Source organism: Nonomuraea corallina (assembly GCF_027620315.1).
Classification (GTDB): domain Bacteria; phylum Actinomycetota; class Actinomycetes; order Streptosporangiales; family Streptosporangiaceae; genus Nonomuraea; species Nonomuraea corallina.
Genome location: NZ_JAPNNL010000018.1, coordinates 1 through 55,365 on the forward strand (window position 1 = coordinate 1; position 55,365 = coordinate 55,365).

General features: G+C 71.8%; 50 protein-coding genes (1 of these 50 only partly in view). 36 read left to right on the plus strand and 14 right to left on the minus strand.

Translation table 11 applies throughout. The annotated features are described in order from the left end of the window. Positions 1-130 precede the first annotated feature (130 nt). The 8 genes from OUY22_RS07205 (at position 131) to OUY22_RS07240 (ending at position 6,743) form a co-directional block, all read left to right on the plus strand. Positions 131-1,216, plus strand: coding sequence for an FUSC family protein (locus OUY22_RS07205; protein ID WP_270154005.1), 1,086 nt, complete (start codon positions 131-133; stop codon positions 1,214-1,216). A gap of 68 nt (positions 1,217-1,284) precedes the next feature. After that, complete coding sequence (locus OUY22_RS07210) at positions 1,285-1,458, plus strand: hypothetical protein (RefSeq protein WP_270154006.1); 174 nt, start codon at positions 1,285-1,287, stop codon at positions 1,456-1,458. Between the two features lie 149 nt (positions 1,459-1,607). Further along, positions 1,608-2,141 carry an SseB family protein gene (locus tag OUY22_RS07215; protein ID WP_270154007.1) on the plus strand — a complete coding sequence of 178 codons (534 nt, stop codon included), beginning with the start codon at positions 1,608-1,610 and terminating at the stop codon, positions 2,139-2,141. Between the two features lie 128 nt (positions 2,142-2,269). Beyond that, positions 2,270-3,010 (plus strand): prepilin peptidase, encoded by a 741-nt coding sequence (locus OUY22_RS07220; RefSeq protein WP_270154008.1) that lies wholly within the window; start codon positions 2,270-2,272, stop codon positions 3,008-3,010. A 119-nt stretch (positions 3,011-3,129) separates the two neighbouring features. Then, complete coding sequence (gene aroC, locus OUY22_RS07225; protein WP_270154009.1) at positions 3,130-4,311, plus strand: chorismate synthase; 1,182 nt, start codon at positions 3,130-3,132, stop codon at positions 4,309-4,311. After that, positions 4,308-4,808, plus strand: coding sequence for a shikimate kinase (locus OUY22_RS07230; RefSeq protein ID WP_270154010.1), 501 nt, complete (start codon positions 4,308-4,310; stop codon positions 4,806-4,808). The genes aroC and OUY22_RS07230 overlap by 4 nt, the downstream gene beginning before the upstream one ends. Further along, positions 4,805-5,881 (plus strand): 3-dehydroquinate synthase, encoded by a 1,077-nt coding sequence (gene aroB, locus OUY22_RS07235; RefSeq protein WP_270154011.1) that lies wholly within the window; start codon positions 4,805-4,807, stop codon positions 5,879-5,881. The genes OUY22_RS07230 and aroB overlap by 4 nt, the downstream gene beginning before the upstream one ends. 103 nt (positions 5,882-5,984) lie before the next feature. Next, the gene (locus OUY22_RS07240) at positions 5,985-6,743 is read left to right on the plus strand and encodes an SGNH/GDSL hydrolase family protein (protein ID WP_270154012.1); all 759 of its coding nucleotides are present in this window, start codon (positions 5,985-5,987) and stop codon (positions 6,741-6,743) included. A gap of 16 nt (positions 6,744-6,759) precedes the next feature. On the opposite strand, the gene OUY22_RS07245 is transcribed toward OUY22_RS07240, so the two are convergent. Next, positions 6,760-8,745, minus strand: a complete 1,986-nt coding sequence (locus OUY22_RS07245; RefSeq protein ID WP_270154013.1) for an ATP-dependent DNA helicase — start codon at positions 8,743-8,745, stop codon at positions 6,760-6,762. Positions 8,746-9,034: 289 nt separating this feature from the next. Here OUY22_RS07245 and OUY22_RS07250 point away from each other — a divergent pair, with 289 nt between their 5' ends. After that, a complete protein-coding gene (locus tag OUY22_RS07250) occupies positions 9,035-10,213 on the plus strand; it encodes a chromosomal replication initiator protein DnaA (RefSeq protein WP_270154014.1) in 1,179 nt (392 codons plus the stop codon). Between the two features lie 10 nt (positions 10,214-10,223). On the opposite strand, the gene OUY22_RS07255 is transcribed toward OUY22_RS07250, so the two are convergent. Beyond that, complete coding sequence (locus tag OUY22_RS07255) at positions 10,224-10,481, minus strand: ubiquitin carboxyl-terminal hydrolase 14 (protein WP_270154015.1); 258 nt, start codon at positions 10,479-10,481, stop codon at positions 10,224-10,226. A gap of 119 nt (positions 10,482-10,600) precedes the next feature. Between OUY22_RS07255 and OUY22_RS07260 the strand changes: the two genes are divergently transcribed. Genes OUY22_RS07260 through OUY22_RS07305 form a run of 10 tightly spaced genes read left to right on the plus strand, consistent with a single transcriptional unit; the run spans position 10,601 to position 18,834 of the window. Beyond that, positions 10,601-11,362 carry an ABC transporter ATP-binding protein gene (locus OUY22_RS07260; protein WP_270154016.1) on the plus strand — a complete coding sequence of 254 codons (762 nt, stop codon included), beginning with the start codon at positions 10,601-10,603 and terminating at the stop codon, positions 11,360-11,362. Then, complete coding sequence (locus tag OUY22_RS07265) at positions 11,359-12,123, plus strand: ABC transporter ATP-binding protein (protein WP_270154017.1); 765 nt, start codon at positions 11,359-11,361, stop codon at positions 12,121-12,123. The genes OUY22_RS07260 and OUY22_RS07265 overlap by 4 nt, the downstream gene beginning before the upstream one ends. Beyond that, complete coding sequence (locus tag OUY22_RS07270; protein ID WP_270154018.1) at positions 12,120-13,979, plus strand: AMP-dependent synthetase/ligase; 1,860 nt, start codon at positions 12,120-12,122, stop codon at positions 13,977-13,979. Before OUY22_RS07265 ends, OUY22_RS07270 begins: the two co-directional genes overlap by 4 nt. Next, complete coding sequence (locus tag OUY22_RS07275; RefSeq protein WP_270154019.1) at positions 13,976-14,863, plus strand: branched-chain amino acid ABC transporter permease; 888 nt, start codon at positions 13,976-13,978, stop codon at positions 14,861-14,863. The genes OUY22_RS07270 and OUY22_RS07275 overlap by 4 nt, the downstream gene beginning before the upstream one ends. Then, positions 14,860-16,026 carry a branched-chain amino acid ABC transporter permease gene (locus OUY22_RS07280; protein ID WP_270154020.1) on the plus strand — a complete coding sequence of 389 codons (1,167 nt, stop codon included), beginning with the start codon at positions 14,860-14,862 and terminating at the stop codon, positions 16,024-16,026. Before OUY22_RS07275 ends, OUY22_RS07280 begins: the two co-directional genes overlap by 4 nt. 12 nt (positions 16,027-16,038) lie before the next feature. Further along, on the plus strand, positions 16,039-17,325 hold the full coding sequence (locus OUY22_RS07285) for an ABC transporter substrate-binding protein (protein WP_270154021.1): 1,287 nt from the start codon (positions 16,039-16,041) through the stop codon (positions 17,323-17,325). 35 nt (positions 17,326-17,360) lie between these two features. Then, on the plus strand, positions 17,361-17,756 hold the full coding sequence (locus OUY22_RS07290) for a hypothetical protein (RefSeq protein ID WP_270154022.1): 396 nt from the start codon (positions 17,361-17,363) through the stop codon (positions 17,754-17,756). Between the two features lie 44 nt (positions 17,757-17,800). Beyond that, positions 17,801-18,127 carry a YidH family protein gene (locus tag OUY22_RS07295; protein WP_270154023.1) on the plus strand — a complete coding sequence of 109 codons (327 nt, stop codon included), beginning with the start codon at positions 17,801-17,803 and terminating at the stop codon, positions 18,125-18,127. Between the two features lie 2 nt (positions 18,128-18,129). After that, complete coding sequence (locus tag OUY22_RS07300) at positions 18,130-18,465, plus strand: DUF202 domain-containing protein (protein ID WP_270154024.1); 336 nt, start codon at positions 18,130-18,132, stop codon at positions 18,463-18,465. A 60-nt stretch (positions 18,466-18,525) separates the two neighbouring features. Beyond that, positions 18,526-18,834 (plus strand): hypothetical protein, encoded by a 309-nt coding sequence (locus OUY22_RS07305; protein ID WP_270154025.1) that lies wholly within the window; start codon positions 18,526-18,528, stop codon positions 18,832-18,834. Positions 18,835-18,873: 39 nt separating this feature from the next. Here the strand turns inward: OUY22_RS07305 and OUY22_RS07310 are convergent, their stop codons facing one another. Both OUY22_RS07310 and OUY22_RS07315 read right to left on the minus strand, forming a co-directional pair. Next, on the minus strand, positions 18,874-20,697 hold the full coding sequence (locus OUY22_RS07310; RefSeq protein ID WP_270154026.1) for an ABC transporter ATP-binding protein: 1,824 nt from the start codon (positions 20,695-20,697) through the stop codon (positions 18,874-18,876). Then, complete coding sequence (locus OUY22_RS07315) at positions 20,694-22,475, minus strand: ABC transporter ATP-binding protein (protein ID WP_270154027.1); 1,782 nt, start codon at positions 22,473-22,475, stop codon at positions 20,694-20,696. The genes OUY22_RS07310 and OUY22_RS07315 overlap by 4 nt, the downstream gene beginning before the upstream one ends. A 57-nt stretch (positions 22,476-22,532) precedes the next feature. On the opposite strand from OUY22_RS07315, the gene OUY22_RS07320 reads away from it, so the two are divergent. The 3 genes from OUY22_RS07320 to OUY22_RS07330 all read left to right on the plus strand — a co-directional run bounded on the left by OUY22_RS07320 (position 22,533) and on the right by OUY22_RS07330 (position 25,608). After that, on the plus strand, positions 22,533-23,027 hold the full coding sequence (locus OUY22_RS07320; protein WP_270154028.1) for a nucleoside deaminase: 495 nt from the start codon (positions 22,533-22,535) through the stop codon (positions 23,025-23,027). A gap of 164 nt (positions 23,028-23,191) precedes the next feature. After that, the gene (locus OUY22_RS07325) at positions 23,192-24,358 is read left to right on the plus strand and encodes an FxsB family cyclophane-forming radical SAM/SPASM peptide maturase (RefSeq protein WP_270154061.1); all 1,167 of its coding nucleotides are present in this window, start codon (positions 23,192-23,194) and stop codon (positions 24,356-24,358) included. Continuing rightward, complete coding sequence (locus tag OUY22_RS07330; RefSeq protein ID WP_270154029.1) at positions 24,355-25,608, plus strand: HEXXH motif domain-containing protein; 1,254 nt, start codon at positions 24,355-24,357, stop codon at positions 25,606-25,608. The genes OUY22_RS07325 and OUY22_RS07330 overlap by 4 nt, the downstream gene beginning before the upstream one ends. A gap of 7 nt (positions 25,609-25,615) precedes the next feature. On the opposite strand, the gene fxsT is transcribed toward OUY22_RS07330, so the two are convergent. Further along, a complete protein-coding gene (gene fxsT, locus OUY22_RS07335) occupies positions 25,616-28,144 on the minus strand; it encodes an FxSxx-COOH system tetratricopeptide repeat protein (protein ID WP_270154030.1) in 2,529 nt (842 codons plus the stop codon). Positions 28,145-28,288: 144 nt separating this feature from the next. Here fxsT and OUY22_RS07340 point away from each other — a divergent pair, with 144 nt between their 5' ends. The 3 genes from OUY22_RS07340 (at position 28,289) to OUY22_RS07350 (ending at position 33,297) form a co-directional block, all read left to right on the plus strand. Continuing rightward, complete coding sequence (locus OUY22_RS07340; RefSeq protein ID WP_270154031.1) at positions 28,289-28,438, plus strand: hypothetical protein; 150 nt, start codon at positions 28,289-28,291, stop codon at positions 28,436-28,438. Positions 28,439-29,112: 674 nt separating this feature from the next. Beyond that, on the plus strand, positions 29,113-30,501 hold the full coding sequence (locus tag OUY22_RS07345) for an MFS transporter (protein WP_270154062.1): 1,389 nt from the start codon (positions 29,113-29,115) through the stop codon (positions 30,499-30,501). A 9-nt stretch (positions 30,502-30,510) separates the two neighbouring features. Then, entirely contained in the window at positions 30,511-33,297 is a 2,787-nt protein-coding gene (locus OUY22_RS07350) for a P-loop NTPase fold protein (RefSeq protein ID WP_270154032.1), read from the plus strand. Positions 33,298-33,301: 4 nt separating this feature from the next. On the opposite strand, the gene OUY22_RS07355 is transcribed toward OUY22_RS07350, so the two are convergent. Then, positions 33,302-33,508, minus strand: a complete 207-nt coding sequence (locus OUY22_RS07355; RefSeq protein WP_270154033.1) for a hypothetical protein — start codon at positions 33,506-33,508, stop codon at positions 33,302-33,304. 92 nt (positions 33,509-33,600) lie between these two features. On the opposite strand from OUY22_RS07355, the gene OUY22_RS07360 reads away from it, so the two are divergent. Next, entirely contained in the window at positions 33,601-34,248 is a 648-nt protein-coding gene (locus OUY22_RS07360) for a TetR/AcrR family transcriptional regulator C-terminal domain-containing protein (protein ID WP_270154034.1), read from the plus strand. A 24-nt stretch (positions 34,249-34,272) separates the two neighbouring features. Here the strand turns inward: OUY22_RS07360 and OUY22_RS07365 are convergent, their stop codons facing one another. Then, positions 34,273-34,713 carry an aggregation-promoting factor C-terminal-like domain-containing protein gene (locus OUY22_RS07365; RefSeq protein WP_270154035.1) on the minus strand — a complete coding sequence of 147 codons (441 nt, stop codon included), beginning with the start codon at positions 34,711-34,713 and terminating at the stop codon, positions 34,273-34,275. A gap of 379 nt (positions 34,714-35,092) precedes the next feature. Next, entirely contained in the window at positions 35,093-35,506 is a 414-nt protein-coding gene (locus OUY22_RS07370) for an aggregation-promoting factor C-terminal-like domain-containing protein (protein WP_333486628.1), read from the minus strand. Positions 35,507-35,694: 188 nt separating this feature from the next. On the opposite strand from OUY22_RS07370, the gene OUY22_RS07375 reads away from it, so the two are divergent. Both OUY22_RS07375 and OUY22_RS07380 read left to right on the plus strand, forming a co-directional pair. Next, positions 35,695-36,180, plus strand: coding sequence for a glutathione peroxidase (locus OUY22_RS07375; RefSeq protein ID WP_270154037.1), 486 nt, complete (start codon positions 35,695-35,697; stop codon positions 36,178-36,180). A 112-nt stretch (positions 36,181-36,292) separates the two neighbouring features. Next, a complete protein-coding gene (locus tag OUY22_RS07380; protein ID WP_270154038.1) occupies positions 36,293-38,212 on the plus strand; it encodes a S41 family peptidase in 1,920 nt (639 codons plus the stop codon). 37 nt (positions 38,213-38,249) lie between these two features. Here OUY22_RS07380 and OUY22_RS07385 read toward each other — a convergent pair whose 3' ends face one another. Next, the gene (locus tag OUY22_RS07385; RefSeq protein ID WP_270154039.1) at positions 38,250-39,305 is read right to left on the minus strand and encodes a LacI family DNA-binding transcriptional regulator; all 1,056 of its coding nucleotides are present in this window, start codon (positions 39,303-39,305) and stop codon (positions 38,250-38,252) included. A gap of 177 nt (positions 39,306-39,482) precedes the next feature. On the opposite strand from OUY22_RS07385, the gene OUY22_RS07390 reads away from it, so the two are divergent. Beyond that, positions 39,483-40,703 (plus strand): ABC transporter ATP-binding protein, encoded by a 1,221-nt coding sequence (locus OUY22_RS07390; protein ID WP_270154040.1) that lies wholly within the window; start codon positions 39,483-39,485, stop codon positions 40,701-40,703. A 141-nt stretch (positions 40,704-40,844) separates the two neighbouring features. Here the strand turns inward: OUY22_RS07390 and OUY22_RS07395 are convergent, their stop codons facing one another. Further along, the gene (locus OUY22_RS07395; RefSeq protein WP_270154041.1) at positions 40,845-41,597 is read right to left on the minus strand and encodes an SDR family NAD(P)-dependent oxidoreductase; all 753 of its coding nucleotides are present in this window, start codon (positions 41,595-41,597) and stop codon (positions 40,845-40,847) included. A gap of 143 nt (positions 41,598-41,740) precedes the next feature. Between OUY22_RS07395 and OUY22_RS07400 the strand changes: the two genes are divergently transcribed. Then, entirely contained in the window at positions 41,741-42,889 is a 1,149-nt protein-coding gene (locus tag OUY22_RS07400) for a PQQ-dependent sugar dehydrogenase (RefSeq protein WP_270154042.1), read from the plus strand. On the opposite strand, the gene OUY22_RS07405 is transcribed toward OUY22_RS07400, so the two are convergent. Continuing rightward, entirely contained in the window at positions 42,849-43,193 is a 345-nt protein-coding gene (locus OUY22_RS07405; protein ID WP_270154043.1) for a carboxymuconolactone decarboxylase family protein, read from the minus strand. The two genes, OUY22_RS07400 and OUY22_RS07405, sit on opposite strands and share 41 nt — an antisense overlap. Before the next feature lie 241 nt (positions 43,194-43,434). Here OUY22_RS07405 and OUY22_RS07410 point away from each other — a divergent pair, with 241 nt between their 5' ends. The 3 genes from OUY22_RS07410 to glnII all read left to right on the plus strand — a co-directional run bounded on the left by OUY22_RS07410 (position 43,435) and on the right by glnII (position 47,228). Next, positions 43,435-45,600, plus strand: a complete 2,166-nt coding sequence (locus OUY22_RS07410) for an AAA family ATPase (RefSeq protein ID WP_270154044.1) — start codon at positions 43,435-43,437, stop codon at positions 45,598-45,600. A gap of 45 nt (positions 45,601-45,645) precedes the next feature. Continuing rightward, positions 45,646-46,116, plus strand: a complete 471-nt coding sequence (locus tag OUY22_RS07415) for a hypothetical protein (RefSeq protein WP_270154045.1) — start codon at positions 45,646-45,648, stop codon at positions 46,114-46,116. Between the two features lie 92 nt (positions 46,117-46,208). Beyond that, a complete protein-coding gene (gene glnII / locus OUY22_RS07420) occupies positions 46,209-47,228 on the plus strand; it encodes a glutamine synthetase (RefSeq protein WP_270154046.1) in 1,020 nt (339 codons plus the stop codon). Positions 47,229-47,288: 60 nt separating this feature from the next. Here glnII and OUY22_RS07425 read toward each other — a convergent pair whose 3' ends face one another. Beyond that, entirely contained in the window at positions 47,289-48,611 is a 1,323-nt protein-coding gene (locus OUY22_RS07425; RefSeq protein ID WP_270154047.1) for a CehA/McbA family metallohydrolase, read from the minus strand. Positions 48,612-48,720: 109 nt separating this feature from the next. After that, complete coding sequence (locus OUY22_RS07430) at positions 48,721-50,256, minus strand: aldehyde dehydrogenase family protein (RefSeq protein WP_270154048.1); 1,536 nt, start codon at positions 50,254-50,256, stop codon at positions 48,721-48,723. Between the two features lie 116 nt (positions 50,257-50,372). On the opposite strand from OUY22_RS07430, the gene OUY22_RS07435 reads away from it, so the two are divergent. Next, positions 50,373-50,717, plus strand: a complete 345-nt coding sequence (locus OUY22_RS07435; protein ID WP_270154049.1) for a hypothetical protein — start codon at positions 50,373-50,375, stop codon at positions 50,715-50,717. Between the two features lie 21 nt (positions 50,718-50,738). Here the strand turns inward: OUY22_RS07435 and OUY22_RS07440 are convergent, their stop codons facing one another. Continuing rightward, complete coding sequence (locus tag OUY22_RS07440; protein ID WP_270154050.1) at positions 50,739-52,316, minus strand: ABC-F family ATP-binding cassette domain-containing protein; 1,578 nt, start codon at positions 52,314-52,316, stop codon at positions 50,739-50,741. A 354-nt stretch (positions 52,317-52,670) separates the two neighbouring features. Here OUY22_RS07440 and OUY22_RS07445 point away from each other — a divergent pair, with 354 nt between their 5' ends. Both OUY22_RS07445 and OUY22_RS07450 read left to right on the plus strand, forming a co-directional pair. Continuing rightward, the gene (locus OUY22_RS07445) at positions 52,671-54,284 is read left to right on the plus strand and encodes an FAD-dependent oxidoreductase (RefSeq protein ID WP_270154051.1); all 1,614 of its coding nucleotides are present in this window, start codon (positions 52,671-52,673) and stop codon (positions 54,282-54,284) included. 343 nt (positions 54,285-54,627) lie between these two features. Further along, positions 54,628-55,365, plus strand: partial view of a sulfatase-like hydrolase/transferase gene (locus tag OUY22_RS07450; RefSeq protein ID WP_270154052.1) — the 5' end (the start) only. Its footprint extends 879 nt past the window's final position; 738 of the gene's 1,617 nt are visible here — the first part of the coding sequence; the start codon lies at positions 54,628-54,630; its stop codon lies beyond the right edge, outside the window.

The following is a 55,365-nucleotide window of genomic DNA, read 5'->3' on the forward strand; positions in this document are numbered from 1 at the left end:
CGACTTCCTCGCCGACCGCTGACGGCGGCCACCAGGCCCGGCTCCCGGGTTTTCGCGTGAGCCGCACGCCTGTCGGCCGATATTGACCGCTATGGCCTGTGTGACCGGAATGTCGTTATGATCGGCGGCGATGAGAAGGGTGGCGGGGAAGCTCGGCGATCACATGCGGGAACGGCGGGGGACGTTCGGGCTGATGGCTCCCTCCATCGCGCAGAGCTCTGTCGGAGCGGGTGTGGCGTGGCTCGTGGCCACTCAGGTGCTCGGCCACGCCCGGCCGTTCTTCGCGCCCATCGCGGTGCTCGTCTGCGTCGGCATCGGACTCGGCCAGCGGCTGCGCCGGGTGGCCGAGCTGGTGGTCGGCGTCAGCCTCGGCGTCGGCGTGGGCGACCTCCTGGTCGCCTGGATCGGCTCGGGGCCGTGGCAGATCACACTGGTCGTGATGCTCGCCATGGTGACCGCGGTGCTGCTGGACAGCGGGGCGCTGTTCGTGTCGCAGGTCGCCTCCTCGGCCGTGCTGGTCGCGGCCGTGCTGCCGGGCGATGACATGGGCGGCCTGGACCGGATGCTGGACGCGCTCGTCGGCGGCGCCGTGGGCCTGGCCGCGGTCGCGCTGATGCCGGCCAGCCCGCTCACCCTCGCCGCCAAGCACGCCTCAGGGGTGCTCGACGCGCTGTCCACCGCGCTGGAACAGGCGGCCGAGGCGATCGAGAAGCGCGACGCCGACCTCGCCGCGGAGGCGCTGGAGGAGGCGCGCGGCACGCAGGCGGCGGTGGCGGAGTTCGAGCAGGCGCTGGAGACCAGCAAGGAGATCATCCTGATCTCGCCGATGCACTGGCACCGGCGGTCCATCCTGGCGCGCTACGAGACCGCGGCCGAACCGGTGGACCACGCGCTCAGGAACGTCAGGGTGCTGGCCCGCCGCACCCTGGCCGCGCTCGGCGAGCCGCAGCCGCCCCCGGCGTCGCTGGCCGAGTCGATGCGCGAGGTGTCGGAGGCGGCGCTGCTGCTCCAGCTGGAGCTGGGGGCGGGCCGTGAGCCCGTGCTGGCCCGCCAGGCCCTGCTGGCCGTGGCCACCCGGCAGCGGCCCGACGACGGCGTCGGCTTCTCCTCCGCGGTGATCGTGGCGCAGCTCCGGTCCATCGTCGTCGACCTGCTGCGCGCCACCGGGGCGGACCAGGAGCAGTCCGAGGGGGCGCTGCCCCCGGTGGACGGCTGACGCCCCGCGGTTTCGCCGGTCCCGGCGGGGTAGGGCGCAGGAACGGCCCCGACCAGGAAGGACGCGTGATGAGCACACCCGACGAGAACGCCCCGAAGACCGACACCGAGCCGCTGCTGGAGGCGGCGCAGGACGACCAGGAGCCGGTGGAGGAACCCGGCACGGAGCCCAGGACCCAGGCGGGGCAGGCGATGCGGCGCGCGATGCGGGAGTCGGGCAAGAACCTCGACGACCTGACCTGAGCCCTGTGCCGCCTTGATCAGCGGGTCGACACCATCGCCGCTGATCAAGGGGCCTTCATGCCCGGGTCGCGACCCGGCTGCCTCGATCGGGCGCGGCGACGGCCCCCGCTGAGGACGGAGCCGGCGGGACGCCCGGATAAAGTCGGAGCATGCTCACCATTCCCGACCCGCTCGACCCGGACGACGACGGCGGCGTCTCGCCCGAGGTGAGCGCCGCGCTGGCCGCCTACCAGGCCGGCACGGCGGGGCCCGAACGCGTGCTCAACGCGCTCGGCGGGAGCCGGCTGCTGGTGCCCGTCGTCGCCCTGCTCACCTCGTCCGAGATGGGCGCGCACGGCGTACGGCAGGAGAAGGAGAGCGAGATGGCGCTCCCCAAGCTGGTCGGCAAGGACGGGCGCGAGGCCGTGCTCGCCTTCACCGGCGCCGCGGCGCTGCGGCGGTGGCGGGCCGACGCCCGTCCCATCCAGGCCACCACGCTCCAGGTGTGCCGCGCCGCCGTGGGCGAGGGAGCCGGGGCCGTGGTGATCGACGTGGCCGGGCCGGTCCCGTTCGTGATCGAGGGCGAGGTGCTGCGCGCCCTGGCCGCCGTCGAGTCCGGCACCCTCGACGGGCTCACCGTGGCCAGGGTCGAGCCGGTCAGGAAGCGGAGCTGGTTCCGCAGGAAGGCCGCCCGCGGGCGGTAGCAGCCCGTCCCGGCCCACGGCCCGGTCGCGGCCCGACGTTCCCCGTCCCACCGGCGATCCGGGCGTCCGCCCCGGCCGTTCGCGAACTCCCCGGCGGACGCGCGCCCGTCCCCACTAGAGTGCGGCGCGTGCTCGTACACCCAGCGGCGCACGACCTCCACTCTGCGGCGCACGGTCCGGTGCCCGCCTCCGCGTCCGGGCCGGAGCCTGGGCCGGGGCTCTGGCTGGTCCTCGGGGTGGCGGCGCTCGTGCTGCTGGGGCTCGTGGCGGGGTGCTACGTGCGGACGCTGGCCGGCGCGTTCGAGGCTGATCCCGCCGATCCGCGCGCCGAAGGCCGTGCGGCGGTCCGGGCGGCGCTGCGCACCGTGCCCGTGCCGGCCTGGCCGCCCACCCACGAGCTGATCACCGCCGCCGTGCTGGCGCTCGTGGTGTGGCGGGCCGGCTGGCCGTACGCGTACGCGGCGGTCGCCGGGACCGCCCTGGCCGTCATCGACCGGCGCACCACCCGGCTGCCCGACGTGCTCACCCTGCCCTCGTACCCCATCCTGGCGGTCACCCTGCTGCCCACCGGCGAGTTGCCCAGGGCGCTGCTCGGCGGGCTGGCGCTGGCCGCCTGCTACGGGCTGCTCTGGCTGATCAGGCCGGCCGACCTGGGGCTCGGCGACGTCAAACTGGCCGGTCTGATCGGGATGGCGTGCGCGGCGGCCGGGTGGCAGCCGTGGGCCGTCGCCGCCGTCGGCGGGCAGCTGCTCGGCGCACTCTACGCGGTCCTGCTGCTGGTCAGCCGGCGCGGCGGCCGGCGCACCGAGTTCCCGTTCGGCCCGTTCATGCTGCTCGGCGCACTCGCCGCGCTCTGCCTGCCGCACTGAAGGCCGCCTCACTGAAGGCCGCCTCACTGAACGCCCCCTCGCTGAACGCTCCCTTCGGCGGCGTCTCGGCTGGTGAACGCGCGGACGGCGCACCCGGTCGCGCATGGAAGACTTGGACCATGTTGCGTTGGTTGACCGCTGGAGAGTCCCACGGCCCTGAGCTCGTCGCCATCCTGGAGGGCCTGCCCGCCGGCGTCGAGGTGACCACGGCCGCCATCGACGAGGCGCTGCGCCGCCGCCGTCTCGGCTACGGCCGCGGCGCCCGGATGAAGTTCGAGCAGGACGAGGTGACGATCGTCGGCGGCGTCCGCCACGGCCGCACCATCGGCAGCCCGGTCGCCGTCCGCATCGGCAACACCGAGTGGCCCAAGTGGGAGAAGGTCATGGCGGCCGACCCGGTCGACCCGGCCGAGCTGGAGGGCCTGGCCCGCAACGCCCCGCGCTCCCGGCCCCGCCCCGGCCACGCCGACCTGGCCGGCATGCAGAAGTACGGCTTCGACGACGCCCGCCCGGTGCTCGACCGGGCCAGCGCCCGCGAGACCGCCGCCCGCGTCGCGCTCGGCGAGGTCGCCAGGCGCTTCCTCAAGCAGGCGCTCGGCGTCGACATCCTCAGCCACGTCACCTCGATCGGCGGCGTCGAGAGCCCCGCGCAGACCCTTCCCGGCCCGGGCGAGCTGGCCCGCATCGACGCCGACCCGGTCCGCTGCGCCGACCCCGAAGGCAGCGCCGCCATCGTCGAGCGCATCGACCGGGCCCACAAGGAAGGCGACACCCTCGGTGGGGTCGTCGAGGTGCTCGCCTACCACCTGCCGCCCGGTCTCGGCAGCTACACCCACTGGGACCGCCGGCTCGACTCCCGCCTCGCGGCCGCCCTCATGGGCATCCAGGCGATCAAGGGCGTGGCGGTCGGCGACGGGTTCGAGACCGCCCGCAGGCCCGGCTCGCAGGCCCACGACGAGATCGCCTACACCGCCGAGGACGGCGTGCGGCGCCTCACCAACCGCGCGGGCGGTGTCGAGGGCGGCATGACCAACGGCGAGATCCTGCGCGTCAGCGCCGCCATGAAGCCCATCTCGACCGTCCCCAGGGCGCTGGCGACCATCGACGTCAAGACCGGCGAGGAGGCCAAGGCCCACCACGAGCGCTCCGACGTGTGCGCCGTGCCCGCGGCCGGCGTCGTCGCCGAGGCGATGGTCGCGCTGGTGCTGGCCGACGCGGCGGTGGAGAAGTTCGGCGGCGACTCCGTCGAGGAGGTCGCGCGCAACCTGTCCGGCTACCTCTCATCCATGGTGATCAAATGATCAAGGCCGTGCTGATCGGCCCGCCCGGGTCCGGCAAGACCACCGTCGGCCGCCTGCTCGCCGAGCGTCTCGGCGTCACCTTCCGTGACACCGACGCCGACGTGGAGGCCGCCGCGGGCAAGCCCGTCAGCGACATCTTCATCGAGGACGGCGAGGAACGCTTCCGCGAGCTGGAGCTGGCGGCCGTGCGCCGGGCGCTGGACGAGCACGACGGCGTGCTGTCCCTCGGCGGCGGCGCCGTGCTGCGCGAGGAGACCCAGGCCCTGCTCGACGGCCGCCCCGTCGTCTACCTCCAGGTCGGACTCGCCGACGCGGTCCAGCGGGTCGGCCTCGGCTCCGCCCGGCCGCTGCTGGTGCTCAACCCGCGCAGCCGGCTGAAGAAGCTCATGGAGGAGCGGCGGCCCATCTACGAGCGGCTGGCCGTGCTCACCGTGGCCACCGACAAGCGCGAGCCGGCCGAGCTCGCCGACGAGATCGTGGAAGGGCTGAGCCGATGAGCGAGGCGACGCGCATCACCGTGCGCGGCGAGAGCCCGTACGACGTCGTGGTCGGCACCGGCGTCCACGGCGAGCTGCCCGGCCTGCTCAGGCCCGGCGTCGCCACCGTCGCCGTGATCCACCCGCAGGGCCTGCCCGAGCTGGCCCGTCCCGTCACCGCCGCGCTGTCCGAGGCCGGTCTCGACGTGGTGGCGCTGCCCGTGCCCGACGGGGAGGCGTGCAAGACCGCCGACGTGGCCGCCGGGCTCTGGTCGGCGTTCGGCCGCCACGGCATGACCCGCTCCGACGCGGTGGTCGGCGTCGGCGGCGGGGCCACCACCGACCTGGCCGGGTTCGTCGCCGCCACCTGGCTGCGCGGCGTCCAGGTGGTGCTGGTGCCCACGACCCTGCTCGCCATGGTCGACGCGGCCGTCGGCGGCAAGAACGGCATCGACACCCCCGAGGGCAAGAACCTCGTTGGCACCTTCCTGCCCCCGGCCGGGGTGCTGTGCGAGCTGTCGGTGCTCGACGGCATGCCCCGCGCCGACTACGTGGCCGGCCTGGCCGAGATCATCAAGGGCGGGTTCATCGCCGACCCCGTCATCCTCGACCTCATCGAGGCCGACCCGCAGGCCGCCACCCGTCCCGGCGGGCCCCACACCCGCGAGCTGATCGAGCGCAAGATCCGCGTCAAGGCCGACGTGGTCGGCGCCGACCTGCGCGAGGCCGGGCTGCGCGAGATCCTCAACTACGGCCACACGCTCGCCCACGCCATCGAGCGCGCCGAGCACTACCGGATGCGCCACGGCGAGGCCGTCGCCATCGGCATGACGTACGCGGCGGAGCTGTCCAGGCTCGACGGCCGGGCGGACCTCGTCGAGCGCACCCGCGCCATCCTCACCTCGGTCGGCCTGCCCACCGCCTACCACGCCGACGCCTGGCCCCGGCTGCGCGACCACATGCGCCTGGACAAGAAGAACCGCGGCGCCAGGCAGCGCTTCGTCGTCCTCGACGACCTGGCCGTCCCCGCCCGGCTCGAAGGCCCGCCCGAGGAGCTCCTGGAGCGCGCGTACGAGGTCATAGCCCGGTCATGAAACGGACGCCCGCCGGGATGGCGGCGGGCGCTACGGCGCGGGGGCCGCTACAGTCGTGGGTCCCCACGCCGCAGCACGAGAACGCGGAGATGAACGTCAGGTCATGAGGCACTACGGCTCCTTCGTCGCCCTCGGTGACAGCTTCACCGAAGGACTGAACGACCCCGGCAGCGACGGCCGGTTCCGCGGCTGGGCGGATCGCGTCGCCGAACGGCTCGCCCTGGACGATCCGTCCTTCCGCTACGCCAATCTCGCGGTGCGCGGCAAGCTGCTCGACCAGATCGTGGCCGACCAGGTCCCCCTGGCGGTCGAGATGTCCCCCGACCTGGTCAGCCTCTGCGCCGGTGGCAACGATCTGCTGCGCCCCGGCAGCGACCCCGACGTCATGGCCAAGACGCTCGCCGGCGCCGTCCGCGCCCTGCGCGCCACCGGCGCCGACGTGCTGCTGTTCACCGGGGTCGACCCGCGTGACACGCCGCTGATGCGCCGCCTGCGCGGCCGGTTCGCCGTCTACTACCTGCACATCCGCTCGATCGCCGACCTCTACGGGTGCCGGCTGGTCGACCAGTGGTCCATGCAGGGGCTGCGTGACTGGCGCGCCTGGAGCGAGGACCGCCTCCACATGAACGCCGACGGTCACCGGCTGGTGGCGGCGCGCGTCCTGGACGTCCTCGGGGTGCCGTTCGACGACTGGCACAAGGTGTGGCCGGAGCGGGCGGTCGACCCCCGCGCGCGCCGCCGCGAGGACGCGCAGTGGATCCGCGAGCACCTCGTCCCGTGGATGTCGCGCCGCCTGCGCGGCGTCTCCTCCGGCGACGGGGTGGCTCCCAAGCGTCCGGAGCTGTCTCACTGGATGGCGTAGGAAGCCCCTCGCCGGTTCACTCCGCCAGGCGGCGCAGGGCGGCGCGGGGCACGGCCGGGTCCGTCGTACGCCAGAACGGCGGCAGCGAGCCCAGCAGGAATCCGCTGTAGCGGGCCGTGGCCAGGCGCGGGTCGAGCACGGCGATGACGCCCTTGTCGTGCTGGGAGCGCAGCAGGCGCCCCGTGCCCTGGGCGAGCAGCAGCGCCGCGTGCGTGGCCGCGACGGTCATGAACCCGTTGCCGCCCTTGGCCGCGACGTGCCGCTGGCGGGCGGAGGTGAGCGGGTCGTCGGGGCGGGGGAACGGCACCCGGTCGATGATGACCAGGCGCAGCGACGGCCCCGGCACGTCGACGCCCTGCCACAGCGACAGCGTGCCGAACAGGCAGGTCGGCTCGTCCTCGGCGAACTGCTTGACGAGCAGCATCGTCGAGTCGTCGCCCTGGCACAGCAGCGGCACGTCGAGGCGGTCGCGCAGGGCCTCGGTGGCGGCCTTGGCGGCGCGCATGGAGGAGAACAGGCCGAGCGTGCGCCCGCCGGCCGCCTCGATCAGCTCCGCGATCTCGTCGAGGTACGCCTGGGGCAGGCCGTCGCGGCCCGGCTGGGGCAGGTGTTTGGCGACGTACAGGATGCCCGCGCGGGGGTGGTCGAACGGGGAGCCGACGTCGATGCCCTGCCAGCCCTTGTCGCCGAGCCCCCATTGGCGGGCCATGCCGTCGAAGCTGCCGCCGAGCGCGAGCGTGGCGGAGGTGAGCACGACGGTGCGCTCGCCGAAGAGCTTGTCGCGGAGCATGCCGCCGACGTTGAGCGGGGCGACGCGCAGCACGGGCGGCCGGCGGTCGGTGGCGCCGTCGAGCCACACGACCTCGGCGCGGTCGGCCTCGCCGGCGTGCCCGTAGGCCTCCAGCATGCGCACGGCCGTGTCGTGCACCTCGTCGAGCGCGGTGAACGCGGCCTTGCGCTGGCCCGCCTTGTCGGGGTCGTCCTTGTCGCCGCCGCGCGGCCCGAGCGCGGTCAGGCAACGGGCGGCGCTGTCGCGGACCAGCGCGAGCGTCAGCCCGAGCACCTCGGGCAGCTCGTCGACCCGGCCCGGCGGGGCGGCGGCCAGCAGCGCCTTGAGGTCCTCGCTCGCCTCCATGAGCTGGTCGGCGATCGGCTGGTCGATGAGCCTGCCGACCCGGCGCACCGCCAGCGCGACGGAGGTCTCCGACAGCTCGCCGGTGACCACCGAGGTGACCCGGTCGACCAGCTCGTGGGCCTCGTCGACGACGACCAGCTCGTGCTCGGGCAGCACCGGCAGCTCGCCCATGGCGTCGATGGCGAGCAGCGCGTGGTTGGTGACGACCACGTCGACCTCGCCCGCCCGCGCCCTGGCCAGCTCGGCGAAGCACTCGGCGCCGCTGGGGCACCGGCTCGCCCCCAGGCACTCCTGGGCGCTGACGGAGAACTGCCGCCAGGCCTGCTCGTTGACGCCGGGCACCAGCTCGTCGCGGTCGCCGGTCTCGGTCTCCTCGGCCCACTCCTGGATGCGCTGCACCATCCGGCCGGTGGCGCTCACGTCGCGGGCGTCGAACAGCTGGTCCTGCTCGTCATCCTCCGGCCAGGCCGCGGTCAGCTTGTAGCGGCACAGGTAGTTGCGGCGGCCCTTGAGTATGGCGAACGTCGGCTCGTGCGGCAGCTCCTGGGCCAGGGCCTCGGCCAGCCGGGGCAGGTCGCGGTCGACGAGCTGGCGCTGCAGCGCGATCGTGGCCGTCGAGACGACCACGGGCCGGTCGGTCTCCATCGCGTGGCGGATCGACGGCACCAGGTAGGCCAGGGACTTGCCGGTGCCGGTGCCGGCCTGGACGGCCAGGTGGTCGCCGTCGTCGATGGCCTGCTGGACCGCCTTGACCATCGTGATCTGGCCCTGCCGCTCGCTGCCTCCGAGAGCGTTGACCGCGACGCTGAGCAGGGAATCGGCTGGCGGAAGATGGGAGTCCGGCACGGCAGTCAACGGTACCCGCATTCCAGGGTCCGCCGCGCCGGACGCGGCGTGATCGGCCATGCGCATCCCGGCGTTCGGAGACCTCATCGCCGTGTCCCGTGGCACACTGGCCGTGGAACTCCACCTGGGAACCGCGGGAACCAAGGGACTCCAGGTGGAGAGGGGAAGTCCGGTTTAGTAGGGTTTTCCGGGGTTGAGTGGACGGATAAAGGCTGGTACTAGCAGTATGTCTGCCATGTCGGAAGTTGTCCCGTTGCCATCGTTCGGTGAAGTCTTCTTCGATGCCCGAGGTCAGGAGCGGTGCCTCAGAGTGACCTGGCACGAGGGCACCCTCGTGCTGAGCCTGTGGCGCGGCGAGATGTGCACCGCGAGCTTCCGCATGCCGCTGGACGACGTCGGCAGGCTGCTCGACACCCTCGACGACGGATACGCCGAGGCCTCCGGCGAGGCGCCGTCCGATGAGGCCGCGCACGAGGCCCACGCCGACCCCGGCACCGAGATCATCCCCGGCACCGGAACCTACCACCGGCCCGCCGCCCAAGGGCCGCACCACGAGGAGCGGCCGCCCGCGCCGCTCGGCCCCAACGACGTGCTCGTCGCCCGCGGCAACCCAGCCCACCAGGACAAGCTGGTCGCCTCCTACGGCGAGACGACCCCGCCGCGCGGCACGGCCCAGCCCTTCGCCGGTCCGCAGTACGCCGACCAGACGGGCGACCCGTTCACCGGCCCGCAGTACGCCGGCGACGGCGGCTACCGCGACCCCTACTCCGGGCCGCAGTACGTCCAGCACGACGCGCAGCCGTTCGCCGGCCCCCAATACACCGAGGAGCCGGCCGCGCCGGTCTACCAGCTGCCCGGCGCCCAGCCGCCGCACACCGACCCGCTCGGCTTCCCGTCGCAGGCCCGCGCCGCCGAGCCCGCCTACGACCAGCGCGCCGACTCCTACGGCGGCGGCCAGTACCAGCAGCAGCCGCGCACCGTGCCGAGCGGCGGCGGGGCCGGGCTCGGCACGCCCATGCACGGCATCCCCGGCGCCGGCCGCCGTCAGGACCCGTTCCGCGGCCAGGAGCCGGCCTACGCCAAGGAGCCCTCCTACAGCCAGGACTCGTCGTACGGCCAGGACTCTGCTTACGGCAAGGACTCTGCGTACGGCAAGGACTCTGCGTACGGGAAGGACTCGTCGTACGGCCAGGACTCCGGCTTCGGCCAGGACGCGGGTTACGCCCGCGATCCCGGCGGCTACGGCCAGACCTCCTCCTACGATCAGGACTCCGCGTACGGGCGCGAGCCCGGCTACGGCCAGAGCGACGGCTACGGCCAGGAGCGCTACAACGGCGGCGCGTCCAACCCGGTGGACCCGCTGCTGTCGATGGGCCGGCCGGAGCCCGACAGGAGCCGCCCGTACCTCGGCGAGCCGATGTTCTCCACCGGCGAACGCCTGCGCCCGGAGCAGGAGTACGACGAGCGCCACGACCGCCGCGACTGGTGACAGGCCCGCGCTAGCCCATCCGGCTGTCGGCGTAGCACCAGCGCCAGGTCTCGCCCGGCTCGAACGACTGCACGACCGGATGCCCGGTGCCCTGGTAGTGGGCCGTGGCGTGCTTGCCGGGGGAGGAGTCGCAGCAGCCGATGTGGCCGCAGCTCAGGCAGCGGCGCAGATGGACCCACCGGCCGTCCGCCGCCAGGCACTCCTCGCAGCCCTCGGGGGTGCGCGCCTGGGGATCGTCCGCCTGATTCAGATGTTCGCATGTCGCCATGTCCGCGATCTTAAACACAGGTTGGCAGCGATTTCGGCCAGACCCCTTGCTGCGTGTCGGAGGAACGTGGACTCTGTGCTCATCGGGGAGTGACCTGTACCACAAACCCGGGAGCCGCGGTGCTCGAAATCCGCAATCTCGAGGTCGTCTACGACGACGTCATGCTGGTGCTGCGCGGCGTGAGCCTCGTCGTCCCGCCCGGCTCCATCGTGGCGCTCCTCGGCGCGAACGGCGCGGGCAAGACGACGCTGCTCCGCGCCCTGTCGGGGCTGCTCGACGTGCACGACGGCGAGGTCACCAAGGGCGCCGTCACCCTTGAGGGCGAGCCGATCCACCACCTGAGGCCCGCCCAGATCGTCCGGCGCGGCATCAGCCAGGTCATGGAGGGCCGGCGCATCCTGGCCGAGCTGACCGTCGAGGAGAACCTCAGGGTCGGCGGCCACACCGCCGCCGAGTCCCACCTGGGCCGGGTGTACGGGCTGTTCCCGGTGCTGCGCGAGCGGCGCGGGAGCGTGGCCGGTTACCTGTCCGGCGGCGAGCAGCAGATGCTGGCCGTGGGCCGCGCCCTCATGGCCGGCCCCCGCTACCTGCTGCTGGACGAGCCCAGCCTGGGCCTGGCCCCCTCGCTCGTCGCCCAGGTGCGCGACCTGGTGGTGGAGATCAACCGGCAGGGCACCACGGTGCTGCTGGTCGAGCAGAACGCCACCATGGCGCTGTCCATCGCCAGCCACGGCTACGTCATGGAGACCGGGAAGGTCGTCATGGACAAGCCCGCCGCCGACCTGCTGGCCGACGAGGACATCAAGGAGTTCTACCTCGGCGCGGTCCGCTCCTTCCGCGAGGTCAAGCACTACAAGCGCAGGAAGCGGTGGCTGTCGTGAGCGTCCTGGAGGTGGCGGACGTGCACCTGAGCTTCGCCGGGGTCAAGGCCATCGACGGCGTCTCGTTCGAGGTCGGCCCGGCGGAGCTGCTGGCCGTCATCGGCCCCAACGGCGCGGGCAAGACGTCGGTGTTCAACGTGCTGTCCGGCGTCTACCGGCCGCAGTCGGGGCGGGTCGAATTCCTCGGCGAGGACCTGCTGGCCCGCCGCCCGCACGAGATCGCCGCGATGGGGATGGCCAGGACGTTCCAGAACGTGGAGCTGTTCCACAACCTGACCGTGCTGGACAACCTCATGCTCGGCCGCCACCACCACTTCCGCTACGGGGCGCTGTCCGCCCTGTGGTGGTTCGGCCGGGCCCGCCGCGCCGAACTGGCCGCCCGCGCCGAGGTCGAGGAGATCATCGACTTCCTGGAGCTGGAGGCGTGGCGCCGCCACCCCGTGCGGCTGCTGCCCTACGGCGTCCAGAAGCGGGTGGAGCTGGGCCGGGCGCTCGCCATGGAGCCCCGGCTGCTGCTGCTCGACGAGCCGGTCGCCGGGATGAACCTGGAGGAGACCGAGGACATGGCCAGGTTCGTCCTGGACATCCGCGACGAGCTGGGCATCCCGATCGTGCTCGTCGACCACGACATGGGCCTGGTCATGGACCTGGCCGACCGGGTGCTGGTGCTGGACTTCGGCCGCCCGGTGGCGCTCGGCACCCCGGCCGAGGTGCAGCAGGACCCGCGGGTCGTCGAGGCATACCTGGGAGGGACCGCATGACCGCCACCCCCGCCACCCCCGTCGCCGCCACGCTCACCAGTCTCGTCACCCGGGTCCGCGACCGGGCCGCGGCGACCCCGGACGCGGTCGCCATGCGGCACAAGGACCTCGGCATCTGGAAGGAGGTGACCTGGGCCGCCTACTGGGAGCGGGCCGAGCTGGTCGGGCACGCGCTGCTCGCGCTCGGGGTCGAGCCCGGCGACCGGGTCGCCGTCCACGCCGAGAACCGCCCCGAGTGGCTCTACGGCGACCTCGGCACGCTCGCGGCCCGCGGCGTCACCGTCGGCCTCTACCCGACGAACCCGCCCGCCGAGGTCGCGTACCTGCTGGCCGACTCCGGCGCGAAGATCCTCATCGCCGAAGACCAGGAGCAGGTCGACAAGGCGCTGGCCGTCATCGGCGAGTGCCCCGAGCTGCGGCACGTCGTCTACGTCGAGCCGCGCGGCATCCGCGGCCGCTACACCGACCCGCGGCTGATGCCGTGGGAGGAGCTGCTCGCGCTCGGCGCCGGGCACCGCGAACGGGACCCCGGCGCGCTCGACGCCCGGACGGCAGGCGCGGGTCCCGGCGACGTGGCCACCCTCATCTACACCTCCGGCACCACCGGCCCGCCCAAGGGCGTCATGCTGACCCTCGGCAACATCGAGTTCGCCGTCGAGACGCTCGTGCTGGGCGGCGGCTTCGCCTCCCCGCCGCCGTCGCCGAGCGACCTGACGCTGTCGTACCTGCCGTTGTGCCACGTCGCCGAGCGGGCGTTCACCGTCTGGTTCAACGCCGCCGCCGGGGTCCAGGTGAACTTCGCCGAGTCCATCGACACCGTCCAGGCCAACCTGCGCGAGGTGCAGCCGACGATCCTGTTCGGCGTGCCGCGCATCTGGGAGAAGGTGCTCGCCCAGGTCGACATCCGGCTGGAGTCCGCCTCGCCGGTCAAGAAGGCCGTCGGCCGGTTCTGGCTGCGGGTCGCCGACCGCATCGGCGACACGCTGGTGCGCACCGGCGGCACGCACACCGCCGCCACCCGCCTGCTGTACGCGGCCGGGTGGGTGTTCTGCTACCGGGCGCTGCGCGAGCGGCTCGGCATGCGCCGCGTCCGTTACGCCGCCTCCGGCGCCGCCCCGATCGCGCCGGACGTGCTCAAGTTCTACATGGGCCTCGGCATCCCCATGCACGAGGTGTACGGGATGAGCGAGAACACCGCCATCGCCACCGCCAACCGGCCGGGCCGGGTCCGGCTCGGCACGGTCGGCGAGCCGCACCCGGGCGTCGAGCTGCGGATCGACGAGGCCACCGGCGAGATCATGACCAGGCACCGGGGCACGTTCGCCGGCTACTGGGGCAGACCGCGGGCCACCGCCGACGTGCTCGGCCCGGACGGCTGGCTGCGCACCGGCGACGTCGGCGAGTGGGTGGACGGCACCCACGTGCGGATCACCGACCGGATGAAGGACGTCATCATCACCGCCGGCGGCAAGAACGTCGCCCCCAGCGAGATCGAGAACGCGCTCAAGGCGTCCCCGTACGTCAAGGAGGCCGTCGTCATCGGGGACCGGCGCCCCTACCTCGTCGCGCTCATCGGCATCGAGCCGGACACGGTGGGGGAGTGGGCCAGGCGGCGGCGCATCCCGTACACCACCTACCGCGACCTGTCCGGCAAGCCCGAGACGCGGGCGCTGGTGCAGGGCGTCGTGGACGAGGTCAACACCCGGTTCGCGCGGGCCGAGCAGATCAAGCGCTTCGCGTTCCTGCCCAAGGAGCTCGATCACCAGGACGGCGAGCTGACCGCCACCCAGAAGGTCAAGCGCGGCGCCGTCGCCGAGCTCTTCGAGGACCTGGTCGAAGGGATGTACGCGCGGTGACCGGCACGCTGGAGACGATCATCAGAGGACTGGGCAACGGGTCGGTGTACGCGCTGCTCGCCCTCGGCTTCGTGATCATCTACAAGGCCACCCGGGTGATCAGCTTCGCCCAGCCCGCGCTCATGCTGGCCGGCGCGGTGGCGGTCAGCTACCTCGCGCCCGTCACCGGGTTCTACCTCGGGGCGCTGCTGGCCGCGCTGCTCATCGCCGCCGTCGCCCTCGGCATCGAACGGGTGGCGATCCGGCCGATGGTGGGCCGGCCGGTGTTCGTGGTGGCGATCATCACCCTCGGCATCGACGTGGTGGTGCGGGTGGTGGTCAACAGTCTCATCGGCAGGGACGTGCGCCAGGTCGGCGACCCGTGGGGGTTCGACCTGGTCGCGCTCGGCCCGCTGGTCGTGCAGCAGCGCTGGTTGGCCATGATGGCCGCCGCCGCGGCCCTGGTCACGCTGCTGTTCGCGTTCTTCCGCCACAGCAAGTACGGGCTGGCCATGCGGGCCGCCGCCTACGACCAGGAGACCGCGCTGGCGCAGGGCGTCTCCGTCAGCGCGGTGTTCGCGGTCTCGTGGGCGCTGGCCGGGTTCCTCGCGGCGGTGGCCGGCATGTTCGTCGGCACCGGCCAGGGCATCGAGCAGACCACCTGGATCGTCGCGCTCAAGGCCCTGCCCGCGATCATCGTGGGCGGGCTCGACTCGCTCGGCGGCGCCGTGGCGGGCGGGCTGGTGATCGGGGTGGTCGAGTCGCTGTTCCAGTCGTACCAGGGCGCCTACCTGCCGTGGCTGGGACAGAACTTCGCGATCGTCTCGCCGTACGTGGTCATGCTCGTCGTCCTGCTGGTCAGGCCGTACGGGCTGTTCGGCACCCGGGAGGTCGAGCGGGTATGAGCGGAACGCGGGCGGGCGGCCCTTCCGCCGCCCCTGCCATACCGACCGGCCGGTCCCGCCGGGTGCGCGGGCGGCCGCTGCTCCACACCTCCTACGCCCAGGACATGGCGCTGCTCGACACCCGGGCCAAGCGGGTGTCGGCCGCGGCCCTCGTGCTGCTGGCGCTGGCGCTGTCGGCGGTGCTCACCGACCCGGCGCTGGAGGTGCTCGCCGCCGCGTACGTGCTGGCCATCGGGGCGATCGGGCTCAACATCGTCACCGGGTACGCGGGCCAGGTCTCGCTGGGGCACGCGTTCTTCGTCGCCATCGGCGCCTACACCGCCGCCGCCCTGTCCGGGCCGCCCGGCGGCGACACCCTCGGGTACGGGATCACCGAGATCTGGGTCTGGCTGCCCGCGGCCGGGCTCGCCGCCGCCGCGGCCGGGGTGCTCGTGGCGCCGCTCGCCACCCGGCTGCGCGGGCTCTACCTGGCCATCGTCACGCTCGGGCTGGTCTTCCTCGGCGAGCACGTCTTCAAGGAGTGGCAGGAACTGACCGGCGGCGTCGGCGTCGGCCGGGAGGCGGCCGTGCCCACCCTGCTCGGCGTCAGGCTCGACCAGGACGGCGCGTTCGGCACCCGTGAGCAGCAGCTCTACCTGCTCATGCTCGTCCTGCTGGTGGTCTTCGCGGTCGCCGCGCGGAACCTGGCCCGCTCCCGCGTCGGCCGCGCCTTCGCGGCCATCCGCGACCGCGACATCGCCGCCGCCGTCATCGGGGTGCCGCTCACCCGCTACAAGGTGCTCGCGTTCGGCGTCTCGTCCTTCTACGCCGGGTGCGCGGGCGCGCTGCTGTTCACCCTGTCCGGCTATGTCGAGCCGGGCTCGTTCAATCTGCTGCTTTCCGTCCAGTTCATCGCGATGGTCCTGATCGGCGGGGTGGCCACCGTCTCCGGGGCGATCGCGGGCGCCCTGTTCCTCTCGCTGCTGCAGCCGCTGACCCGGGCGCTGCCCGCGCTGGTGCCCGTCATCAGCGGCGACACCACGCAGACGCCCAACGTGTTCCAGGTCGAGACCGTGCTCTACGGGCTGCTGATCGTGCTGTTCCTCATCTTCGAGCCGCGGGGCCTGTTCGGCCTCTGGATCCGCGTACGGAACTACTGGAAATCATGGCCTTTCTCCTACTAGAAGGGATTTTTCATGAAGAGTCGCTATGTAGTGGCGATCACTGCAGCAGTGGCCCTTCTGTCCGCATGCGGCGTCTTCCGGGGGGACGACGAGGGCGGACAGAACGCCCGTACGACAGGAGTCACCAGCGAACCCTGTCCCTCCGCTGTCGACGGCAACAAGGGATGCATCTACCTCGGCACCATCTCCGACCTGACCGCGGGGCCGTTCGCGGCCCTGGCCGTGCCGATCACCGACGCCCAGAAGGCGTTCTGGGCCCGGGTCAACAAGGCCGGCGGCATCGGCGGCAAGTACGAGGTGGACGTCACCCGCTACGTCCGCGACAACAAGTACAACCCCGAGGTGCACCGGCAGGTCTACAACGAGATCAAGGAGCAGGTGCTCGGCCTGGCCCAGACGCTCGGCTCGCCCACCACCGCCGCCATCCTCGGCGACCTCAAGGCGAACAGCGTCGTATCGGCCCCCGCCTCCTGGACCTCGGCGTGGGAGTTCGAGGACGTGGTCATCGAGACCGGCGCGAGCTACTGCGTCGAGGCGATGAACGCCGTCGACTACGCCATGGAGGCCCACCGGCCCAAGTCCGTGATGGCCGTGCACCTGGCCGGCGACTACGGCGCGGACGCCGCGGCGGGCGCCAAGGTCGCGGCCGAGGCGCACGGGCTGGAGTTCACCAGCGTCGAGACTCCGCCCGGCGCCACCGAGCAGGGCCGCGCCATCACCGAGATCACCCGCGCCGAGCCGGACCTGGTGATCCTCACCACCGGCCCGGCCGACGCCGCCACCATCGTCGGCCAGAGCGCCGCGGCGGGCTTCAAGGGCCGCTTCATCGGCACCGCCCCCACCTGGAACCCCGCCCTGCTCAAGTCACCCGCCGCCGAGGCGCTCAAGGCCCTGTACGAGCAGTCGTCCCCCGGCAAGTCATGGGACGCCGACACCCCCGGCCACCAGGCCATGCGCGCATCCCTGCCCGGCGTCACCCCCAACGACGGCTACACCTCCGGCTGGGCCTGGGCGTACCCGATGAAGGCCGCGCTGGAGAAGATGGTCGCCGACGGCGACGTCAGCCGCGCCGGCCTGCTCGCCGCCGTCAAGTCGCTCAAGACCGTCGACTACGAGGGCATGCTGCCGCCCGAGGCCGGCAACTACGCCGACGACCCCGACACCGCCGCCTTCCGCCAGACGCTCATCAACAAGCCCGACGACAGCGCGCCGACCGGCGTCACCGAGGTGCGGGACTTCTTCACCGGGCCGACCGCCAAGTCCTACACCTTCGACGGCCCCTGTTTCGCCAAGCTCTGATCACGTGGACGCGGGCCGTTGGGTAGGGTCGGGACATGTCTCGCCGCTATCGCCGGTTCGCGTCCCTCGCCGTCGTCCCCGCGCTCGCGCTCGCCACGACCGGCTGCGTGGAGGTCAACACCTCGATCGACCGGGCCCAGGCCTGCCTGGAGGCCCCCAAGATCGTCGCTGACCTGACCGGGCAGCTCACCCAGCTGGCCAACGACCCGCAGGCCATGGAGAAGGCGCTCGACGACACCGCCGCCAAGCTCAACGACCTCGCCGACCAGGCGGCCAACACCACCATCAAGGAGGCCTCGGACAACCTCGCCAACACCCTGGCGGACATCAACGTCAAGGACGTCAACGACGCCGTCGACGCCGCCCAGAAGGTCAGCTCCGAGACCGCCGCCTACGTCCAGCGGATCACCGAGGCCTGCACCGGAGGGTAACCCCGCTTTCTCTAGGGAGAATGGTCCCGAAATACCGTTTTCCCATGGAGCCTGACCCGCGTTTCACCCTGGCCAACGAGCGGACGTTCCTCACCTGGCTGAGCACCGCCCTGGCGCTCAGCGCGGGCGGCGTGGCCATGGCCGCGGTTCCCGCCGAGGACTTCGTGCCGTGGCTGCGCACCACCCTGGCCGTCATGCTGGTCGCGCTGTCGGCGCTGGCCGCCGGCCTGGCCTACCCGCGCTGGCGCAACATCCAGCGCGCGCTGCGCTCCCAGGCGCCCCTCCCGCCGCCCGCGCTGGCGTCCGTGTTCGGGTACGGGGTCGCCACCGTCGCGGTGCTGGCCCTGGTGATGATCCTGCTCGCCGCCTGACCATGGGCGCTCCCGACGAGATCTGGGACCAGGGGCTGCAGAGCGAGCGCACCCGGATGGCGTGGGTGCGCACCGCCGTCGCGCTGGCGACCGGCGGCCTGGGCGCCGCCGGGCTGGCGATGCGGGCCGGGCTGCCGCTCCCGGCGGTGGCCGCGTTCGCGGTGGCGGCTCTGTGCGGCGGGATCCTCCTCATCAGGACCGGCGCCCGCTTCCGCCGGGTCCAGGAGGCCCTGCACGGCGGCAGGCCGCTGGACCACCAGGCCGACGCGGTGTTCGCCTGGCTCGGCACGCTCGCCGTGGTCGCCGGCGCCCTCGTGTTCGTGCTGACGGTCAGGTGAGGGGCGGGTTGCGGGCGCGCGGGAGGCGGGCGGAGACTCGAAGGTGAGGGAGGTGACCTCATGAAGGAAGAGCTCAGAAGGGTCCCCTTCGAGTGCCGGAGCTGCTGGCACGTGTGGGAGGAGGACTACCTCGTCCGGCAGGCCGACGCCCGCGACGGCGGGGAGGTCTGGCTGCGCGGGGGCGTCCCGGTGACGCCGCCCTCGGTCACCGAGATGTGCCCGAGGTGCGGCTGCCGCCAGGCGGCCCGGTTCCCCGAGGGCTATCTCGCCCGCCACCCGGAGCTGACCCGGCCCGCGGGCCGCGCCGCCTCCGATCCCACCCCGCTGGTCAGCCCGGTGCCGAAACGGCGCCGCTGGATCGAGGGCTGACCAGCCGGTGAGGCGGGAAGGCGCGGCCGCCGGGCCGCGCTAGGAGAGGCTCTCCAGCCAGGCCCGGTGCAGGCCGGCGAAGCGGCCGTCGGCGGCCACCAGCCGGTCCGGCGGCCCGTCCTCGACGATCTCGCCGCGCTCCATGACCAGCACCCGGTCGGCGATCTCCACCGTCGACAGCCGGTGCGCGATGATCAGCGCCGTGCGGTCGGCCAGGATGGTGCGCAGCGCCCGCTGCACCAGCCGCTCGCTCGGCACGTCCAGGCTGGAGGTCGCCTCGTCCAGGATGAGCACCGCCGGGTCGGCGAGGAACGCCCGCGCGAACGCCACCAGCTGACGCTGGCCCGCCGACATGCGGCCGCCCTGCTTGCCCACGTCCGTGTGGTAGCCGTCGGGCAGCGAGGCGATGAAGTCGTGCGCGCCGATCGCCTGCGCCGCCTCGTGCGCCTGCCGCTCGGTCGCGCCCGGCCTGCCGAACCGAATGTTGTCCAGGACAGACCCGTTGAACAGGAACTTCTCCTGCGTCACCATGATCACGGCCCGCCGTAGCGTGGACTCGTCCAGCTCGCGCAGGTCGGCCCCGTCCAGCAGCACCCGGCCCGCGGTCGGGTCGTAGAAGCGCGAGATGAGCTTGGCCAGCGTGGTCTTGCCCGCCCCGGTCGAGCCGACCAGCGCGACGCTCTGCCCCGCCGGGATCGTCAGGTCCAGGCCCGGCAGGATCGGCGTCGATTCCACGTACGCGAACCGGACGCCCTCGAAGCGCACCTCGCCGCGCGCGGACGGCAGCGCGCGCGGGTTGCGCGGCTCCGGCACCGACGGCTCCTCCTCCAGCACGCCCGACAGCTTCTCCAGCGCCGCGCCGGCCGACTGGAGCGTGTTGTAGAACTGGCTGATCTCCTGCATCGGCTCGTAGAAGCCGCGCAGATAGAGCAGGAACGCGGTGAGCACGCCCACCGTGACCTCGCCGTGGAAGGCCAGCCAGCCGCCGTAGAACAGCACGGCCGCCACCGTCACGTTGCCGATCAGCTTGATGCCCGGCATGAACACCGCGATCAGCTTCATGCTGCGCGCGTTGGCCTGGCGGTAGTCGTCGTCGAGCCGCTCGAAGATCTCCTGGTTGCGCGGCTCACGGCGGAACGCCTGCACCGCGCGGATGCCGGTCATCGACTCGACGAAGTGCACGATGACCAGCGCCACCGTCTCCCTGGTGCGCCGGTAGACGATCGCCGACTGCCGGCGGAACCACCGGCTGAACAGCAGCAGGACCGGCAGCGGGACGAGCGCCACCAGCCCCAGCTCCAGGTCCAGGACGAGCAGCAGCACGGCCGTGCCGATCATCGTCAGCACCGCCGTCACCAGCCCGTCGATGCCGGCCTGGAGCAGTTCGGCGATGGCCTCGATGTCGGAGGTGAGCCGCGAGATGACCCGGCCGGAGGTGTACTTCTCGTGGAAGCTCAGCGACAGCCGCTGGAAGTGGGCGAACACCCTCCTGCGCAGCTCCAGCAGGATCTCGTGGCCGATCCGGCCCGATATCGTGAGGAACGCCTGCCGGGTGAGCGCCTGCGCGGCCGCCGCCACCAGGATCACCCCCACCACCATCAGCAGCGTGCCCGCGCCACCGCCGCTCAGCATCGGCGGGATGCCCTCGTCGATGCCGACCTTCACCAGGAAGGGGATGGCCAGCCCGGCCCCGCTGGAGGCGATGATCACGGTCGTGAGCACCGCGACGGCCTTGCGGTGCGGGGCCAGCAGATCGCGCAGCAGCCTGCGGGAACGGGCCCTCAGCAGGCCGCTCACCTGGTCGGTCAGCTCGTCCTGGTCCTCGGAGGCGACGCCGCGCCAGTCGGTCGTGGCGGAGGTCAACGCAGGGCTCCTTCCGACGGGTCCAGATCGGCGTCCTGGGCGAGGAGCTGCCGGTACTCGGGCACCTCGGCCAGCAGCTCGTGGTGGCGGCCCACGCGCGTGATCGTGCCGCCGTCGAGCAGCGCCACCTTGTCGGCCAGCAGCACCGTGGAGGCCCGGTGCGCCACCACGATGCCGGTGGCCTCGCGCAGCACCTCCCGCAGGGCGACCTCGACCAGCGCTTCCGTCTCCACGTCGAGCGCCGACAGGGTGTCGTCGAGCACGAGGATCCTCGGCCTGCTGAGCACCGCCCGCGCCAGGGCCAGCCGCTGCCGCTGGCCGCCGGACAGCGACATGCCCTGCTCGCCGATCCGGGTGTCGAGCCCCCACGGCAGGTCGTAGGCGAACATCGCCTGCGCGGCCCGGATCGCGTGGTCCAGCTCCTCCTCCGTGGCGTCCAGGCGGCCGAGCGTCAGGTTCTCGCGCACGCTCATCGAGAACAGCGTCGGCTCCTCGAACGCGGTCGCCACGATCGAGCGGAGCGCGGGCAGCTCCAGGTCGCGCACGTCCCTGCCGTCGATCGTGACCCGGCCCCCGGTGACGTCGAGCAGCCGCGGGACGAGCGCGGTCAGCGTGGTCTTGCCCGAGCCGGTGGCGCCCACCACCGCGACCGTCTCGCCCGGCCGCACCTCCAGCCACAGGTCGCGCAGGACCGGCCGGTCGGCGCCGGGGAAGCGGAACTCCACGCCCTCGAACCGCAGGTGACCGCGTGGCCGCTCGATCCTGGCCGGCCCGCCGCTGATCGCCGGGACCGTGTCCATGACCTCCAGCACCCGGTCGGCGGCCGTCATCGCCTCCTGGGCCATGGCCAGGATGTAGCCGAGGCTGGCGATCGGCCACACCAGCTGGAGCACCAGCGTGGTGAACGCGAACAGCGCGCCCAGCGTCAGCGCGCCCTCTCCCACGGCAAGCGCGCCGAGGAGCAGCACCAGCGCCAGCGTGACGTTGGGGATCACCTCCAGGAACGCGAAGAACCGCGCCGACAGCCGCACCTTGTCCATCGACGTGCCGTACAGCCTGCGCGCCGCCTCGTCGTAGCGCTCGAAGACGTGGTGGCGGCGGCCGAACGCCTTGATCGTGCGGATGCCGATGGCCGACTCCTCGACCAGCGTCGCCAGGTCGCCCTGCTCGTCCTGCACCTGCCGGGAGATGCGGATGTAACGCTTCTCGAACCGCAGGGAGAGCAGGATGATCGGCACCGCCGAGACGGCCACGAGCACGCCCAGCGGCCAGTACATGTTCAGCAGCAGCACGGTCACCGTGATCAGCTGCAGGATGTTCATGACCAGGAAGAGCATGCCGAAGCCGAGGAACCGGCGGATCGTCGACAGGTCCGTGGTGGCCCGCGACAGCAGCTGGCCCGACTGCCACGCGCCGTGGAAGCTCATCGGCAGCCGCTGCAGGTGCCGGTACAGGTCGTCGCGGATGCTCGTCTCCAGCCCGAGCACCGGGCCGATCTGCGCCCACCGGCGCAGGAAGATGAGAAGCGCTTCGACGACCCCGAGCCCGAGCGCCACCGAACCGAGCAGCAGCAGCGCCCGCCCGTCGCCGTCGCGCACCGGCCCGTCCACGACCCGCTGGCCGACCAGGGGCAGCGCGATGCCGGCGCCGATGCCGACGATCGCGGCGAGCCAGATGAAGACGAGCTTTTCGACGTACGGGCGCAGATAGCGCCGCAACCGCCACAGGGAGATGTTTTCGAGCAGGGGACGACCGGGAACGCGCGTATCAGGGGGCATCCTTCTAAGGCTAGTACCGTCAATCAACCCATTTATGGACGTGGCAGGGTGATCCTCATGAATGAGACAGACCTTCATTACCTGCGCAGATGTGTCGACCTCGCGGCCCAGGCCCTCGCCTCGGGCGACGAACCGTTCGGATCCGTGCTGGTGAGCGGCGACGGCACCGTCCTCGGCGAGGACCACAACCACGTGGTGGAGACCGGCGACCACACCCGCCACCCCGAGTTCGAACTCGCCCGCTGGGCCGCCGCCCACCTGAGCCCGCAGGAACGGGCGGCGGCCACCGTGTACACCTCCGGCGAGCACTGCCCGATGTGCGCGGCCGCCCACGGGTGGGTGGGGCTGGGCCGGATCGTGTACGCGTCGTCATCGGAGCAGTTGTCGGCCTGGCTGGGGGAGCTGGGGGTGGCGCCGGCGCCGGTGCGGGGGCTGGCGATCCGGGAGGTGGTGCCGAGCGCGGCGGTGGAGGGTCCGGCGCCTGAACTGGCCGAACAGGTCAGAGAACTGCACCGCCGGTTCCACGAGCGTTATCGCAGTAATGGCAATTAAGTCCTGGCATTTATGGCGGACGGCGAGCTTCTCCCAATTTCTTTCGCCGTCGGTTAATATCGTGAATCACTCCGATATTTCCGGCGGGCGCGGGGTGTTCCAGGGTGGCATACCAGTGGGAAGACCCGGCCAGAGAGTGGCCTGAGACTCTCGATGTGGCGGAAATGCTGACGAACGGGTGGCGGCCGCACCCGTTCCGTCAATTCCTTCTCAAGGCGCACAGCCGTTGCAACCTCGCCTGCGACTACTGCTACGTCTACACGCTCGCCGACCAGAGCTGGCGATCCCGGCCCATGATCATGGCCCCTGAGCTGGTGGACACCGTCGCCCATCGGATCGCGGAGCACGCGCGGGCCCACCGGCTCGACGCCGTGCGCCTGATCCTGCACGGCGGCGAGCCCCTGCTGGCGGGCGCCGACTACCTGCGGCAGGCCGTCCGGCTCGTCCGGGACAGGACCGGCCCCGAGGTGCGGGTCGACGCCGTCGTCCAGACCAACGGCGTGCTCCTGGACAAGGACGTGCTGCGGTCCTTCGCGGCAGAGGACGTGGGCGTGGGGGTGAGCCTGGACGGCAGCCCCGCTGGAAATGACCGCAACCGCCGCTATGCGGATGGCCGGAGCAGTTATCCGGCGGTCGCGGAAGGGCTTACCCTCCTCATGGAGCCGGAATTCCACGACATTTACCACGGCCTGTTGTGCACGGTCGATCTGGCGAACGATCCGGTCGAGACCTATGAGGCGCTGCTGCTCTTCCGTCCACCGGTGATCGATTTTCTCCTCCCGCACGGCACCTGGGCCACGCCGCCCCCGGGCCGCGTGCCCGATCCCGCGGCGACGCCGTACGGCGACTGGCTCGTGGCCGTCTTCGACCGCTGGTACGGGGCGAGCGGGGAGACCGTCGTCCGGCTCTTCCAGGAGATCCTCCACCTGCTCCTCGGCCGGGCCTCCGCCAGCGAGTCCGTGGGCCTCACCCCGTCCACCCTGGTGGTGATCGAAACCGATGGCACGGTGGAGCAGACCGACTCCCTGAAAGCGGTCCGGCACGGCGCGCCGGCGACCGGGCTGAACATCGTCGACCATCCCTTCGACGACGCGCTGCGGCACCCTGGCCTGGTGGCCCGGCAGCTGGGCTTCGAGGCGCTGAGCGACACGTGCAAGGCCTGCGTCTACAGCCGCGTGTGCGGGGCCGGCCTCTACACGCACCGTTACCGCCGCGACACCGGCTTCCTGAACCCGTCCGTGTACTGTCCCGACCTCTACCGGCTGATCGATCACATCCGTGACCGGCTCGTCAGCGATCTCCGGAGAGCCCGACTGGAAGGACGCCCATGACTCCGCGGCCCCACTGGTTGCCGGAAGAGATCCTCACCCGGCTGGCGTCCGGCGGCGGCGGCGCGGAGGCCGCGCGCCATCTCGTGGCCGCCGAGCGCAGCAAGCACCGGCTCCTCGTCCTGGGCGTCGTCCGGCTCGCCGGCTCCGATCCGGCCGTGGGACGGGCCTACGACCTGCTCGCGTGGCTGGAGAAGAAGGCGCCGCAAGCCGTGGAGAAGGTGATCGGCCATCCGGCGACCGGAGCGTGGGCGACGCACGTCCTGCGGTCCCGCGCGACGCCGGACCGGTCCGGCGCCGTCCAGCTCGGCGCGCTGGCCGCGGCCGCTGCGGCCCGGGCGGGACTCCCGGCGCGGGTCGCGGCGCCCGCGCCGGACGGCCGGATCATGCTGCCGTCCCTGGGCGAGCTCGTGATCGAGGAGCGGGCCGAGGTGATCGACCTGACCCTGCGCGAGGACGCGACCATCGAGGCCGGCGGGCGGCGCGTGCGCGTGGGTGACGACGAGGCGCCGGGCTGGCGCCCGCTGAGGAGCGTCTCGGCGGACGGCCTCAGCCTGTGCGTGGACGACCTCGACCCGTTCCGGTGGTCGCCCGGCGACGTGCCGGACGGGCGGCTGCCCCCCGCCGAGCTGGACACCTGGCGGGAGTATCTCCAGATCGCCTGGACAGTCATGCGAGCGCGGCACTGGACGCTCGCCGAGGAGACCGCCGAGATCGTCTCGGTGCTGACCCCCATCACCGGCCCGGCCTACCGCATGAACAGCGCTACGGCCAGGGACCGGTTCGGCGCCATCGGCATGTCCACGCCGCGGGACTGGCGATGGCTCGCGTACACGTTCGCCCACGAGGTCCAGCACGCCAAGCTGGGCGCGGTCCTCGACACGCTGGAGTTGCTGGAGCCCGACGACGGCAGGTACTACGCGCCCTGGCGGCCCGATCCCCGCCCGCTGGCCGGACTGCTCCAGGGCACGTACGCGCATCTCGGGGTCGCGGGCTTCTGGCGTCGCCAGCGGGCACACGAGACCGGCCTGCAGGCGCACGTCGAGTTCGCGCACTGGCGGCAGGCCGCGTTCGAGGCGGCGGGGACGCTCCTCGACAGCGGCCGGCTCACCGCGCCCGGCGAGCGGTTCGTGACCGTGATGCGGCGCACGCTGGCGGCCTGGATGACCGAGAGCGTCCCCCAGGCCGCGCTGGACGCCGCGGCCGAGCAGGCCGTCGCGCACCGGGAGTCCTGGCTGGCCCGCAACGCGTGATCGGCCGTCAGAGGCTGACTGGGTCGAAGTCCCAGCTGAAGCGCCTTTTCTTGGAAGCGTGGACTCTTTCCGGGTGGGTGAGCGGATGGCGTGAGTAGCGTCGCATCGTGTCCGCGTACAGCGCCTGCGCCTGATCCTCCTTCCCATCCGCGCGCAGGTCGAGCGCGACGTTGGCGGCGGCCGACAGCGTGAGCAGGTCGTCGGGTCCGTAGAACTCGCGCACCTGCGTCAGCGTCTTCTCGCTGAGGTCGCGGGCCGCCGCGACGTCGCCGAGCGCCGCCAGGTCACCGGAGAGGTTGATGGCGGCGCCGAACACGTAGCCGTGCTGGGGACCCAGCCTCTCGATCAGGCCTTCGTGCGCCTGCCGGTCGAGATCTCTGGCCCGGATGGCGTCTCCGCGCAGCTGATAGAGGGAAGCGAGGTTCATCAAGCAGCCGTTGGTGAAAGGGTGCTGGTCGCCGAAGATCGCACGGTAGTGGGAGAGCGCCTGCTGCGCCAGAGGCATCGCCTCCTCCACCCGGCCGACCTGGCGCAGGGTGTTGCCGAACGCGACCTGCGTGGCCATGGTCTCCGGATTGTCCGGGCCGAAGAGCTTGTCCAGCCTGAGGTACGTCTCTTCGACGAGTTCCAGGGCGCCTTCCACATCCCCTTTCCTGCGCCGGGCGATGGAGAGGTCGCGAGCCGTCACCAGGGTGAGCGGGTGCTCGATGCCCAGCTCGTTGATGCCGTGGGCGTAGGCCTGTTCGCCGACGTCGCAGGCCTCCACGTGGTTGCCCGTCAACCGGACACTGCGCGCCAGCCCGTTCCAGGAACTCTGCACCTCCCACTTGCTGACACCGGTCCTCGCGCTGCTCTGTTCGAGGAAGACCAGTTCGGCGAGTTCCTGGGCGGTGGCGAAGCGGCTCAGCAGGAGGTTGTCGAGCGCCAGGTTGTTGAGCACGCGCAGGGTGGCGGGGGCGACCGCGCCGAAGACCTCCGTGTGCAGCTCCAGTGACTGGGTGTCCTGGTCGAACGCCTCCTTGAACAGCCCTCTCGCCCTCAGGTTCGCGGCGAAGGTGAGCTTGATGCGCAGCGTCTCCTCGTGCCTCTCTCCGAAGACCTCGCGCATGTAGTCGAACGTCTCCTCGTTCAGGGCCCGGGACTCGTCGAAGGCGCCGCTCTGCCACAGGACGTTGCCCAGGTGCCGCCGCAGGCGCAGGACGTTCTCGTCCTTCTCGCCATAGGTGGCCGTCCAGTGGGCGAGGAATTCCTCGGCGAACGTCCGTGCGGAGGTGTAGTTCGCCACCCGGAACAGGTAGCGGATGACGTTGATGGCGAACGCCTGGACCTGGTGATCAGCGCAGCGGGTGATGCCCGCGGGGCGCACATGGGGGATCAGGTCGGCGAAGTGGGGCCAGTTGGTGGTCTCCTCCGGGTCGGCGGGGGCGCCGCCCGCCAGGAGCTGGTGCACCTCGTGCCTGATGTCCTCGCGCTTCGACGGGTCGATGGAGTCGCGCAGCAGCGCCTGGACGAGGCGATGGATCTGAACGGTGTCCGCCTCCTGCTCGATCTTCACCAGGGCGAACCGGTTGAGCTCGCCGAACGCCCGAGCCAGCAGCACGGGGTTGGCCAGGACGGAGCTCAGCTGTTTGACCCCGCTCTTGCTGCCCCGGCGGAAGACGGCGCGCGGGATGGGGTCAGGACCGAAGAAGGCCAAGCAGCGCAGCAGCAGCGCGGCTTCGGGCAACCTGTGCTCGATCTCGTTCACCGAGAGCTGCCAGGCGGCCGTCATCGACAAGGGGTACTCGGTCGATTTGCCCAGGTCCAGCAGTTCACGGGTCTGCAGGGCCAGCTGTTCGACGTATTCCTGCGTGGACATCCCGGTCTCCGTCTGGAGAGCCGCCGCCTGCTCCAGCGCCAGAGGAAGGTCGCCGAGTTCGTTCGCCAGGTGCTCAGCCTCCTTCCGCGGCACCTCCTTGTGCAGGCGCTTGCGAAGGAACGCGACGCTCTCCTCGGTGGAGAAGACATCGACCGGCACGGTCTCAGCCACGCTGCTCCATCGGCTGTTCCTCGACGTGATCAGCACATGCCCGGGGCCGCCTTCCGGGATGAAGTCCCGGATGTCCTCGGGCTCGTCGGCGTTGTCGAAGATGAGCAGCCACCGCTCGATCGGTTCGCCGCGCTGGAGCGCGTCGCGGACACCGGCGGCGGCCTCCTCGATGCCCACGCTGTTGGCCGAGCGCAGCCTGAGGTCCTCGGCCAGGGCCGCGAGGGTGCTCGGGACGAGCATCGGCTGGTCGGCTGGTACCCACCAGACGAGGTCGTAGGCGTCCCGATATCGCCAGGCGTACTCGATCGCCAGTTGGGTCTTGCCGACGCCGCCCAGCCCCTGCAACGCCTGGGGCAGGACCGCCGCTTTGGTGGTGGAGATGATGCTCGCCCGCAATTGATCAAGGAGCTTCTCCCGGCCGGTGAAGTGCTTGTTGCGGCCTGGAATCTTCTTCCCCCAGATAGTCGGCATCTGGCCCGACGTCTCTCCCACGATGTCCTGCTCCATCGTTCTGTCCCCTCCCGTCCGTCCGATTTTCCCCCGCGTGATTGATTTTGGCGATGGATGGCCGGAGAATTTATATAAAGCACCATCACACGCAAGGAATTTTCGGGTGTTACGGGCGGCCGTAACCGAGACCAGGGAGACTGGATGAACGATAGGTTCACCACCGGGCTGATCGATGTGGGCGATATCGATCTAGAAGCACTCAAGAACCTCGACATACCGGCTTTGAACAGGGTCTGGGAGAGATTGTCCGAGGGTGGCGGCATCGTTGCCAGCTTCCAGTCGGCCGTCTGACCGGTATTACGGGAGTCGGCCGGCGGGCGTGTTCTCATGTGTGCGGGCGGGGTGTGTGATCGACCCGATCCGATGCGTGGACAGCTCAGTAGAAGACGTCCGCCCGAATGGCGAGGTCTCGTGGCCGGTGACCGATCAGGCCGGCTGATTCCCCTGTGCGGGCGGGGTGTGTGACGCCATTCGGTAACGGTGATCCGGAATCTCGGCCGGACTGGGTTTTGGCCGTGAGGGGGCGGTACGATTTCCGGAAAGGGTCTGGGGAGCGGCGACCTCATAAATCAAGGGAATGCGACCAGGGCACGCGCCCCGTCGGGCTGCCGCCCCCACCCCTGACGACGGTTGGGGTGTTCTCCGGGCGGTGTGGCGGCGCCCGGAGCCGGGGAGCCGCGCAGACCCGTCGGGTCAGGCGGGGTTCCGGGGCCGGAGGCGGCCTGCCCTACAGGTAAACGGGGATACCTCTGCCTCTTGCGGGATTTCTCCCCCTGGTGACCGTTTGGTTCCCCTTTGGGAGATGCTTAGCCCTATCCAGACTCCCCATCCGTCGCGTCTTCAGGGACAGGCTACGAGGCGTGGCCCTATGCTCTCGTTTCACATGTGTCAAGCCGCCGAACGCGTGTCGGCCGCACCGGTGCATATCGAGAGTCGAGGTGTTCGTGCTGGAAATGTGGCGCGCTATGAGACACCTTTTCGCCCAATATCGGCCGTTTCGGTGGCTCTGGTGGGGATCAACCTTCTCCATGCTAGGTGGTCGTGCGCTCAGCGTGACGTATCCGTTATTGGCGTACACCCTGACGGGGTCGTCGGAGTGGATAGGGTGGGTCGTTTTCGCCTCTACGATGCCGGGGCTGATCTGTTACATCCCTGCAGGCGTCCTGATCGATCGTATCGGTCCGCGCCGGGTCCTGATGAGCAGCGAGGCGGTCCGTTTCGTCATCATGGGGGCGCTCGTCGTGCTGTTGCTCTCGGACCGGTTGCGCGTGGAGTGGGTGGTGGTTTTCGCGCTGGTCGAAGGCGGTCTGGCCGTCACGTCGTCGGTCGCCGAGTCGGCACTGATCCCGAGGGTGGTCCGGGATGACGACCTCGACGCGGCCCTGGCCATGCATGAGACGAGCACGCACGGGGCCGTCCTGGTGGGACGGCAGCTTGGTGGCCTTCTTTACGGATTGGTCCCTTTTATCCCTTTCATGATCAACGGGCTCATGTTTGCGGGCTCGGCTCTTTCCTACCGCACTCTACCGCGCGAGGTTCCTGACGCCCGGCGGCTGCAGGATGTCAGTTTGCGTATCGAGCTGCGAGCCGGTTTTGCCGCGCTATGGGGTAATCGTTTTCTCCGTTTGGCGACTTTCATCGTTGCTTGTACCAATCTCATGGTTCAATGCCTGATTGTCGTTTTCTTGACGATTGCTACAAAAGATGACTTGAGTCCCGTTTGGGTAGGTAGTTTCCTTGCCGCATCCGGCGTCGGAGGGGTCGTCGGCGGACTCCTGTGGCCCAGGCGCGACCGCATCTCGACGCGGATAGAGAACGGCACGGCCCACAACAGGCTGGCGCGCCGCCTCGTGGAGTGGATGGGGCTGGCGCGACGACGCTCGATCATGCTGGTACACGTCTGGGCGTGCACCGCCGCCATCGTGCTGATCCTGGCGTTCGGGCAGTTGGCGCCGTCCTTCTTCGGGGCGTTGCTGGTCATCGGTCTGGCGGGCGGGCTCAGTAACGTCACCTTGCGGAGCGCTTGGAGCCGGGTTCCCGACGACCTGCGGGGACGGGTGGTGAGCGTCTCCCGCTTCGTCAGCTACAGCGCCGTCGCCATCGGCCCGCTCATCGGCAGTCTCCTCGTCACCTGGGGGGACACGAAGGGGGCGACGTTGTTCCTGTTCGGGTCCATGGCCCTGCTGACGCTGACAACCACCCTGGTCCATCTCAGAAAGGGACTCACGCGCGTCTCGATCCCGGTCGGCGCGGATCCGGTGGCTCCCTCGGTGACCGCCTCTCCTGCGCCGGAGCCGGTTCGAGAGGAGCAGCCTTCCGTGCCGGAGCGTGCGTTACCGGCTGTGACGGGGTGAAATCGAGGCATGGCAGGCAGACCTTGGGGACGGGCGCTGTCGGTGGTGCTGCTCGTGCTCGTCTGGGTGCCGGCCGGCGCGCCGGTGGTGCCGGGCCCGCAGTTCCTCGACCGCGACCGGCTCGTCATCCGTCTGGACCGTCTCACCCCGGCCGGCACGTGGCGCGTGGAGATCGGCAATCCGGGGCCGGCGGCAGAGGCCCAGGTCTGGCTGATCGGCGGGGTCTCCGACGTGCTGGCCGTCCGGGGCGGCGGGCGGATCCGGCTCGCGGCCGCGGGCAAGGGCACGGTGCTCCTGGTCCCGGGCCCGCGGCGGCGGGCCGCGACCGGTCAGCTCGTGCTCATCTCGCAGGCCGGTATCGACCGGCGTCCCGTGGCCGTCACCCCTGCGCCGTCACCGCTGGAACGTTACTGGCCCGGCCTGCTGGCGGCCGTCTCAGTGATCTTGCTGGCGACGGTGTGGCTGCTGCGGCGGCGACGGCGGAAGCAGGCGGCGATCGGGGAGACGACTCCCGCGCAGGGCCGGGCCGGGCCGGGCGAGTCCCGTGGGTTCACCCATAGCGACGAGCCGGTCAAAGAGGACGCGCTCAACAGACGCGAGTACGCGGAGCATCTCGCCGAGCTGGCCCGGTCCGCGACCCCGCCCATGGTCATCGGCGTGTTCGGTGAATGGGGGAGCGGCAAGACCTCGATGCTCCTGCAGGTTCGAGCGCTGCTGGAGGACGATCCCGAGTGCGCGCTGGCGTGGTTCGACCCGTGGCGTCACCAGTACGACGAGAATCCGGTGCTGCCCCTGCTCCATGCCATCGTCACCGATCTCGAACTGGAGGGCAGGGAGAACGTCATCAGGGCGCTGCGCACCGTCTCCCAGGTTCTGGGCTCCCTCGTCCTCTCGTCCACCGTCAAGATCAACCTGTCCGACGTCCAGGGCGCGCTGAAGGCGTACGACGAGGAGAACTTCCGCCTCCGGTCCGAACGCACCCGCCTGAACGACCACCTGGGCAGGCTGGTCGCGACGGCCCTGCGCGAACGGAACAGGAGCCGCCTGGTGGTGTTCATCGACGACCTGGACCGTTGCCACGTCGACCAGATCACCGCCCTGCTGGAGGCCCTGAAGCTGCACTTCAACCGCGACAACTGCGTCTTCGTGCTCGGTGTCGCCAAGGCGCCGCTGGTGGCGGCGCTGAAGGAGAAGTACCAGGACCCGCTGGGCGAGTACCTGGACAAGATCGTCCAGTTTCCCTTCGAGATGCCCAGGCTCTCGGCGGACGCCTTCGCCTCCTATCTGGACGGGCTGCTCAACCACGACATCCAGGCCGCGAAGAGCCTGCTCGCCTGCGGATTACGGGCCAACCCACGGGCCATCAAGCGTTTCGTCAACGTCCTCGTCCTGCAGGACCGGGTGGCGCGGGCGAGGAGGCTCGACCCGTACGAGGTCCGCGTCCTCGCGGCGGTGCTCCTGGTCAGGGACGGCGACGCGGACTTCTACGCCCGGCTCATGAGCGATCCGACCCTGCTCAAACGGGTCGCCGAGGACCTGGAGACGGCCGGGGAGGAACAGCGGCCCGACTGGCCCGCGCTGCCGCTGCGGGTCGTGGGCGAGCTCGCCGCGTCCCGCACCAGCGTGCCGGACAGCGTCAGCGCCTACATCGACCTGGTCCGGGAGTCGCCGGCACCGCAGTCGGGCGATCTGGTGGACCCCGTCCCGCCGCGGGAACAGCCCCAGGTCTCGGAGGACACCGTGCCCGAGGAGAGCCGGTTGAGCCGGGACGCCCTGGACGACGCCCTAACCACGCTGGCCGAGCGGGTGCGCCGGCGCGCGGGCGGGGTCGCGGGCGAGGAACGAGCGCTCCTGACGCCGCTGGTCCGCTTCCCCGAGGAAACGGAGGCCCGCCCCGCCCCGATCGAGGACATCCTGGCCCAGGGGACGAGGCTGCTGATCAGCGGCAGGCAGGGCGCGGGCAAGTCCGTGCTCGCCGCCCGGCTGGCGCGGCGGCGCAACGAGGCAGGTGACCCTGGTGCGGGCGTGGCGGTCCTGCTGCCGTTCCGGGCGCTCAGGTCGGACATCGCGGAGTTCGACCGGAGGCTGACGCACGCGCTGGTGGGCGAGTACCAGATTCCGATCGCGGACGCGAACGCGGTCGTCCAGCGGGGGTCTCTGGTCCTCGTCCTCGACGGGCTGGAGGAGATCGGCGACGCGGACCGGGAGGCCATCGTGACGCGGCTGGTGCGCTGGGCCGACCTGGCCGGGGCCGGGGTCATCATGACGGACCGGCGACCGGCGCGGGCCCGTCCGGGCTTCCGGGTCCTCACGGTGGAGGGCGTGGTGCCGGAGGAGGGCCGCCACTTGCTGCACCGCGTGCTCGGCGAGCACGGCGCCGACCCGGGGCGGCTGCTGAACTTGACCGACGCCCTGCTCGGCTCGCCCCAGCTGCTCTCCGCGCTGACCGGCGATCCGGCCTGGATCGACGACCTGCCCGATCGGCCGGTGGACTTCCTGCCGTGGTTCGCCGGCTGGGCCACCCGCAGGACGGCCGAGGCCGGGTTCGGCGCGGACGCGGTGGCCACGGCGCTCTCGGGCGTCGCGGGGTTGCTCGCCGAGACCGGGCAGGAGATCTTCAGCAGCGACGACCCGGACGTCAGGACCGTGTTCCGCCGGTCCGGGATCAAGGGCATGGAGGTGCCGAGCCTGCTCCATGCCGCCGTGGTGGCGGGCCTGCTCCGGCAGGCGGGCCCGCAGGCCTACCACTTCGTGCATCCGCGTCTGGTGGACCGGCTGGCGAGGTCGGAGGACTGACGGGTCAGCCGTCGGAGCCCAGGGTGATGGTCTGGGTCACCTCGGCGTGCCGTTCGGCCTCCTCCTCCGCGAAGCGGGCCGCGTCCAGCTTGTCGGCGATCTCCTCGTCCTGCTTCATCAGCGCCTCCAGCGACTGGCCGGCCATCTCCAGCACGCCCATGTCCGCGTACGCCTGCCGCAGCCGCGGGCTCCACAGCCCGATGTCCTTCACGCACGTCGACCTCGGACCTCCAGGGCGTGACGTACACCGTACGTTCCTCCGGGGCTGGCACGTGCGCCGGACGCGCGTCAATACAATGAGCCATGACCTCCCAGCCGCTGTCCCGGGCCCGGATCGTCGCCGCCGCGGTCGAGCTGATCGAGCGCGAGGGCGCCGACGCGGTCTCCATGCGGCGCATCGCCTCGGAGCTGGGCGTGGGCGTGATGTCGCTCTACAACCACGTGCCCAACAAGGGCGCCCTGCTCGACGGCGTGGCCGAGAGCGTGCTCAGCGAGATCGGGTTCACCGACGACCCGGAGGCCCACTGGTCCGACCGGGTCCGCATGCAGGCCCGCGCCTTCCGCCAGATCGCCCACCACTACCCGCGCTGCACCATGCTCGTGGTCAGCCGTCAGCTCCACACCGACGCCGGGCTGCTGCCGGTCGAGCGGGCCCTGGCCACGCTGCGCAGCGCCGGGTTCGACGGGGTGGACGCGGTGCGGGTGCTGCGGCTGTTCATCGCCTTCATCGTCGGATCGCTGCTGCGCGAGGTCGGCGTCACCCCCACCTTCGCGCCCGTCCACGAGGCGGCGATCGACGCCGAGAAGATCGACCCCGAGCTGTTCCCGGAGGTGAGCGCGCTGTCGGAGCTGCTGGGCTCCTGCGACCACGAGGCCGAGTTCGCCTTCGGGGTGGAGCTGCTCATCCAGGCGATCGCGGTGCACCCGGCCAGGAGGGAGGGCACCCGGTGAGTCGCGGATGCCCTCCGGCGTCCGCTAGTACCAGTTGTGTGAGCGGAAGTGCCCCCAGGCGCCGCACGGCCTGCCGTATCTCCCCTTGATGTAGGCCAGGCCCCAGCGGATCTGGGTTTGCGGATTGTGCCGCCAGTCCTTGCCGGCTCCCCGCATCTTGCCGCCGGGCAGCGCCTGTGGGATGCCGTAGGCGCCCGACGAACGGTTGACGGCCCGGTGGTTCCAGCCGCTCTCCCTGGTCCACAGGTTGTCCAGGCAGCGGAACTCGCGCAGGTTCCATGACCTGCGCACCACCTGGTCCAGGGCGAACCGCTTGCTCCGGCTCCTCGGCAGGTGGGCCGGGACGCGTGGCTGGGCGGCGGTCCGCCACGTACGGACCTGCGCCACCGGCGCGTCGTGACTGCTCTCGGTGCCGGCCGCCGCCGCGCTCTCCATGCCGCAGAATGCGGCGGTGAACGCGGTCATGGTCACGACCGTGCTGCGTAGCGTGCGCTTGCTGTCCAATTCGATCCTCGCGGTCGGGTCGCGTGCGGACGGGCGCTCTCGCTTCCCCGGCGCCCCTGCCGGTCCGCGTCCGTGGCTCGGACGAGAAGGGTCCGCGCGGCCCTCCGGGATCCTGTTCCGTCCGGCTTCTCGCCGGACGGCCCGGAGGGCTCCACGACATGTCCTCTGAGCCGGTTTCTAGTACGCGCAGGGACGCGCGGTCAGAACCCGGGGCACGCCGAGGACAGGTGTTTGCGTGATCGACGCGGAGATATGGCGCTCTCGTTGGGCCTGGATGGACCGGCCCGGCGCCTCGATGGCCCGCGCTTTCCGCGAAACGCGCGCAAGCCTGGGGTTTGGATCAGTACCAGTGGCGGGACTGGAAGTGGGCCCAGGCGCGGCACGGCGTGCCGTACCTCTTCTTGATGTAGCTCAGGCCCCAGGAGATCTGCGTCCTGGGGTTGGTGCGCCAGTCGCTGCCGTGGGAGGCCATCTTGCCGGCGGGCAGCGCCTGGGGGATGCCGTAGGCGCCGGACGAACGGTTGCCGGCCCGGTGGTTCCAGCCGCTCTCGCGGGCCCAGAGCTTGACGAGGCACCTGAACTGGGTGGTGTTCCAGCCGCGCTTGTTCACCATCTTCTTGGCGATGGACTTGTTCTTGCCGCTCGTGCTGGTGGCACTCGCCTGGGAGCTCTGCGCCTGTGCGGCCGTGGCGCCGCCCGCCACCATGAGCGTGGAGCTCAGGAGCAGGACGCTGGTACGGCGGAGCATGGGCATGCGGGTTCCCTTTCGGAGGAATCGGGGACCGCGCCACCCTGCCTGACTTGTCGCCTTTACTGCGAATTGACCATGGAAATGGTGTCCGTCAGTAAAGATCTCGATATATAGCTGTTGCTGGGTCTTTGGGTGATAAATGTGGATTAGGTCACGTTTTGCGCCTGACAGGCATCTCGTAAGGTCGGACCATGAACGTTCGTGACATCCCGGTCCGCACACTGGCGGACGAGCCCACCACCCTGGCCGCCCTCGCCGGCGACAAGGCCGTGCTCATCGTCAACGTGGCCTCCAAGTGCGGCCTCACCCCGCAGTACACCGACCTCGTCAAGCTCCACCAGGAGTACGGGCCGCGCGGGCTCAGCGTGATCGGCATGCCCTGCAACCAGTTCATGGGGCAGGAGCCCGGCAGCGCCGAGGAGATCCAGGAGTTCTGCTCGACCACGTACGGGGTCGACTTCCCGCTGCTGGCCAAGGCCGACGTCAACGGCCCCGACCGGCACGCCCTGTACGAGCGGCTCGTGGAGGCGCCGGACGCCGACGGCGACACCGGCGACGTGCAGTGGAACTTCGAGAAGTTCCTCGTCGACCGCGACGGGGCGGTGGTGGGCCGCTTCCGCCCCCGCACCGTCCCGACGGACCCGACGATCCTGGCGGCCATCGAGAAGGTCCTCTGACGCCTCGGCAGCGCGCGCCCTAGGGAAAACCCTAGGGCGCCACCTGACGCGACCGCCGTCGCCCTCTGAGAGCTTGACCCGTGTCGGACAGGCACACGGGGCGGGAGACGACATGGGGATCGACGAGGGCGCGACAGGACAGGCCAAGCGACTGGCCGACGCGGTGGACCTGCGGGACTTCCTGGGCACGGCGGGCACGCTGACGCTCGCCGACCGGCGCACGCTGGTGGAGCAGGCGCTGGTGCTGATCGAGCAGAACTACGCCCACCTGCCGCTGAAGACCGCCATGTACGCGGTCAACCCGGTCCAGCGGCTCCGCCTGCTCGCGCTGAGGCTCAGCCGGCAGACGCCGGAGACGGCCGACCCCGAGCCGCGCTTCCACGCCGAGCTGTCGGAGATCTTCCACTCCGTACGCGACCTGCACACCAACTACCTGCTCCCGGAGCCGTACGCGAGCAAGGTCGCCTATCTCCCGTTCCTCGTCGAGGAGTGCCACGAGGACGGCGGCCCGCGCTATCTCGTGACCAGGATCGTCGAGGGGTTCTCCGCGCCGGGGTTCGAGCCGGGCGTCGAGGTCACCCACTGGAACGGCACCCCGATCGGCGCGGCGGTGGACGCCAACGCCGCGCGGTACGCGGGCGGCAACCCGGCGGCCCGGCACTCGCGCGGGCTGCAGTCGCTGACCATCCGGCCGCTGGTGATCCACCTGCCGCCCGACGAGTCCTGGGTGACGCTCAGCTATCTGGGCGGGGACGGGATAGCCAGGGAGCTGCGGGAGCCGTGGCGGGTGACGGCGAACCTGCCGCCGTTCGTCGACGCGGGCGCGCTCACCATGGCGGCCGTGTCGCAGGGGCTCGACCTGGGCACCGACGAGATCGGCCGCGCGCTCAGGATGCTCTACGTCCCCCGGACGCTCACGGCGGAGATCGCGGACGTTCCCGCCGAGCCCGCCGACGCCGGGGCCGACCTGCCGACGTCCATGCCGGCGTTCTTCAAGGCGCGTGCCGTGGTCACCCCGTCGGGGACGTTCGGCCACCTGCGCGTGTTCACCTTCAACACCAACGACCCCGGCGCGTTCGTCGGCGAGTTCGTCCGGCTCGCCGGCCTGCTCCCGCAGAACGGGCTCGTGGTCGACGTGCGGGGCAACGGAGGCGGGCACATCCACGCCGCCGAGTTCCTGCTGCAGACGCTCACGCCGCATCCGATCACCCCGGAGCCGACCCAGTTCGTCACCACGCCGCTGAACGCCCGCATCTGCGCGCAGCACGAGGAGAACCCGACCGGGCAGATCGACCTCGGCCCGTGGTGCCCGTCCATGAACCAGGCCCTGGAGATCGGCGCCGCGCACTCGGCCGGCTTCCCCATCACCCCCGCGGCCGGCGCGAACGCCGTCGGCCAGTGCTACCACGGCCCGGTCGTGCTCGTCACCGACGCCCGCTGCTACTCCGCGACCGACATCTTCGCCGCCGGCTTCCAGGACCACGGCATCGGCCCGGTCCTCGGCGTGGACGACAACACCGGCGCGGGCGGCGCCAACGTGTGGACGCACGAGCTGCTCAAGCTCCTGCTGGAACTGCCGTCACCCGCGCCCGGCTCGCCCTACCGGCCGCTGCCGGGCGGGGCGGGCATGCGCGTGTCGATCCGGCGCACCCTGCGCGTCCACGCGCTGGCCGGCACGCCCGTCGAGGACCTCGGCGTGCGGCCCGGCCACCGCCACCGCCTGACCCGCCGGGACCTCTTGGCCGGCAACCAGGACCTGCTGGCCCGCGCGGGCGAGCTGCTCGCGGCGCTCCCGGTACGCGGCCTCGACGTGCGCGTCGTCGGCGCGGCGAACGAGCTGACCCTGCGCACCAGCCTCCTGGACCGGGCGGACGTCTACCTGGACGGCAGGCCGCGGCTCTCCGCCGACGTGACCCAGGACACGGTCACCGTGGTCATCCCCGGCCTGGCCGCCGCCCGGACGGTCCGCGTCGAGGGCTTCCAGTCCGGTCAGCTCGTCGCCTCCCGCACCCTCGTGGCTGACACGACCTGACACGACCTGACGGCTCCGAGCCGGTCGGGCCGGGGATTCAGCGGTGCGGGCCGCAGCTGCCCCGGACGATCAGCTCGGTGGGGAGCACCACCGTGCGCGGGCGGCGGGCGCCCGCGCGCAGGACCAGCTCCGCCGCGCGGTACCCGATCTCGCGCCCCGGCTGGGCGATCACCGTCAGCGGAGGCGAGCAGAGCTCGGCCCACGGGACGTCGTCGTACATGACGAGCGACACGTCCCGCGGCACCCGCAGGTCCAGCTCCCGTGCCGCCAGCACCGCGGCCTCGCCGAGCGCGTTGCCCCCGGCCACCACCGCCGACAGGTCGGGCCGGCTCTGGAACAGCCCGGCCGCCGCCGCGTACGCGGAGTCGCGGCTCCCGGTGGCGAACACGATCAGCTCCTCGTCCACGGGCGCGCCCACCGCCTCGCGGAACGCCGCCACCCGCCGCTCGTGGCCGGGGCCGCCGAGGTAGGCGATGCGCCGGTGGCCCAGCCCTTTCAGGTAGCGCACCGCCGTGCGGATCCCGGACCGGTCGTCGGCGAGCACGGCGGGGGTGTCCAGCGGGCGCGCCGGCGGGGCCGGCGGCAGGCCGTCGAGGAGCATGAGGTCGTGGTCGGGACCCTCGGCGTCCTGATCGGGGCTCTCCCCGGGCAGGCGGTCGGCGAAGACCACGGTCATGCCCGCCCTGACGGCGGGCCGCCAGCTCTCGGCGTCGCCGGACGGGACCGCGACCACCCGGTCCACGCCCTGCTCCAGCAGCATGCCGACCATCTCCGACTCCTGCTCCGGGTCGTCGCCGGTCGAGCCCAGCACGACCGGCTCGCCTGCCGAGCGCGCGTGGGCGAGCACTCCCTCGGCGAGCAGGCCGAAGAACGTGTCGGTCAGGTCCGGGACGAGCAGCCCGAGGCCCCCGGTGCGGCGCTGGCGCAGGTTGCGGCCGGCGGCGCTGGGCCGGTAGTCGAGCTGCGCGGCGACGGCCAGCACCCGCTCCCGGGTCCCGGGGCTGGCCGAGCCGCCTGACAGCACCCTCGACACGGTGGCGATGCCCACGCCCGCCGCCTCGGCCACGTCCTTGATCGTCGCACGCTTCTCCATGGAAACGATTCCATCATGCTTTCCGCGTTTCCGGAAGTCGGTCGTACCCACATCGCCTGTATAGACGGGACTCTTGACACAGACAGCTCTTTCGCGGTGAGATGCTTGAAAACGTATCCAAGAACGCGGAACCCCCGCACCGACTATCGGGGCCATCGCCCTGCGCGAAGGACTGTCATGGCATCCATCGTTTTGAAAGACGTCGACAAGATCTACGCCGGTGGCGTCAAGGCCGTGAACGGGCTCAACCTTGAGATCAAGGACGGCGAGTTCATGGTGCTGGTCGGCCCCTCCGGCTGCGGTAAGTCGACCGCGCTGCGGATGATCGCCGGCCTGGAGGACATCAGCGGCGGCGAGATCTCCATCGGCGACAAGGTGGTCAACCACCTGCCGCCGAAGGACCGCGACATCGCCATGGTCTTCCAGAACTACGCGCTCTACCCGCACATGACGGTCGAGGAGAACCTCGCCTTCGGCCTCAAGCTGCGCAAGATGCCCAAGGCCGAGATCCAGCAGCGGGTCCAGGACGCGGCCAAGATGCTCGGCCTCGAGACCTACCTCAAGCGCAAGCCCGCCGCCCTGTCCGGCGGTCAGCGCCAGCGTGTCGCCATGGGCCGCGCCATCGTCCGCGAGCCGCAGGCCTTCCTCATGGACGAGCCGCTGTCCAACCTGGACGCCAAGCTCCGCGTCTCCATGCGCGCCTCGCTCAACCAGATGCACGAGCGCCTCGGCGTCACCACCGTCTACGTCACCCACGACCAGGTCGAGGCCATGACCCTCGGCGACCGCGTCTGCGTGCTCCGCGACGGCCTCCTCCAGCAGGTCGACACCCCGCAGAACCTCTTCGACCGGCCGGTCAACCTGTTCGTCGCCGGGTTCATGGGCTCGCCGTCGATGAACTTCGTCACCGCCGAGCTGGTCCGCGACGGTGGCCCCGCGGTGGCCTTCGCCGGCTACAAGCTGCCCATCCCGCAGTCCACGTTCAGCGACAAGCCCGGCCTCGACCAGTACCTCGGCAAGAAGATCATCCTCGGCATCCGCCCGTCCGACTTCGAGGACGCCGCCTCCGCCGGCGCCCACGCCGACAACGGCTGGGCGACGATCCCGGCCAAGGCCGAGGTCACCGAGGAGCTCGGCTCCGAGATCAACGTGCTGTTCCTGATCGACGCCCCGCCGGTGGAGCACAAGGACACCGTCGCCGCCGCCGACACGGGCGACGACGAGGAGGCCACGCTGCCGCTGTCCGGCGACAAGTCCCTGTGGACCGCCCGCGTCAACGCCCGCAGCCACGTGCGCCCCGGTCAGAGCGTCAACCTGGTCGTCGACACCCACAACATGCACTTCTTCGACCCGACCTCGGGCCTGGCCATCGGCCACCCGGCCAACGCCGGGCGCTGACCGCCCGGCACCCCGGCGTCGATACCCGGCCGCGGGCACTGCCCGCGGCCGTAAGGGCCCTCATCGCGACCCCCTCCCGCGGCGAGGGCCCGTCCCGTGCCCGGCCGTTCGCCGGGGTTACGGCGGACGAGCCGGAAAGGGTCAGCGGCGGCCGATGCGCGAGGAGATCTCCGCGACCAGGCGGCGCGGCACGAACCTGCCGACCGCGACGACCGCCTTGTAGCGCAGCGACGGCACCGACACCCACCTGCCCAGCGCCAGATCACGCAGCGCCTCGTCCACGACCCGGTCGGCGGTCAACCACATGAAACCCGGCGTGCCCGACATGTCGATCGAAGCACGCCGGTGGAACTCCGTCCGCACGAACCCCGGGCACAGCGCCATCACCTTGACCCCCGGCTCGCTGATCGCGGCCGCGGTGGACTCGCTGAAGTTGGCCACCCAGGCCTTCGAAGCGCTGTAGGAGCCGCGCGTGAAGAAGCCCGCCGCCGAACCGACGTTGACCACCGCGCCCTTGCCGCGCTTGCGCATCCCCGGCAGCGCCGCCAGCGTCAACCGCAGCACCGCCTCGCAGTGCAGCTTGAGCATCCGCAGCTCGTCCTCCACCGGCGTGTCCAGGAAGTCGTGCCGGTGCGCGAAACCGGCGTTGTTCACCAGCAGGTCGACCCCCTCCCGGCAGCGGGCCTCCACCAGGGCCAGGCCGTCGTCCGAGGCCAGATCGGCAGGCAGGATCTCGACCTCGACCCCGTACCTCAGCTTGAGCTGATCGGCGCTCTCGCCGAGCCGGTGCTCGTCGCGCGCCACCAGGACCAGAGCGAAACCGTCGGCGGACAGCCGGCGGGCGAACGCGGCGCCGATGCCCGCGGTGGCGCCAGTGATCAGTGCGGTAGGCATGCCCAGCACCCTAACCCCCTGGTGACCCGTCTCCCGGACCGGACGCCGCGATGCGTGCCCGCGGCCCGCTCAGCCCGCCGTAGGTCTGATCGGAGGGTGTGCGGTCGGTGGTGCGGGGGGTGGGGGCGTGCGAGGATGGCGGCGTGCGCCTTGCCGTGGTCGTGCTCGCCGTCGTCGTGACCGCCTGCTCCGCCGCGCAGCCGCAGGGGGCGACCCCGTCCGCCTCGGTCGGCACCGCCGCGCCGCGGCCGTCCACGCCGGACGGCCGGGCCGCGACGCCCGGTGCGGGGAAGCTGAAGTTCACCGAGATCGCCGCGCTGGAGCGGCCGGTGGCGTTCACCGTCCGGGCGGATGATCGCCGCCTGTACGTGGCCGAGCAGGGCGGCAAGCTGCGGACCACCGACGGTGACACGATCGTCGATCTGTCCGGGGAGGTCAGCGGCGGCAACGAGCAAGGGCTGCTCGGCGTCGCGTTCCACCCGTCGGGGCGCTGGCTCTACCTCGACTGGACCGACAGGGCCGGCACCACGCACGTCACCGAGTGGGCCTACGACGGTAAGAAGGCCACGGGCAGGCGTGAGGTGCTGACCGTGGAGCAGCCGTTCGCCAACCACAACGGCGGCCAGCTCGCCTTCGGCCCCGACGGCCACCTGTACGTCGCGCTCGGCGACGGCGGCGGCGCCGGTGACCCGGAGGGCAACGGCCAGGACCTCGGCACGCTGCTGGGCAAGATCCTGCGCATCGACCCGCGCGGCGGGCGGCCGTACGCGGTTCCTGACGACAACCCGTTCGTCGGCAAGGAGGGGGCGCGGCCGGAGATCTGGGCGTACGGGCTGCGCAACCCGTGGCGGTTCGGCTTCGACCGGGAGAACGGCGACCTGTGGATCGGCGACGTCGGCCAGAACCGCTGGGAGGAGATCGACTACCAGCCCGCCGGTTCCGAGGGCGGCGAGAACTACGGCTGGGACGTGCGCGAGGGCGCCGAACGCTTCCGCCCCGGCCGCGCCGAGGACCCGGTCGACCCGGTGATCGTCTACTCGCTGGATGAGGGCCGCAACTGCTCCGTGATCGCCGGGTTCGTCTACCGCGGCGCGAAGATCCCGTGGCTGCGCGGCCAGTTCCTGTACGGCGACTTCTGCGCCGGATGGATCAGGGCCGCGCCCGTCGACGATCTGGAGCGCGACCGGCGCGTGGGCGAGGTGGAGCAGCTGTCGTCGTTCGGCGAGGACCACGACGGGGAGCTGTACGCGCTCAGCCTGTCGGGTTCCGTCTATCGGATCGATCCCGCCTGACCCTTTCGGCCAGGTCCTCGACCTGGTTGTTGAGCCGCGTGCCCCGCGCCCAGCCGGCGTAGTGGGTGAGGAAGACGACGATCTCCCGCAGCTCGGTCTCGTCCAGGTCGCCGGTGCGCAGGGCAGCGTCGAGCTGCAGCGTCACCTGGTCGTCCAGCCCTTGCCCGACGAGCAGGCCGATCAGGATCAGGCGGCGTTCCCTGAACGTGAGCGTCTCCCGTGACCAGAGGTCGGCGAAGGCGCGCTCCGCCGTCATCCCGTACGAGTCGACGGTCTCCGTGGCCGGTCCGGCCGGTTCTGTCATCGTGCGCTCCGTCGCGAAAGGAGGGTGGCTTCATCTTCGGCCACGTCCCGGGCCTCACCAAGAGGGACGCTCGTAAGTCGGACCCCGAGGACAGGTGGTTCTGCTGATCTGTAACAACCAAGGCAAAGGTATGGCCAAGATTTGGTCAAGATTTCTTCATGCGCTCCCGGCTCAGCCGGGGAGAAAGCGGGCAGAACCACTGCGGTGCCTCGTCCTGTGGAGGTAGACCCAGGTGAAGACGATGTACGCGAGGTACGCCAGGTACGCGAGGTCCCTGCCGGAGCCGGGCCGGGCGCGCGACAGGGCCGGGTTCCGGCTTCCCCGGCCGGTGAGGGTCGTCTTCTGGGTGGCGGTTGCCGTCACGCTGGTCGCCGGCGGACTGCTGTCCGGCCTGTTCCGGACGTCGCCGTTCGTGCCGTTCCTGTTAGGACTCGTGGTCGTCGCCGGGGCCGCCGTCCTGGTCCGGCTCCTGCTCAGGGACGGTGTGGAGACATACCGGCCCGGCTCCGTCGCCACCCGCTTCGCCGACGTACGGGGACAGGACGGCGTGGTCGAGCGGCTCCAGGAGCACCTCGCCCGCTGGCGCGAGGGCGGCGCGATCGAGGAGGGCGGCGGATCCGCGCCGGGCGGCCTGCTGCTGTGGGGGCCGCCGGGCCCCGGCAAGGCGCGGGTCGCCGAGGCCGTCGCGGGTGAGACCGGCAAGCCGTACGTGGTCGTGGACGTGCGCGCGTTCGCCGCGGCTCCTCCGGCCGTCGGCGTCCTGAAGGTCAAGGCGCTCTTCATGAGGCTGCGCACGCTGGCGCTGCGCCACGGCGGCGTGGTCGTCCTCTTCGACGAGGCGGACGCGCCGGCCGGGCCGGTCCCCGGCGGCGGCCTCTCCGGCTGCAACGGCCTGGCCCACCTGTCGGAGGAGAGCCGCTCGGCGCTCGCCCGGCCGGATGCCGGTGCGGGCATGCGACGGGCGCTGATCAGCGAGTTGTCCAGGCTCAGGAGGCCACGCGGGCGTTTGCGCCGGCTGTCCGCGTACCGGGTCCTCGTCATCATGACCGCCCGCCGGCCCGACGCGCTGGACGGGGCGCTGCTGCGGACCGGCCGCGTCGACCGCGTCCACCAGGCCGGCCACCCGTCCGAGGCCGGGCGGCCGCGGGGCGTCGGGAGGCACGCGGCGGCCGTGCACGAGGCCTGCCACGCGGTGGTCGCGTACGTGACGCGCGCCCGCCCGGAGCCCGGCGTCGCCACCATCGAGCAGGGCGCGGGTCATCTGGGCGGGGCCGCCGCGGCCAGGATCGAGGGCCGGCCCGCCCGGTGGAAGTCGGGGTACGAGGCCGACGTGATGGTCGCGCTCGCCTCCCTGGCGGGGGAGCGGATGTTCTTCGGCGGGGACAGCTCCTGCGACGTCTCCGGGGACCTCCACTCGGCCACGCTCCTCACCGCCCTCATGGAGTCCTCGTGGGGGATGGGCTCGGACGTCTCCTCGCTGCCCGCCCTGCGGGAGCTGGGGATGGACGAGGACCGCCGGTCGCTCGGGGAGCGGGTCGAACGCCACCTGGCGCGGCTGCTGGAGAAGACCGGGGACCTGCTCCAGGAGCATCGCCAGGACGTGCTGTGCCTGGCGCACGCGCTGGAGACGCACCGGACGCTCGACGGCGGCGACGTGGCGGCGATCCTGCGGCGGCGGCCCGGGCGGCGCGTCGACGGTACGGGGTACGCCTCCGACGCGTTCGTGCGGGAACTGGAGGAGTACCACGCGGAGGTCGTCCGGGCGCACCAGGACCACGACCGGCTGGACCGCGACCCACCGGCCGTGCCGAGGGCAGGAGCGCGTCCTCGGGGGAGCGCGGCGGGGCGGGGAACAGGGGTGGGGGCGCGTCCCGGTGCGGGAATCCCGCTTTCGGAGGTCGGAGGGCCTGCTGGTGGAAGGCCGGCGGCGTATCGCGGAGCCCGGTCCGGTGCGGGCGGGGGGCCCGCGTTCGTGCCGTGGGGCACGCCGCCGCAGCCGGACGGGGCCGGGCAGCCGCCGCCGGAGCAGGGGAGGGGCCGGTGGTGGGTGGTCGTGGCCAGCGCGTTCACGCTCGTCGGGCTGGCCGTCGTACTCGCCCTGTCGCTGAACGGCGTGCTGACCGCCGGCCCCGCCGCCGGGACGGAGACCGGAGCGGCGGCCGCGCCCGGTCCCGGTGTCGCCTCGCCGTGGCTGCTGGTCGCGCTGTTCGTGGTGGTGGTGGCGGTGGTCGTCGGCGCCGGGCTCACCACCGTGGCCGTCAAGGCCATGCGGGCGGCGCGGGCCAAGGCGGACCGGGAGCGGGACGAGGCGCACGCCCGCGCCCAGTTCCTGGCGGCGGCGCTGGATCCCGACACCGCGATGCGGCTGCTCGGCTACGACGGCGGCGGGCGGCGCGAGCTCGCCTGAACCGTACGGCTGAACCCCGGCCCCGCGGGTCACGTCATCAGGGGTATGCGCGCTCCCTCCACCGTCCTCGTCCTCGCCGCTCTGCTGACCGCGTGCGCCGGCCCTCCGGTCTGCACGGCGATCGGCGTCCCCGTCGGGGTCCTGCTGGACGTCGAGCCGCCGCTCGCCGCCCGGGTGGACCGGGCGGAGCTGGAGGTGTGCTGGTCGGGGACGTGCCACCGGCCCGAGCTGATCCTGCACCCGGCCACCGCGGCCGTCGAGACGACCTGCGCGGGCGACACCTGCTCGGCCCGCATGGCCGAGACGGGCGGCGCGCACGGCTTCGCCTCCGTGCCCGGCCTGCCGAAGAGCCCGGTGCGGGTGCGTCTCACGCTCCGCGACGCTGAGGGCCGCTCCGTGCTCGGCCGCACTCTCGACGTCACCCCCGAAGGCCGCTTCCCCAACGGTCCCGAGTGCGGCGAGGGCGGCCCCAACGTGCAGCTCGTGGCCGGCTCTGGTGACGTGCGCGCAAAGTAATCGCCTTAACACAGCGTTCACATTCGGGCAAAAAGGGGGAAACGGCCGTACACGAGACTCGGCGTGGCTGACGAACATGGGAAAGGACCGCTGTGAGCTACAAGGCTGAGTACATCTGGATCGATGGCACCGAGCCCACCGCGCTGCTGCGCTCGAAGACCAAGATCCTGGCCGACGGGGTCGAGCCGCCGGTGTGGGGCTTCGACGGCTCCAGCACGAACCAGGCCGAGGGCCACAAGTCCGACCTCGTGCTCCGTCCCGTGCTCACCTGCCCCGACCCGATCCGCGGCGGTGACAGCGTGCTCGTGCTGTGCGAGGTCGAGATGGTCGACGGCGAACCGCACAAGAGCAACACCCGCGCCCTGCTCCGCCCGGTCGCCGAGCAGTACGCCGAGCATGACTCGTGGTTCGGCATCGAGCAGGAGTACACCTTCTTCAAGGGCAGCCGCCCGCTCGGCTTCCCCGAGGGCGGCTTCCCCGCCCCGCAGGGCCACTACTACTGCGGCGTCGGCGCCGAGGCCGTGTTCGGCCGCGAGATCGTCGAGCTCCACCTCGACCGCTGCCTCGCCGCCGGGCTGAAGGTCTCCGGCATCAACGCCGAGGTCATGCCCGGCCAGTGGGAGTTCCAGATCGGCCCGGCCGGGCCGATCGAGGTCGCCGACCACCTGTGGATCGCCCGCTGGCTGCTCTACCGCACCGCCGAGGAGTTCGGCGTGGAGGCCACCCTCGACGCCAAGCCCGCCCGCGGCGACTGGAACGGCGCCGGCGCGCACACCAACTTCTCCACCAGGGCCATGCGCGAGGGCTACGACGCGATCATCACCGCCTGCGAGGCTCTCGGCGAGGGCGACAAGCCCATGGAGCACATCACCCAGTACGGCGCCGACATCGAGAGCCGGCTGACCGGCGCGCACGAGACCGCTCCGTGGAACCGCTACAGCTACGGCGTCTCCGACCGCGGCGCGTCCGTCCGCATCCCGTGGCAGGTCGAGGTCGAGCGGAAGGGCTACATCGAGGACCGCCGCCCGAACGCCAACATCGACCCGTACGTGGTCACCCGCCTCCTCGTCGGCACCTGCTGCGCCGCCCTGGAGAAGGCCGGCCAGGTCTGATCCACCGCCTCGCCAGGAGGGGAGAGAACGCGGGCACCCCCGATGGGGCCCGCGTTCTCCTCAGCGGAGGCGCGCCAGGTACACCCGCCGCGCCTCCTCCACCACCTCCAGGACGTCCTCGGCCACCCGGTCCCTGACCTGCTTCTCCAGCAGGTCGAGCCAGCGCAGGCAGAACGTCACGTCCTCCTCCCTGGCCACCCTCCGGTGACACACGTCCAGGTAGACCGGGCTGCTGTGGGCGACCACCCGCCCGCCGCCGCCCTCCGCGACCGCGACCACGTACGTCGGCCACACCACCGGCAGGCAGGCGTCCAGGCCATCGGCGGACGCCCCGGCGGGCCCCGACGCCAGCTCGCCGTCGGCGGTCAGCAGCCGCACCCGCTCCGCCCCCTCGCCGAGCACGCGCGCCGTCACCCGCACCGTCCCGCCCGGCCTCAGGTCGAGCGTGGCGCCCGGCCCGCGGCCGTCCACCTCCAGCTCCAGGAACGGGCCGGTGGTGACGAACGTGTGCCCCCGCCGCACCGCCCTGGCGTACGCGCCCGCGGTCAGCCGCCCGTCGACCCGCGCGTACGTGCGTTCCCGGCCAATCGGGCCGAGCCGGCGGGTGCCGCCGCCCGTGGCCCCGATCCGGTTGCCCGCCCCGATCAGCCGCCGGTACGCCGCCGGGGACCCGATCGCGGACGAGAAGCCGTCGACCAGCCCCAGCGCCGCGTCCACCACGGCCAGCCGCGCGTCGCCCCCCGCGTCGCCCCCGCTCATCAGCTGGTCGGCCGTCTCGGCGGGACCGGCGCAGGGGTTCGCGTAGGCCGCCAGGGCCCCGCGGTCGCGCACCGCGCGCAGCGTCTCGGGGGTGAGCGGCCACGCGCCGAGCCCGCGCACCTGGTGGACCAGGTCGACCCGGGCCACGTGCGCGCCGTCCGACCACGGCAGGTCGCGGCCCGCCCAGTGGTCCAGCGTCTCGCCGTCGTGCGCCACCAGATTGATCACGTGCAGGTCCTCGCCGTGCTGGGCGGCGGCCACCCATCCCGCCGGGCGGTTCAGCGGGACGTGCAGGTCGGCGCCGTACCAGCCGCGCGCCGCGGCGTCGTACAGACGCGGCGGGGTGAGCTCCACCAGCGTCTCGCCCGGACAGGGCAGCAGCGTGGTCTCCACGCTCGCGTGCTCGGGGCCTCTCGCCGCCCGGACGGTGACCGGCTCGCCCGGCACGGCCAGGACGAGATCGTCGCCGTGGAAGTACGGCAGGCCGTCGAGATCGTGGGCGGGAACCGTGCCGGGCGGGCACCAGCCGCGGCCGTCGCGGGTCCGGACGCTCCAGCGGCAGGGGACGCCGGCCCGCAGGCGGAGGACCGGCCGACCAGCTAATGGTTTCAGATAGTCACACATCGGCTTCTCCCCGTGATCGAAGGCGCCGCCATCGTGACACGACCGTGTCCCGCCGGGAAGGGCCCCGTTCCCGGCGGGGGTGGCTTCCGTTACACCCGGTGGTAAAGACCTAGAGCCGGAACTCCGGATCGGGGGTAATCTCCGCCACGTCCATCTGCGCCTTCTGCAGCCGGCCGGAGTGGTCCCAGTTCATCGACTGCCAGCGGGTGAACTGGTCGAGCACCCACATCCCCGACTGGCGGCTGCCGTTGCCCGACTTGCCGTTGCCGCCGAACGGCAGATGGGCCTCCGCCCCGGAGGTCGAGTTGTTGACGCTGACCATGCCCGCGGAGATGCCCTCGCGGAAGGCGAAGGCGTGCTTGGCGTCGGTGGTGTAGATGGAGCTGGACAGGCCGTAGCCGGGCCGGTTGGCCAGCTCGATCGCCTCGCTCAGGGTGGAGAACGTGGTGACGCCGACGATCGGGCCGAACGTCTCCTCCAGGAAGAGCCGGTCGTCCGGCCGGACCCCGTCGACCACGACCGGGTGGTAGTAGAGGCCGTCGTCGCCGGTGAAGCCGGCGCGCGGGCTGCCGGCGGTGATCCGCCCGGTGGGGCCGGACACGACCCGGTGGTGCGGCTGGATCCAGGTCAGGTACTCCTCGTACCGGTCGGCGAACTTCTGGTCGAGCAGCGGGCCCGCCAGCACGTCCTCGCGCGGGTCGCCGACCCGGGCGGCGTCCAGCGCCCGGACGAGGCGGGCGGTGAAGTCCTCATGGACGCTCTCGTGCACGATCACGGTGCCCAGGCTGGTGCAGCGCTGGCCCGCCGTGCCGAACCCGGAGAACAGCGCGCCCTCCACGGCCAGGTCCAGGTCGGCGTCCGGCATGATCACCATCGGGTTCTTGCCGCCGAGCTCCAGGCAGGGCGACTGCAGGTGGCGGCCCGCCAGCTCGCCGACCTTCCTGCCCACCTCACTCGAACCGGTGAACCCGATCTTGTCGACCGTGCCCTCGGTGAGCGCCTGCTCCAGGCCCGCGAAGGTCTGCGGGCCGTCGGCGAACACCACGTTGAGCACGCCGTCGGGCAGGCCGGAGGCGGCGAACAGCCGGTACATCGCGTGCGCCGACGCGGCGGCGTACTCGGCCGGCTTCCACACCACCGCGTTGCCGCACAGCAGGGCGGGCACGAGATACCACGACGGGACCGCCACCGGGAAGTTGCCCGCCGTGATCACCGTGGCCACGCCCACCGGGTTGCGGAAGGTGAACAGGTTCTTGTCCGGCATCTCCGAGGGGACGGTCTGCCCGTACAGCCTGCGGCCCTCGCCCAGGAAGAAGTCGCACGTGTCGACGATCTCCCGCACCTCGCCGAGCGCCTCCGCGTACGGCTTGCCGATCTCCTCGGTCACCAGCGCGGCCAGGCTCTCCGCGTTGTCCTCCACCAGCCTGCCGATCGAGGCGATCACCCGGCCGCGGACCGGTGCCGAGACCTTCGCCCACTCCCGCTGGGCGTCCCTGGCGGTGCGGCAGGCGGCGGCGAACGTGTCGGCGTCGGCCATCCCGACCCGCGCCACCACGTCGCCGAGCCTGGCGGGGTTGACAGAGGCGTACGTGTCCGAGCCGGCGGCGTCCTTGCCGCCGACCACGGAAACAATCTGACGGGTCACGGGTGCCCTCCTCATAGGTTCTCCGGTCAGACAATCATCTCCCGGGACATTTCCCAACTTACGCATCGGGCCAGGGATTTCCTCCGGGAGGAGAGCCGGGCGGCTAGCGTGTTCCTATGATCATCCGTACCTGGAGAGGCTGGACGCGAGCGGCCGACGCCGCCGACTACGAGGCCTACCTGATGCGCACCGGGTTCGCCGAATACACCGCCACCCCCGGCAACCGGGGCGCCTACTTCACCCGTCGCGACGCGGGGGAGCGCGCCGAGTTCTTCCTGATCACGATGTGGGACTCGTGGGAGGCGGTGAAGGCGTTCGCCGGGGAGGACCCGGCCGTGGCCGTCTTCTACCCCGAGGACGACCGCTTCCTGGTCGACAAGGAGCTGACCGTGGACCACTACGAGCTGTTCGCCAGTACGGGGGACGGGCCCCGGCCGCCGGACGCGGCGCCCGCCCCCTGACCGCCGGGGCCCGCGCGCCGTTCACCGCTCCTTCGACAGCCACCGGGTGACCTCCAGCGTCTCCAGGAAGGGCAGGTCGTGGCTGACCACGATCAGCGCTCCCCGGTAGGCCGACAGGGCCTGGGAGAGCTGGCGGACGCTGGCCAGGTCGAGGTTGTTGGTGGGCTCGTCCAGCAGCAGGAGCTGCGGCGGGGGCTCGGCCGACAGCAGCGCCGCCAGCACCGCGCGGAACCGCTCGCCGCCTGACAGCGTGCCCGCCGGCCGCTCCGCCCGCTCGCCCCGGAACAGGAACCGCGCCAGCCGCGCCCGCACCTCGTTCACCGGCGCGGACGGCGCGAAGCGGCGCACGTTGGCGAGCACGCTCAGCGAGTCGTCCAGCAAATCGAGCCGCTGGGGCAGATAGCCGGCGCGGACCGGGCCGCCGCCGGCGATCCGCTTCAGCAGGGTCGTCTTGCCGGAGCCGTTCGGGCCGATCAGGGCGATCCGCTCGGGGCCCCGGACGACCAGCTCCTCGACCGGCTCGCCCTCGCCGTCCGGGCCGCCGCGCAGCTCGTACAGGCCCGTCAGCCCGGAGAGGGTCAGGACCGTGCGGCCGGCCGGGACCTCGGTCTCCGGCAGCGTGACCCTGATCTCGTCGTCCTCGCGCAGCGCCTGCTCGGCCTCGGTGAGGCGGTCGCGGGCCTGGTCCAGCCGCTCGGCGTGGGTGGCGCGGTGCTTGCCCGCCGACACCTGCGCGGCCCGCTTCCGGGCGCCCATGACGATCTTCGGCTCGCGCTTGTTGGCGTTCATCTTGTTGCCGTACCTGACCCTGCGGTCCAGCTTGGTGGCCGCCTCCTCCAGCTCGCGCCGCTGCCGGCGGACGTCGCCCTCGGCGGCGCGGATCGAGCGCTCGGCCGCCTCCCGCTCGACCTCCAGCGTCTCCTCGTACGCGGTCAGGTTCCCGCCGAACATCCGCACCGTGCCGTCCCGCAGGTCGGCGACCTGGTCGACGAGGTCGAGCAGGGTCCGGTCGTGACTGACCACCACGAGCACCCCGGACCACGACCGGACGGCGGCGTAGAGCCGGCGGCGGGCGTCCAGGTCCAGGTTGTTGGTCGGCTCGTCGAGCAGGAGCACCTCCGGGCGGCGTACGAGGAGCGCGGCCAGCCCGGTCAGGACCACCTCGCCGCCGGACAGGGTGGCGGCGGTGCGGTCCAGGTCGAGGTGGCCGAGGCCGAGCCGGTCGAGCTCGGCCCGGGCGCGCTCCTCGATGTCCCAGTCGTCGCCGATCACGGTGAAGTGCTCGGCGGCGGCGTCCCCGCTCTCGATGGCGTGCAGGGCGGCGCGCTGCCGGGTGATGCCGAGCAGGTCGGCGACGGTGCTGCCGGTGGCCAGCGGGAGGTTCTGCGGGAGATATCCGACCTCGCCGGCCACGCTGATCGTGCCGGAGGACGGGCGCAGCTCGCCGGCGATCAGCCGCAGGAGGGTCGACTTGCCGGATCCGTTGACGCCCACCAGGCCGGTGCGGCCGGGACCGAAGGCGACGTCGAGGTCCGACACGACGGGCGTGCCGTCGGCCCACTCGAACGAGATGGCGTCACAGACGATGGAGAAAGACATAAGGGCGGCTCCCAGACGTGTCTAGCGATTTCGGGACACGTGGAGACACCGCGCGGGCGCAGGCCATGAAGACCGGAAGGGAGGATCGCGGGCCGGAGTCGAGGCGATCGTCTGAGGTCGGGCGTGCGCACAGCGAAGGTGGCGCGGCGTCTCGGCCTCAGATCTCCAACAGGATCACCTCAGGGGTCGGCGACAAGGACCCCCGTACAGTACCCGCTCCGGCCCGGGTGATCAAACGGTTTTTCGCCGAGGGGTGGAGCCAGTTGCACCCCCGATGTGCATCTGGGGTCATTCCCGCGGCGGGCCGCGCCCCCTAGCGTCGTGGACAGGCGTTCACGAGTCGAGGGGGTCGACATGAGCGAGGTCACACGCCGGGCGTTCATCGGCGCAGGCGCGGCGGTCGGCGGCGGGGCCGTGGCGGGCGGGGTCGCGGGCGGGCTCGCGCCGCCAGGCCGGGAGGAGCCGCCGTTAGGGCCCGTCGTGGTGCGGCCGGGGGACCCGCGCTACGAGGACCTGGCCGTACGCAGGACCAACGAGCGCTTCCGGCACGAGCCGGAGTACTTCTGCCTCGCCACCACCACCGAGCAGGTGGTCCAGGCGGTCCAGGACGCCGTGCGGGCGGGCAGGCGGGTGACGGTGCGCAGCGGCGGCCACTGCTACGAGAACTTCGTCGGCGACGGCGCCCAGGTCGTCATCGACCTGTGCGAGATGTCCGGCGTGTCCTTCGACAGGAAGCGCGGCGCGTTCGCGATCGAGGCAGGCGCCACGCTGATGAGCGCCTACCGGACGCTCTACCTGGGCTGGGGCGTGACCGTCCCCGGCGGCCAATGCGGGGGCGTGGCCGCCGGGGGGCACATCGCGGGCGGCGGGTACGGGCCGCTGTCCCGCCGCGACGGGCTCACCGTCGACCACCTGCACGCCGTCGAGGTCGTGGTCGTCGACCGCGACGGCCGCGCCCGCGCCGTCGTCGCCACCAGGGACCCGGCCGACCCGAACCACGACCTGTGGTGGGCGCACACCGGCGGCGGCGGAGGCAACTTCGGCATCGTCACCCGCTACTGGATGCGCGACCCGCGCGCCCGCGGCGACGACCCGGCCACACTGCTGCCCCGGCCGCCCCGTGCCGTCCTGTCCGGACTGGCCCTCTGGTCCTGGGACGGGATGGACCGCGCCTCGTTCCGCAGGCTCCTGCGCAACTACGCCGACTGGCACGTCCGCAACAGCGGCCCCGGCAGCCCGTACCTGTCCCTGTGGGGCTCGCTGCTGATCCCCGGCAGGCAGGCGGGCGCCGACTCGGGCGGCATCGTCATGCCCACCCAGATCGACGCCGGCCTGCCCGACGCCGAGAAGCTGCTGCGCGACCACTTCGCGTTCGTCGCCGAGGGGGTGGCCCCGCCGCAGTTCGTCCCGCCGCTGGTCCGCCAGCCCTGGTTCGAGGCCGTACGGGAGCTCTCGCTCGGCGCGGACGCCGAACAGGGCCGTTACAAGGGCAAGTCGGCCTACCTGCGCGAGCCGTTCACCGACGAGCAGGCCGACGTGGCCTTCGACCACCTCCACGAGCCCGGCGAGATCTCCTCCGCGGGCCTGCTGTGGCTGCTGTCGTACGGCGGGAAGGTCAACACCGTGCCGCCGGAGGCGACCGCCACCGCGGAACGCCGGTCGGTGCTCAAGGCGCTGCACCTGGTCACCTGGCAGGAGGGCCAGGACGGCGACGCCCGCGTCCAGTGGGTGCGCGACCTGCACCGGAGGACGTTCGCGAGCACCGGCGGCGTCCCCGTCCCCGGCGGCAACCGCGGCGGCGCCTACATCAACTACCCCGACACCGACCACGCCGACCCGGCCTGGAACACCTCCGGCGTGCCCTGGTCCACGCTCTACTACGGCGGCAACTACGCCCGCCTCCAGCGCGTCAAGCGCCGTTACGACCCCCGCGACGTCTTCCGCCACGCCCTGTCGGTGCGGCCGTAGCGGACTCCGGCGGGCTTCGCGTGCCCGGGGGCGCGAAGCCGGCCGGCGCGATCTCCGGGTTCCCGGGTGTGGAGCGGGAGGGGCATGCTTCACTACGGAGACAAGGATCACTGAGCGCGGCCGAAAGAGGTGAGCGACTGGCGCGACAAGATCGAGAGCGGTACCGTCGTCGCTGGCCGCCCGTTGTCCCCAACGGACGAGCCGCCTCCCGAGCCCCAGGAGATCTGCAAGCTCCGGGACCACTGCCGACGAGCGCCCTGGTTTCCTCCGGCTCCGGCGGAGTCCCCTTGCCGTTTTCCGGTGCTTCGCATGTCGATCTCACACTGCGTCAAAGGTGTCCTGCATGATCCCCGCTCCCTCGCGTCGGACCCTCCTGGCGGGCGCGCTCGCCGGTCTGTCCGTCCCCGTCGCCGCGTCATCGGCGCAGGCGGCTCCCGCGTCCCGGCCCAACTTCCTGATCATCCTCGCCGATGACCTGGGCTGGGCCGAGATCGGCATCAACGGGCAGAAGAAGATCGCCACTCCGGCGATCGACCGGCTGGCCGCCGAAGGGGTGCGCTTCGAGGCCGCCTACGCGGGGGCGCCGCTCTGCGCGCCGTCGCGCTGCTCCCTGCTCACCGGCCTGCACGCCGGGCACGCCACCGTGCGCGAGAACCCGGACGGCGGCCCCCAGGGCGCGCTGGTCGAGGCCGACCTGACCTTCGCCGAGCTGCTCCAGCTGTCCGGCTACCGCACCGCGTGCATCGGCAAGTGGGGGTTCGGGCCCGAGCTGCCCGGCCAGCCGTCCCACCCGAACCAGCGCGGCTTCGACGAGTTCTACGGCTACATCACCCACCGCCACGCCCACCAGTACTACCCCCGCTACCTGTGGCACAACGCCGGCAAGGTGGCGCTCACCGGCAGGGCGTACGCGCCCGACCTGTTCCTGCGGCAGGCCGTCGACTTCATCAAGCGGCCGTCCGACAGGCCGTTCCTGCTCTACTTCCCGACGAACCTGCCGCACGCGCCGAGCGAGGTCCCCGGCAACGCCGGACAGTACAAGGACAAGCCGTGGACCCGCGCCAACCGGCGCCACGCGGCC

What these genes read in the sequence shown, in the direction of transcription:
- OUY22_RS07205 (WP_270154005.1), top strand. Translation starts at nt 131, where the DNA reads ATGAGAAGGGTGGCGGGGAAGCTCGGCGATCACATGCGGGAACGGCGG.
- OUY22_RS07210 (WP_270154006.1), top strand. Translation starts at nt 1,285, where the DNA reads ATGAGCACACCCGACGAGAACGCCCCGAAGACCGACACCGAGCCGCTG.
- OUY22_RS07215 (WP_270154007.1), top strand. Translation starts at nt 1,608, where the DNA reads ATGCTCACCATTCCCGACCCGCTCGACCCGGACGACGACGGCGGCGTC.
- aroC (WP_270154009.1), top strand. Translation starts at nt 3,130, where the DNA reads ATGTTGCGTTGGTTGACCGCTGGAGAGTCCCACGGCCCTGAGCTCGTC.
- OUY22_RS07230 (WP_270154010.1), top strand. Translation starts at nt 4,308, where the DNA reads ATGATCAAGGCCGTGCTGATCGGCCCGCCCGGGTCCGGCAAGACCACC.
- aroB (WP_270154011.1), top strand. Translation starts at nt 4,805, where the DNA reads ATGAGCGAGGCGACGCGCATCACCGTGCGCGGCGAGAGCCCGTACGAC.
- OUY22_RS07240 (WP_270154012.1), top strand. Translation starts at nt 5,985, where the DNA reads ATGAGGCACTACGGCTCCTTCGTCGCCCTCGGTGACAGCTTCACCGAA.
- OUY22_RS07245 (WP_270154013.1), bottom strand. Translation starts at nt 8,745, where the DNA reads ATGCGGGTACCGTTGACTGCCGTGCCGGACTCCCATCTTCCGCCAGCC.
- OUY22_RS07255 (WP_270154015.1), bottom strand. Translation starts at nt 10,481, where the DNA reads ATGGCGACATGCGAACATCTGAATCAGGCGGACGATCCCCAGGCGCGC.
- OUY22_RS07270 (WP_270154018.1), top strand. Translation starts at nt 12,120, where the DNA reads ATGACCGCCACCCCCGCCACCCCCGTCGCCGCCACGCTCACCAGTCTC.
- OUY22_RS07280 (WP_270154020.1), top strand. Translation starts at nt 14,860, where the DNA reads ATGAGCGGAACGCGGGCGGGCGGCCCTTCCGCCGCCCCTGCCATACCG.
- OUY22_RS07285 (WP_270154021.1), top strand. Translation starts at nt 16,039, where the DNA reads ATGAAGAGTCGCTATGTAGTGGCGATCACTGCAGCAGTGGCCCTTCTG.
- OUY22_RS07290 (WP_270154022.1), top strand. Translation starts at nt 17,361, where the DNA reads ATGTCTCGCCGCTATCGCCGGTTCGCGTCCCTCGCCGTCGTCCCCGCG.
- OUY22_RS07295 (WP_270154023.1), top strand. Translation starts at nt 17,801, where the DNA reads ATGGAGCCTGACCCGCGTTTCACCCTGGCCAACGAGCGGACGTTCCTC.
- OUY22_RS07300 (WP_270154024.1), top strand. Translation starts at nt 18,130, where the DNA reads ATGGGCGCTCCCGACGAGATCTGGGACCAGGGGCTGCAGAGCGAGCGC.
- OUY22_RS07305 (WP_270154025.1), top strand. Translation starts at nt 18,526, where the DNA reads ATGAAGGAAGAGCTCAGAAGGGTCCCCTTCGAGTGCCGGAGCTGCTGG.
- OUY22_RS07315 (WP_270154027.1), bottom strand. Translation starts at nt 22,475, where the DNA reads ATGCCCCCTGATACGCGCGTTCCCGGTCGTCCCCTGCTCGAAAACATC.
- OUY22_RS07320 (WP_270154028.1), top strand. Translation starts at nt 22,533, where the DNA reads ATGAATGAGACAGACCTTCATTACCTGCGCAGATGTGTCGACCTCGCG.
- OUY22_RS07325 (WP_270154061.1), top strand. Translation starts at nt 23,192, where the DNA reads ATGCTGACGAACGGGTGGCGGCCGCACCCGTTCCGTCAATTCCTTCTC.
- OUY22_RS07330 (WP_270154029.1), top strand. Translation starts at nt 24,355, where the DNA reads ATGACTCCGCGGCCCCACTGGTTGCCGGAAGAGATCCTCACCCGGCTG.
- fxsT (WP_270154030.1), bottom strand. Translation starts at nt 28,144, where the DNA reads ATGGAGCAGGACATCGTGGGAGAGACGTCGGGCCAGATGCCGACTATC.
- OUY22_RS07340 (WP_270154031.1), top strand. Translation starts at nt 28,289, where the DNA reads ATGAACGATAGGTTCACCACCGGGCTGATCGATGTGGGCGATATCGAT.
- OUY22_RS07345 (WP_270154062.1), top strand. Translation starts at nt 29,113, where the DNA reads ATGAGACACCTTTTCGCCCAATATCGGCCGTTTCGGTGGCTCTGGTGG.
- OUY22_RS07350 (WP_270154032.1), top strand. Translation starts at nt 30,511, where the DNA reads ATGGCAGGCAGACCTTGGGGACGGGCGCTGTCGGTGGTGCTGCTCGTG.
- OUY22_RS07360 (WP_270154034.1), top strand. Translation starts at nt 33,601, where the DNA reads ATGACCTCCCAGCCGCTGTCCCGGGCCCGGATCGTCGCCGCCGCGGTC.
- OUY22_RS07365 (WP_270154035.1), bottom strand. Translation starts at nt 34,713, where the DNA reads ATGACCGCGTTCACCGCCGCATTCTGCGGCATGGAGAGCGCGGCGGCG.
- OUY22_RS07370 (WP_333486628.1), bottom strand. Translation starts at nt 35,506, where the DNA reads ATGCCCATGCTCCGCCGTACCAGCGTCCTGCTCCTGAGCTCCACGCTC.
- OUY22_RS07375 (WP_270154037.1), top strand. Translation starts at nt 35,695, where the DNA reads ATGAACGTTCGTGACATCCCGGTCCGCACACTGGCGGACGAGCCCACC.
- OUY22_RS07380 (WP_270154038.1), top strand. Translation starts at nt 36,293, where the DNA reads ATGGGGATCGACGAGGGCGCGACAGGACAGGCCAAGCGACTGGCCGAC.
- OUY22_RS07385 (WP_270154039.1), bottom strand. Translation starts at nt 39,305, where the DNA reads ATGGAGAAGCGTGCGACGATCAAGGACGTGGCCGAGGCGGCGGGCGTG.
- OUY22_RS07390 (WP_270154040.1), top strand. Translation starts at nt 39,483, where the DNA reads ATGGCATCCATCGTTTTGAAAGACGTCGACAAGATCTACGCCGGTGGC.
- OUY22_RS07395 (WP_270154041.1), bottom strand. Translation starts at nt 41,597, where the DNA reads ATGCCTACCGCACTGATCACTGGCGCCACCGCGGGCATCGGCGCCGCG.
- OUY22_RS07405 (WP_270154043.1), bottom strand. Translation starts at nt 43,193, where the DNA reads ATGACAGAACCGGCCGGACCGGCCACGGAGACCGTCGACTCGTACGGG.
- OUY22_RS07410 (WP_270154044.1), top strand. Translation starts at nt 43,435, where the DNA reads ATGTACGCGAGGTACGCCAGGTACGCGAGGTCCCTGCCGGAGCCGGGC.
- OUY22_RS07415 (WP_270154045.1), top strand. Translation starts at nt 45,646, where the DNA reads ATGCGCGCTCCCTCCACCGTCCTCGTCCTCGCCGCTCTGCTGACCGCG.
- OUY22_RS07425 (WP_270154047.1), bottom strand. Translation starts at nt 48,611, where the DNA reads ATGTGTGACTATCTGAAACCATTAGCTGGTCGGCCGGTCCTCCGCCTG.
- OUY22_RS07435 (WP_270154049.1), top strand. Translation starts at nt 50,373, where the DNA reads ATGATCATCCGTACCTGGAGAGGCTGGACGCGAGCGGCCGACGCCGCC.
- OUY22_RS07440 (WP_270154050.1), bottom strand. Translation starts at nt 52,316, where the DNA reads ATGTCTTTCTCCATCGTCTGTGACGCCATCTCGTTCGAGTGGGCCGAC.
- OUY22_RS07445 (WP_270154051.1), top strand. Translation starts at nt 52,671, where the DNA reads ATGAGCGAGGTCACACGCCGGGCGTTCATCGGCGCAGGCGCGGCGGTC.